Below are 54,221 nucleotides of genomic sequence, written 5' to 3'. Positions count from 1 at the left end.
CCATGACCTTCGTGTTCCCCGCCCCAGAGCGCCCGGCCATGCCCGTCGCCGGCTCGACCGCCTTCTTTCCGGTGCGCCGGGTCTATTGCGTCGGGCGCAACTACGCCGCCCATGCGCGCGAGATGGGCGGCGACCCGACCCGCGAGCCGCCCTTCTTCTTCACGAAGCCCGCCGACGCCCTCCAGCCGGTGCCGGCGGGAATCCTCGCCGAGCATCCCTATCCGCCGATGACGCAGAGCTATCACCACGAGGTCGAGATGGTGGTCGCGCTCGCGCATGGGGGCCGCGACGTCGCGGTCGAGGAGGCGCTCTCGCTCGTCTTCGGCTACGGGGTCGGCCTCGACATGACGCGCCGCGACCTCCAGGACGAGGCGAAGGCCATGCGCCGGCCCTGGACGCTCGCCAAGGGCGGCGATTTCTCGGGGCCCGTCGGGCCGATCCACCCGGTCTCGCAGGTGGGGCATCCGGAACGGGGCGAGATCGCGCTCGAGATCGACGGCAGCGTGCGTCAGAAGGCGGATCTGTCGGAGATGATCTGGTCCGTGCCCGAGCAGATCGCCTATCTCTCCCGCTATTTCGAGCTCTTTCCCGGAGACGTGATCTTTACCGGCACGCCCGAGGGCGTCGGCGCGGTCGCGCGCGGCGAGACGATGACCGCGCGGGTCGCGACGCTCGGTGAGATCCGGCTCACCGTCGTCTGACGCGGGCATGACGGTCTTCTTCACGGCCGACACGCATTTCTCCGATCCGCGGGTGCTGCGGATCGACCGCCGCCCCTTCCCCGATCTCCCCGCCCACGACGCCGCCCTGATCGCCGCGTGGCGGGAGCGCGTCGGCGCGGGGGACGTCGTCTGGCATCTCGGCGACTTCGCCCGCGACGCGCCGGAGGGCCGCGCCGCCGAGATCCTGGCGCAGCTGCCGGGCGAGAAGCACCTGATCGTCGGCAACAACGACCCCGAGAGCGTCGCCCGCGCGTCGGGCTGGGCGAGCGTCGCGCCCTATGCCGAGCTCGTGCACGAGGGCACGCGTCTCGTGCTGTGCCATTACCCGTTCCGGACCTGGCGCGACAGCGGGCGCGGGGCGATCGATCTCCACGGCCACAGCCACGGACGCCTCGCGCCGATCACCCGCCAATACGACGTCGGGGTCGACGTGCACGATTTCCGCCCCGTCACGCTCGACGAGATCCGCGCGCAGCGCCGGCGGCGACGCGCCCCGAGAAGGACAGCCTGATGCGCCTCCTGATCACCGGCTTCGGCCCCTTCCCCCGCGTGCCCCGCAACCCGACGGAGGCTTATGCCCGCGCGCTCGCGGCCGATCCGCGCTGGCGACGGCTCGGGATCGAGGCGCGCGCGCTCGTCCTGCCGACGACCTACGGCGCGGTGGACCAAATCCTCCTGCCCGCTCTCGCGCGCGAGCCCTGGGACGCGGTGCTGATGCTGGGGGTCGCCGCGCGCCGCCATCGGATCACGCCGGAGATTCGGGCCGTGAACCGGGTGACGCGGCGCCTGCCGGATGCGTCGGGGCGGCTGCCGGAGAGCCTCTCCTATCGACCGGGCGCGCCCTTCGCGCTGCGCGCCCGCATGCCGATCGCGCCGCTCCTCGCCGCCATGCGGGCGGCGGCGCCGCGCCGCGCGAGCGTGGCGTCTTCGCGGGACGCGGGCCGCTACCTGTGCAACGCGGCTTCCTATGCCGCGCTCGCATTGGAGGGCGGCCCGGCCGCGCTCGTATTCGTGCACGTGCCGATGCCGCGCGGACTGCCGACGCCATGGCTCGGCGGACCCGCGGGCCGGACGCGACCGGACGCGCGCGAGACCCTGCGCGTCCTGCGCGCGGCGGCGCTCGCTTTGGCAGCGGCCGCGCGAAAGCCCTCGCGCGACCGTCTCAGGAGGTCGCCGTCCGCCGCGTGATCGCAGCGCGGCGGGCATGGCGGCGCTCGCCGACGAGCGCCACGAGGAAGGGCAGGCTCGCGAGGAAGCCCACGACGAAGCCGCCGAGCGCGACGAGGGCGAGCGCGACCCAGTCGATCCACGCCGTGAAATGGGCGAAGGTCGCCTGCGTCGTCACCGGCGCGAGCACCACCGCGACGCCCGCGCCGATTAAACCGACGACGAGCGCGAGCCGCCGCGGCAGCCCTCCGAACGACGCGCGCTGCAGGACGAGATACAGATAGAGCGCGAGAAGCCCGACGCCGGCGAGAATGCCGACATAGAGCCACAGGCCGAACACCTCCTGCGCGATGCCGAACAGGATGTGGGGTGCGAAGTCCTTCATGGTCGTTCTCCTCCCGTGCTCTCAGGCGAGGCCGCGCAGCATGGCGTTGTAGGTCGCGAGCAGGGCCCGCTCCTCGATCACCCACGAGACCCAGCTCTCCTCGAGCGGGTCGATGAAGGGGAAGGAGGGGATGAGCGTGCCGTCGTAATCGAATTCGATCAGCATCGCCTGGCCGACCCGCGTGACGAGCGGGCAGGACGTGTAGCCGTTGAAGATCGCCGTCTGCGGCCGGTCCTCGATGACGGAGACCATGTTCTCGCAGGCCACAGGCGTGTGCCATTTCACGCTCGCCGCCGTCTTGCCGCGCGGCACGCCGGCGACGTCGCCGATGGCGTAGACGTTGGGATAGCGCAGGTGCTGCATGGTCGAGCGGTCGACCTCGATCCAGCCGTCGGCGGAAAGCGGCCCCTCCTGCCAGGGCAGCGCGGAGGCCATCACGGCGTCCGGCGCGCGCATCGGGGGCACGAGGTGGACGAAGTCGTAATCGACCTCGGTCGTGCCGTCGGGCGTCTGGTAGGTGATCCGCTTCGCGCCCGGATCGATCGCGCGCATGACGTGGCTCTCGTGCCGATCGATGCCGCGCTCCGCGAAGATCTCGCCGACGCGCACGTTCACGGGCGGGACCGCGAACAGGGCCTGATTGTGCTGGAAATAGGTGAGCTTCGCGCGCGAGCGGGCGTTGCCGCCCGCGCTCGTCAGCCGGTCCTCTGTGAGGAGAGCGAATTTCAGCGGCGCGCCGGCGCATTTCATCTCGGTCGCGGGCCGGCCGAAGACGCCGTGCCCGCCGGTCTCGACGAAACGCTGCATCGCCTGCCAGGAGGCGAAGGCGGCCTCCGGCCCGGCATAGATGCTCGCGATGCCGTGCTGGCCGATGAGCGCCGCGCTCATGCCCTCGATCCGCTCGTAATCGAGATGGAGCCCCGTCGCCACCATGAGGAAGTCGTACGGCACGCTCTCGCCCGTCGAGGTGACGATGCGGTTGCCGTCGAGATCGAATTCGGCGACGGACGCCTTCAGCCAGGTCACGTCGCGCGGCATGAAGCGCGCATTGCTGTCGATCGTCTGCTCGGCGCTCCAGACGCCGGAGCCGACCAGGGTGAAGCCCGGCTGGAAATAATGCCGCTCGCGGGCGTCGACGATCACGATCTGCGCGTTGGGCATCAGGGACCGCAGCCGCGAGGCGGCGGTGAGGCCGGCGGCGCCGGCGCCCGCGATCACGATCTTGGCGCGCGACTGGGAGGCCGCGGCCCGCGACGGGGCGACCGCCGGCACGGCGGAGATGGCGGCGAGCGCGCCGAGCGCCTTGAGCGCATCGCGGCGGGTCGGCTTGTCGAAACGACGTCTGTCCATGGCGTCTGCCTCCTGGGCCTTGCCTTTCAGGGCTTCTCAGTTTCTTAGTATATTCTCACATACGCAGCGAAAGGAATCCGACACAAGTCGGATTCCTCCCCATCCGTAGAAGGGCGGAGGGACCGCTTCCGCCTCGGGCGGAGGCGCGACTCGGTGCGCGCGGCTATCCCGCTCTCCGGCGGACCCGGAGACGCGAGGGCGGAAGACCCGTCAACAGATCCGAAGCTCTGTTCACGATGGATGAAGAAAGCCGGCGGTCGAGGAAACCCACGTCGAATTCATGCGTTTACGCGCCCAAACGGCGGCATTTGGCCCTTACACGGGCGCTCGAGAGCAGGATGCGAAGATGAACGCTGATTATCCTCCGAATCACCCTCAGCATCGGCGACGTCGCGCGCGCGCGATCGCCATCACCCACGAACAGGCCCGTGCCGCCCAGGACGGCCCGTCTCTCGCCTTCGCGACGGCCGGCTTTCTCGGTTCGATGATCGCGACCATCGGCGTCGCGCTCGCGCTTGCCGCCCTCTGATTTCCTTCTCAACGCCGCCCGACGTCCACGCCGCTCGCGGCGTGACGTCGGGCGTGCGCCGCCTCCTCCGGCTTCCTGGGGCAAGCTTGGCAGCACTCGTCGGTTTCGGCTGCTAACATCATGATTTCACAAGGATAATTTCGTCGGGCGCTTGCGGTCCGGCAATGCTGTGGCATCATCGGGAGGATCCGGGCCCGCGTGGCGGGCCGGCGAGCCCGCGAGGCGGCCCGGCCTGACGCTCCGCTGTCCGGAGCTCACGACCGGAGGCACGCGCCGCATGACTTCCACCGCGTTCGTCAAGCAGCTCGAAGGCTATGGGCTGACCACCGCCGAGATCCTCTACCGGCTTCCCGACCATCCGGGCCTCCTGCAGGCCTACGTTTGGCAGGAATACGATCTCGCGCCCGATTTCCCCGTCTTGAACGACTTCCTCGCCTTCTGGCGCCGCGAGCTCGCCGGGCCGCTCCATTCGGTGAAGGTCTGCCACGCGCGCCTGATCAAGCCGGCCGAGTTCAAGGCGGTCGACGGGGTGTTGACGCTGCATTGAGGCCGGGCGCCCGCCCCCTTTCCCCGGGCGGTTCGCGCGGCTATATCCGGGCTCCGTCACCGAGACCCGCGAACCGTGCTGCGCACCTCCGAGATCCTCGATCGCCTCGTCGCCAACGAGACCGCCGAGACGATGAGCCTCGCCGAGATCGTCGGGCGCCTGCGCGCGCGCTCCTTCGGCGTCCTGCTCATCCTGTTCGCCGCGCCCAACATGATCCCGACCCCGCCGGGATTCTCGACGATCGGCGGCGTGCTCGTGATGCTCGTCGCCATCCAGCTCGTCGCCCTGCGCCGTGCGATGTGGATGCCCGAGACGATCGCCAAGCGCCGGGTGCAGACCTCCACGCTCGCGCGCATCATCGGCTTCATCGTCCCGAAGCTCCGGCGCATCGAGCGCTTCGCCAAGCCCCGCGCGATCGGCATGACGCGGCTGCGCGCCCGCCAGCCGCTCGGCCTCCTCGTGCTCCTCCTCGGCCTCGTCATGGCGCTGCCGTTGCCGGTGGTCGGCAACATTCCGCCCGCGATCGCGATCACGCTGATCGGCTTCGGGCTCATCGAACGCGACGGCGTCTGGGTCGGCGCGGGGATCGGGGTGGGCATCCTCGACATCGGCGTGATCATCGGCCTCGCCTTCGGTCTCCTCTACGTCTTCGAGCGCTTCGTCCCGGCCGGCTGGCTCGGCCTGTTCTGACGATCCCTCCCCGGAGGGTTGGGTGGACCGCGGAGCGGAGCGACGCGGACCGGGTGGGGCCCGGGTGGAGATCGGTCTTCACGCGTCGTGCCCCACCCGACCTCTCTCGCTTCACTCGCGAGGCCGCCCTCCGCTACGGGGAGGGATCTGGGCGGCGGTCGGGGATCGAATAGGTCCCCGTCGCGTGGCAGACGGGATCGGCTGCGCCTTCCGAGAACACGGTCACTTCGCCGACGGCGAGACGCCGGCCGAGCTTCAGGAGACGGCATTCGGCGAGGAGCGCGGCCTCCGCGGGCTTGCGCAGGAAGTTGAAGGAGAGGCTCGTCGTCACCGCGAGCGGCACGGGGCCGATCTGGGCGAGAACCGCGACGTAGAGCGCGAGATCGGCGAGCGTCATCATCGACGGCCCCGACAGCGTGCCGCCCGGGCGCAGGTTGCGGGGGTGGTAGTCGAGCCGCATGCGCGCGCGCATCGGCCCGGTCTCCTCGACGTGCCAGATGCGCCCGTCCAGATAGATCTGCGGGAATTCGCGCTCGAGGAAGGCCTCGAGTTCGGCCGGGGTCATTGTCGGGCGCTCGCGCATCGGGCAGACTCGGGGCTCGTCGAGAGGGGCTTCCAGTTGACCCCGGCCTCGGCGCGAGATCAAGAACAGGCCTGGGGAGGACGCGCGCGCATGAACGCCCATTCCGAGATCGACGCCACGCTCGTGCGGCGGGAGGACGATACGGGGATCGCGCTCCTCGTGCTCGACCGGCCCGCCGCCCGCAACGCGCTCTCCGACGCGACGATCGCGAGCCTGCATGCGCATCTCGACGCGATCGCGACCGACAAGTCGGTGCGCTGCGTCGTCCTCGCCGCCGAGGGGCCTGCCTTCTGCGCCGGCCACGACCTCAAGGAGATGACCGCCCGGCGCGCCGATTCCGATGGCGGGGCCGCCTATTATCTCGACCTGATGACGCGCTGCTCGGCCATGATGCAGGCGATCGTCGCCCTCCCCCAGCCGGTGATCGCGGCCGTCGAGGGCGTCGCCACCGCCGCCGGCTGCCAGCTCGTCGCGAGCTGCGACCTCGCGATCGCCGGCGCGGACGCGCGCTTCGGCACGCCGGGGGTGAATATCGGCCTGTTCTGCTCGACGCCCATGGTCGCGCTCTCGCGCAACGTCTCCCGCAAGCACGCGATGGAGCTCCTTCTCGCGGGCGAGCTCGTCGGTGCCGAGGACGCCGCGCGCATGGGCCTCGTCAACCGGGTCGTCGAGGCGGGCGGCGCCCGTGCCGAGGCGCTCGCCCTCGCGGCCAAGATCGCCGCGAAGTCGACGCGGACCGTCTCGATCGGCAAGCGGGCCTTCTACGCCCAGGCGGAGATGGGCCTCGCCGACGCCTATGCCTATGCCGCGCAGGTGATGGCGCAGAACATGATGACGAAGGACGCGGCGGAGGGCATCGGCGCCTTCGTCGAGAAGCGCAAGCCCATCTGGACCGATGCCTGAGGCCGCGATGCAGCACGAAACCTATCCCGACGGCCTCATCCGCGACATCCTCGCGACGACGCGCACGATCGCCCTCGTCGGCGCCTCCGACAACCCGGCGCGGCCGAGCTACATCGTGATGAAGTACCTCCTCGCCCGCGGCTTCGAGGTCATCCCCATCAATCCGGGCAAGGCCGGGGGCGAGATCCTCGGCCAGCGCGTCTACGGACGCCTCGCCGACCTCGACCGGCCGGTGGACATGGTCGAGATCTTCCGCAACTCGCAAGCGGCTGGCCCCGTCGTCGACGAGGCGCTCGCGCTCGACCCGCTGCCGAAGACGATCTGGATGCAGCTCTCCGTGCGCAACGAGGAGGCGGCCGCGCGGGCGGAGGCGAAGGGACTGCGCGTGGTGATGGATCGTTGCCCGAAGATCGAGTTCGGCCGCCTCTCGGGGGAGATCTCATGGGCGGGCGTCAATTCGCGCATCCTTTCGGCGAAGAAGCCGACGCTCGCCGGAGACGGCGTCCAGAAGCTCGCTCTGGGGCCGAAGCCGAGATAGAGCGCCGCTCGCGCGAGGGATGAGAAAGCCGGCGGAGCGCTCTGCCCCGCCGGCTCTTTCCGTTTCGGACGATCGGCCGAGCCTCAGCCCGGCATCTGGACGTCGATGCCCTCGTAGAAATAGTTCATCGAGCGGATCTGGTCGTCCGAGAGGCGCTCGCCGGCCGGGATCACGGTCTCGCCGGCCTGGTTGACGATCGGGCCCTCGAAGGGGTGCAGCGAGCCGTCGGCGAGCGCGTCGCGGATCGCCTCCGCCTCCGAGACCTCCTCGGGGGTCATGTTGGTGAAAGGCGCGAGGCGGAACATGCCCGAGCCGAGCCCGCCCCAGGTGTCCGTCGGCTCCCAGGTGCCGTCGATCATCATCTGGGCGCGCTCGGCGTAGTAATCGCCCCACTCGTTGACCGAGGAGGTGAGGTGGGCGTTCGGCGCGAATTGCGTCATGTCGCTCGCCTGACCGAAGCCGAAGATGCCGCGCTCTTCGGCGAGCTGCAGCGGCGCGGGGCTGTCGGTGTGCTGACAGATCACGTCGCAGCCCTGATCCGCGAGCGCGCGCGCGGCGTCCGCCTCGACGCCGGGGTTGAACCAGGCATTGGCCCAGATCACGCGGATGCGCATCTCAGGATCGACCGACCAGGCACCGCGCATGACGGTGTTGATCGCGTGGATCACCTCCGGCACCGGGAAGGCGGCGACGTAGCCGATGAGCTTCGAGCGCGACTTGCGCGCCGCGATCACGCCCTGGAGATAGCGGCCCTCGTAGAAGCGGGCATTGTAGATCGCGAGATTGTCGCGCGTCGAGGTTCCGGTCGCGTTCTCGAACATCACGTCCGGCAGCTGCTCGGCGACGCGCAGCGTCGGCTGGAAATAGGAGAACGAGGTCGTGAAGATCAGGCGCGAGCCGGTGCGGGCGAGCTGGGTCGCGACGCGGTCGAAATCGGGCGGGGCGACGGCCTCGACCTGCGTCGAGACGACACGATCGCCGAGCACCTCTTCCATGCGGCGGCGGCCGCGATCGTGCATGGTCGACCAGCCGAAATCGCCGACCGGGCCGATCAGGATGAAACCGACATTCAGCGGCTCCTGGGCGAAGGCGCGCCCGGGGAGAAGGCTGCCGGCGGCGAGCGCGCCTGCACCGGTGACGACGTTGCGGCGGGTGAGCTTCATCTCGATCCTCTCCTCCACTATGGGGCCTCTATCACGGCCCGATGACGCTACGAAACTGCAAAGCTCGTGCCGAATCAACGGTCCGGCACGAAGGGTGTCCCGAGCGCCTGCGGCGCCACGGTCCCCCGCCGCCGCACGGCCATGATGGCCGCGAGCACGACGATGGTGATGAGATACGGCATGGCCGACAGAAGCTGCGAGGGCACCCCGATGCCCGCGCCCTGCGCATGCAGCTGCAGGATGGTGAGCCCGCCGAAAAGATAGGCGCCGACCATCGCCCGCCAGGGCAGCCAGGAGGCGAAGACGACGATCGCGAGGGCGATCCAGCCGCGCCCGGCCGTCATGCCCGACGTCCAGAACGGGGTCAGCACGAGCGAGAGATAGGCCCCCGCGAGCCCCGCGCAGGCGCCGCCGAAGAGAATCGCGTAGAGACGGATGCGCAGGACCGGATAGCCGAGCGCGTGCGCCGAGACCGGGTTCTCCCCGCAGGCGCGCAGGACGAGCCCCGCCTTCGTCCGCCACAGGAACCAGGCGACGCCGATCACGAGGGCGATCGAGGCGTAGACGAAGGGGTCCTGACGGAAGAGGAGCGGGCCGAAGAAGGGAATTTCCGACAAGATCGGGATCTCGATCCGACCGATGCCGGCGCGCTGGAGGCCGACGAAGGGCGCGCCGACGACACCCGAGAGGCCGATCCCGAAGATCGCGAGCGACAGCCCGGCCGCGACCTGGTTCGTCGCGAGGCCGAGCGTGAGGATCGCGAAGAGGAAGGCGAGCAGCATGCCCGCCCCGATCGCGGCCGCGACGCCGAGCGCGCTCGAGCCCGTCACGATCGCGATCGCGATGCCGGTCGCAGCACCCATGATCATCATGCCCTCGACGCCGAGATTGAGGACGCCGGAGCGCTCGACCACGAGCTCCCCGATCGCCGCGATGAGGAGCGGCGTCGAGGCCGTGACGACGGTGAGGAGGATCGCCTCGAACAGGGTCACGCGGCCGCCCTCCCCCATTCGAGCCTGATGCGATAGGTCGTGAAGGTGTCGCAGGCGAGCACGTAGAACAGGAGCAGGCCCTGGAACACGCGCGTCACGTCGAGCGGCAGGCGCAGCATGATCTGCGCGTTCTCCCCGCCGATGAAGGTGATGGCGACGAAGGTGCCCGCGATCAGGCAGCCGATCGGGTTGAGGCGCCCGAGGAAGGCGACGATGATCGCCGTGAAGCCGTAGCCCGGCGAAAAGCCCGGCTGGAGCTGGCGCACGGTACCCGCGGCCTCGAGCACCCCGGCGAGGCCGGCGAGCGCGCCCGAGATCATGAAGACGGTGATGGCGAGGCGCTTGTCGTCGAAGCCCGCGAAGCGCGCCGCGCGCGGGGCCTCGCCGACGAGGCGGATCTCGAAGCCTTTCAGGCTCCTCGCCACGAGCACGGCGGCGATCGCCACGATCATCAGCATGATCGGCGTGCCGATGTTGAGCCGCCCGCCGTCGAGGAGGAGCGGCAGCGTCGCGTCGGGCGAGAAGGTCACCGTCTGGGGCATGTTGAAGCCGAACGGATCGCGCCAGGGGCCGCGCACCAGCCAGTCGAGCAGGAGATCGGCGACGTAGACGAGCATCAGGCTCGTCAGGATCTCGTTCGCGCCGAGCCGCACCTTCAGGAGCGCGGGGACGAGCGCGTAGAGCGCCCCGCCGAGCGCGCCCGCGGCGAGCATCGCCGGCAGGAGCCACGGCCCCGTCGCCGCGCCGTGGGTCGCGACGGCGAGCCCGCCCCCGCAGATCGCGCCGATCAGGAATTGGCCCTCCGCGCCGATGTTCCAATTGTTCGAGCGGTAGCAGAGGGAGAGGCCGACCGCGATCAGCACGAGCGGCGTCGCCTTGATCGCGACCTCCTGGAGGCTCCAGGAATCGGAGAGCGGCATCACGAAATAGATGTGCAGCGCCCGCCACGGGTCCTGTCCGAGCGCGAGGAAGATGCCGACCGCCGAGACGAGGGTCAGCGCCACCGCGAAGAGCGGCGAGGCGAGGAGGAGACCGAAGGAGGTCTGAGCGCGACGCTCGAGCACGAGACGCATGTCAGGCGGCCTCCTCGTCCACCGGCGCATCGGCCGGAAAGCCGGCGCCGCCCATCAGGAGGCCGATCGCCTCGCGCGTGAGCTCGCCGACGGGCCGCGCTTCGGACAGGCGGCCGTGGAAGACGACGGCGAGCGCGTCGGAGATCTCCAAAAGCTCGTCGAGATCCTGGCTGATCACGACGACCGACGACCCCTCCTCGGCGAGGCGGATGAGCGCGTTGCGGATCAGCGTCGCGGCGCCGGCATCGACGCCCCAGGTCGGCTGCGAGACGATCATCAGGCTCGGGCGACGCAGGATCTCGCGGCCGACGACGAATTTCTGCAGGTTTCCGCCCGACAGGGCTCGCGCCTCCGGATCGCGCGGGCCCTTGCGCACGTCGAAGGCGTGGGTGACGCCGTCGACCCAGGCGAGCATCTTGTCGCGCATCACGAAGCCCGCGCGCACGAAGCCGTTCGCGGCGTGCCCCGCGACGAGCGCGTTCTCGGACAGCGACAGGCGCGGCGCGGCCGCGTGGCCGAGCCGCTCCTCGGGTACGAAGGCGCCGCCGCGCCGACGCCGCGCGTTGATGTCCTCGTGGCCGATCGGATCGCCGTCGAGCACGATCGCGTCCGCGCGCGGCGCCCGGCGCTCGCCGGAGAGGGCGGCGAAGAGCTCCTCCTGGCCGTTGCCGGCAACGCCGGCGATGCCGAGGATCTCGCCGCGGCGGACCTCGAGCGAGACCCCCTTCAGGCTCGTGCCGTGCGGGTCCTCGGAGGGCAGGCTCAGATTGTCGACGAAGAGCCGGACGGGCTCGCGCGAGACCCGCCGCACGCGCCGCGCCTCGCCGACGTCCGTGCCGACCATCATCCGCGCGAGGCTCCCGGCGGTCTCGGTGCGCGGATCGGTGCGCGCGACGACCTTGCCGTGGCGCAGGATGGTCGCCGCCTCGCAGATGCGGCGCACCTCCTCGAGCTTGTGGGAGATGTAGAGGACCGCCCTCCCCTCCGCCCGCAGCCGCGCGAGCGTCGCGAACAAACCCTCGCATTCCTGCGGCGTCAGCACCGACGTCGGCTCGTCGAGGATGAGGAGCTTGGGGTTCTGCATCAGGCAGCGCACGATCTCGATGCGCTGGCGCTCCCCGACCGACAGCCGCCAGACCTCGCGGGCGGGGTCGAGCGGCAGGCCGTAGGCGCGCGAGATCTCGGCGAGCCGCGCCGCCACGCGCTCGAGCGGCTCGGCCTCGTCGAGCGCGAGCGCGACGTTCTCGGCGACGGTCATGTTGTCGAAGAGCGAGAAGTGCTGGAACACCATGCCGATGCCGAGCGCGCGGGCGGTGCGCGGATCCGGCAGGACGATCGGCTTGCCTTCCCAGAGGATGCGGCCCTCGTTGGGCTGCAGGAGCCCGTAGAGCATCTTCACGAGGGTCGACTTGCCCGCGCCGTTCTCGCCGAGCAGCGCGTGGATCTCGCCGGGCAGGACCGTGAGGTCGACATGGTCGTTCGCGACGAGCGTTCCGAAGCGCTTGACGATGTTCTCGGCGGCGACGAGGGCGGCGGTCTCGCTCATCGGGATGCCCGCCTCGTCAGCGTCGGATCCGCGACGCGGACGCCGTGCGGAACGCCGCCCCTCGCCCGGTCCCGCTTCCTCCGACGCACCACCGACAAAGCATGACCACTCCCGCAAGACCCCTTGGAAAACTACTTACCGTGCCCGACGGAGCCACGATAGAGGGAAAATGAGGCGGCTCATGCCCACGGGAGAGGCAGCGGGCGCATCGGGTGCATCGCGCCCCTCGACCTGCGCCTCGGGCGTCATTATGTTGGGGATCGAGACCCTCGCTGGCCCGGGCCTTGAACCCTGGTGGGAGAGACGAGAGCATGTTCGGAAACCTCAAGGTCGTCACCCTGACGGACGCCGCCGCCGAGCGGATCAAGTCGATCGTCGCGCGCTCCGACCGCCCGGTCGAGGGGCTGCGCGTCGGCGTGAAGAACGGCGGCTGCGCCGGGATGTCCTACACGATGGACCTCACGGAGGGCCCCCGTGCGGGCGACGAGATCGTCGAGGAGAAGGGCGCCAAGGTCTTCGTCGATCCGAAGGCGGTCCTGTTCCTGCTCGGCACGCAGATGGACTTCCAAGTGACGAAGCTCTCTGCGCAATTCGTGTTCAACAACCCCAACCAGACCTCCGCCTGCGGCTGCGGCGAATCGGTCGCGCTGACCCCGGCGAAGCTCGAAGGCGCCTCGCAGGGCTGAGAGCGTCTCGATCGTCCTCGGGGTCATGCTCCCGGACGCCGAAGGCCGGGGCCATACTCCCGGACGCCGACGAGGATGCGGGACCCATCCCCGCACCGCGACAGCTGCAGCGCAATGAGCGGGCTCGATCGATCGTCGCCGTCGCGCAGCCGTATCGCGACCGCCCATGCGCGCCCGCACGCCGGCCCCGTGCACCCGTCCCGGAGCGCCTCGCGTCCCGGAGCGCCTAGCGGCCTGGTGCGCCTCGCGACCCGGATCGGACCGGGTCGAGCGAAAGCCGACGCCGCGCCGACGACAGGCGCGCGCCGCGCTCTCGCACCCGCCGCCCTCACGCTCCCCCGCCCCGCCCGAGCCCCCGCGCCCCTCGACGGGGCGCGGCGCTCGGATTGCGGGCGGGCTCCATCAATACCGACGGAAGAGGCTGACGAGCTTGCCCTGGATCTTCACCCGGTCGGGCCCGAGCACGCGCGTCTCGTAGGCCGGGTTCGCCGCCTCGAGCGCGATCGAGGAGCCGCGGCGGCGGAAGCGCTTGAGGGTCGCCTCCTCGTCGTCGATCAGCGCCACCACGATGTCGCCCGTATCCGCGACGTCGGTGCGGCGCACGACGACGATGTCGCCGTCGAGGATGCCTGCCTCGATCATCGAATCGCCCCGCACCTCGAGCGCGAAATGCTCGCCGCCGCCGAGGAAATCCGGCGCGACAGAGACCGACGACATCGGCGCCTGGATCGCGGAGATCGGCACGCCGGCCGCGATGCGGCCCATCACGGGGATGTCGATCGCGCGATCGCCGCCGAGCGGCTCGGCGGGAGCGGGCGCCGCAGGCGCGGGCGCGGCCCGGCGGGCAGAGAGGCCGCCCTCGACCACGCTCGGGTTGAAGCGCCCGCGCGGGGCGACGCCCATGCCTTCGGGCAGGCGCACCACCTCGAGCGCGCGCGCCCGGTTCGGCAGCCGCCGGATGAAGCCGCGCTCCTCGAGCGCGGTGATCAGTCGGTGGATGCCCGATTTCGACTTCAGGTCGAGCGCGTCCTTCATCTCGTCGAAGGACGGGGGCACGCCCGTCTCGCGAACACGCTCGTGGATGAAGCGGAGCAATTCGTGCTGCTTGCGCGTGAGCATTCCGGTCCCGTCCCCATATCTCGTCACGACGGACGTTCTCGCCACGAGACCTGGTCGCGCTGGCCCGATTGGCCGATCGATCGAGGTCTCGCGGGGCGAATCGGCGCGTCGAGCGCCGAAACAAACGACGAACGTTATACCCGTTCCCGCTGTGTTCCGCAAGTCTCTGCCACGCTCCGCCAAAGTGGAGCCGCGCTTACAGGCAAGGATTGTCCCCTCACATCGGCCCGTCGAGACGCAGGACCTCGACGACCGCGCCCGTCTCGAGCGGCGCGGCGCCGGCCTCGCGCACGATCAGAGCGTCCGCGCGGGCGAGCACGCCGAGCATCGAGGAATCCTGCACGGGTGCCGCCTCGACGAGCGGCAGCGCGCCCGGCCGCGCGGTGAGGTTCGCGCGCAGATAGTCCTCGCGCGCGTCGTTCGCCGGGAGCGGCGCAGCGAGGATCCCCGCCTGCGTCGCCATCTCGCCCGCGCGCGGATCGCCGAGACGCGCGCGAATCGCCGGCTGCAGGAAGAGCAGCGCGCAGACCATCGAGGAGACCGGATTGCCGGGGAGCCCGAGCACGAGGAGCCCGTCGAGCGTGCCGAACATCAGGGGCTTGCCCGGCCGCATCGCGATCTTCCAGAAGCCGAGCGCGAGCCCCTGCGCCGCGAGCGTCTCCTGGACGAGATCGTGCTGGCCGACCGAGGCGCCGCCGAGCGTCACCAGGATGTCGGGGGCCGCCGCGCGGGCCTCCTCGAGCTTGTCGCGGATCGCCTCCACGCTGTCGCGGGCGATGCCGAGCGGGATCGCCTGCCCGCCGGCCGCCTCGACCATGGCGGCGATGGCGAAGAGGTTCGAGGCGACGATCTGGTCCGGCCCCGGCACCTCGCCGGGCAGGACGAGCTCGTCGCCGGTGGCGATCAGCGCGACGCGCGGGCGGCGGCGCACCTGCAACGCGGCGTGGTTCATCGCGGCGCAGAGGGCGAGCGCGCGGGCGTCGAGGCGACGGCCGGCGGGGATCAGCACGTCGCCTTCCCGAAAATCGAGGCCCTCGCGGCGCACGAACCGCCCCGCCGCCGCGCCCTCGCGGATGAGCACGCGCCCGTCCGGCAGCGCCTCGGCATTCTCCTGGACGACGATCGTATCGGCGCCCTCGGGGATCGGCGCGCCGGTGAAGATGCGCACCGCCTCGCCGGGCCCGACCACGCCCGAAAAGCGCTTGCCGGCGGCGGACGTGCCGATCGTCGCGAGCGTCGCCGGCACGCGCGCCACATCCGCCGCGCGAACCGCCCAACCGTCCATGGCGGAGGCCGCGAAGGGCGGCTGGGTTCGGGTCGCGACGAGGTCCTCGGCGAGCGTGCGCCCGGCGCAGGCGGAAAGCGGCAGGCGCTCGGGGTCGGTCGGGCCGCTCACGGCCGCGAGGATGCGCGCGCGCGCCTCGGCGACCGGCAGGAGGCTCATGGGTCGGCCTTGTAGGTGCCCGAGCGGCCGCCGGTCTTCTCGAGGAGCCGCACGCCCTCGATGCGCATCTCCTTGTCGGCGGCTTTCACCATATCGTAGATCGTGAGACAGGCGACCGACACGGCGGTGAGCGCCTCCATCTCGACGCCCGTCTGCCCCGAGACCCGCACCTCGGCGACGACCCGCACCCCCGGCAGGGCCTCGTCGAGCGTGCATTCGACGCGCACCTTGGTGATGAGCAGCGGGTGGCAGAGCGGGATCAACTCGTGGGTGCGCTTCGCCGCCATGATCCCGGCGACGCGGGCGACGCCCAGCACGTCGCCCTTCTTGGCGTCGCCCGCGCGGATGACCGCGACCGTCTCCGGCTTCGTGATCACGAACCCTTCCGCGATCGCGGTGCGGGAGGTGACGGCCTTGTCCGACACGTCGACCATGTTCGCCTCGCCGGAGGCGTCGATATGGCTGAGCTCGCTCATGCCGCCTCGCGGGCGAGAAGGGTGCGGGTCGCGGCGGCGACGTCGGTCTGCCGCATCAGGCTCTCGCCGACGAGGAAGGTGCGGATGCCGACCCGCTCGAGCCGCGCGATGTCGGCGGGCGTCGCGATCCCGCTCTCGCCCACCACGATGCGATCGGCGGGGATGCGCGGGGCGAGCGTCTCGGAGACCGTGAGGCTCGTCTCGAACGTGCGCAGGTTGCGGTTGTTGATGCCCACCAGCTTCGCCGAAAGATCGAGGGCGCGGGCGAGCTCGTCCGCGTCGTGGACCTCGACGAGCGTGTCCATGCCGAGCGCGGTCGCCGTGTCGACGAGGGCGCGCGCGGCTGCATCGTCGAGGCTCGCCATGATGACGAGGATGCAATCCGCGCCCCAGGCCCGCGCCTCGTAGACCTGATAGGGCTCGAACAGGAAATCCTTGCGCAGGACCGGCAGTCCCGAGGCCTCGCGGGCGGCGGCGAGATAATCCGGATGGCCCTGGAAGGAGGGCGCGTCGGTCAGAACCGAGAGACAGGCGGCGCCGCCCTGCGCGTAGGCGCGCGCGAGCGCGGGCGGGTCGAAATCGGCGCGGATGAGGCCCTTCGACGGGCTCGCCTTCTTGATCTCGGCGATGAGCGCGGGCTCGCCGCGGGCGATCTTCGCCTCGATGGCGGCCGCGAAGCCGCGCGGGGGCGGGGCGGCGGCGGCGCGGCGCTCGATCTCGGCCTGCGGCACGGCCGCCTTGGCGGCTGCGATCTCCTCGCGCTTGTAGGCCTCGATGCGGGCGAGAATGTCGCTCATGCTCAGCCCTCGACCTTCGAGGCGGCGACGAGGCGCGCGAGCACGCCGCGCGCGGCGCCCGAATCGATCGCCTCCTCGGCGAGCGCACGGCCTGCCGCGAGATCCGCCGCCTTGCCGGCGACGACGAGGGAGGCGGCGGCGTTGAGCACCGCGATGTCGCGATAGGGCGTCTTCTGCCCGTCGAGCACCGCGCGAAGAGCCGCCGCGTTATGGGCCGGGTCGGCGCCCTTGAGATCCTCGGGGCGGGCGAGCGGCAGGCCGACGTCGCGCGGATCGATCTGGAAGGTGCGGATCTCGCCGTTCTCGAGCGCGACCACCTCGGTCGGCCCCGTCGTCGTGACCTCGTCGAGCCCGTCCGAGCCGTGCACCACCCAGACGCGCTCCGAGCCGAGCTCGCGCAGGGTCCGCGCGAGGGGCTCCATCCAGGCGCGGGAGAAGACGCCGAGCAGTTGGCGCTTGACGCCGGCCGGATTCGAGAGGGGCCCGAGCAGGTTGAAGATCGTGCGCGTGCCGAGCTCGACGCGGAAGGGCGCCACGTGGCGCATCGAGGCGTGGTGCGTCTGCGCGAACATGAAGCACAAGCCCGCTTGCGCGAGACAGGCTTCGAGCCGAACGGGATCGAGCCCGAGCCCGACGTCGAGCGCGCCGAGCACGTCCGCCGCGCCGGATTTCGAGGAGGCCGCGCGGTTGCCGTGCTTCGCCACCGGCACGCCGCAGGCCGCGACCAGGAAGGCCGCGAGCGTCGAGATGTTGTAGGAGCCCGAATGGTCGCCGCCGGTGCCGACGATGTCGATCGCGCCCGCAGGCGCCTTCACCCGCACCATCTTGGCGCGCATGGCGGAGGCCGCGCCGACGATCTCGTCGAGCGCCTCGCCGCGCACGCGCAAAGCCATCAGGAAGCCGCCGGCCTGAGCGGGGGTCACCTCGCCGGACAGGAGCGCGTCGAAGGCCGCGCGCGCCTCCTCCTGGGAGAGCGCCGCGCCGGTCGCGACCTTGGCGAGATAAGGCTTGAACGCGTCCATCCACCACCTCGAGAGCCCGGACCTGCCGTCGGGGAGGTCTTCCTTAGCAAGGCGGGCGGCGAGGGGGAAGAGCTTGGGGGAAGTACGCTGGGTCAGCGTTTAGCTCGCACGAACAAGCCCCGGAGCCATCCACCGCACCCTCCGTCCGCTTGATCCGCCGCCACCATATCGCGTTGAAGACGAACAGATGCAGCGAAGCTCGTTTAATACGACGGATTCTCCTGTCAAGTGTGCAAGCTGCGCGACAGATAGTCCTTGATTTGAAACAGGTTAACCGAAAATCTTGACGCGTCCTGTTCTCGGATCATTATCTTCAGGCGATTCGAAAATGTGCGATTTCGAGAAGCGTCGACAAACGACTGGGCGATTTTTTCTACCACCTTGTTTCGCGGCAGGGCTACACGACCTCGTCCTGTTCCAATCAACGGCATGATAATGTCACCAAGCTCCGCCTTTTTAGCCATGTTTTCCCAAAGCTTTTCGAGCGATTCCTCAATCATTTTAACTGAAGATTCTGCTGTACCACTCTCGTTCAGTCGCGACATAGCAACAAAATAGAAATTTTTACCATGAGTGCTTACACGAGCAACTGTGCCGGGTGCATACTCCTTTTTCTTGCCGGGTGCGTCGTCCCGAGACGTGAACGGTTCGCCCGTGAGAGAATGCTCAAGCTGCCTGTCAATTTCCTGCGTATTACCTGAGAAGAACTTAAGCGCTAACTGCCCTTGGAGACTTTCGGCCGAGATAAGGCCGTTGCTCATATCAGTGTCAAAAGTTGTATTAGAGCTTACTATCACCTCTCCTTGTTCTGTAAAAAGATCGCCTATCTTTACCTCGATCGAGCAATCTTTGCTAGGAAGCTTATAGTGAACACGCCTCAGCGGACGCCGAACTGACAAAACCCATAGTAACGCTACCCCTAAGATAAAAATGAACCCGTATTCGGAATGCTTATCACGGGTGTATACGGCAAAAAAGTCTGCAAGCTGAACTGCGAGAAACAAAATGCCCACGGCCGCCAGAAAATTCGACATCGCCTCCCGAGAGAATAAAGCATGCCGCCAAAACGCAAAGGTCGATATGGATTCAAGAAAATAGCGCATTAAAGACCGAGCCTCTTGTAGACTTCTGTAGTATAATAGTACGGTCCAGATTTACCTGCACTTGTCAAATGTCTGTGCTCCGGTGGCCATTCATCAAGCGCATGCGCGATGATTCTCATGTTGAAGGAAACATATACAGAGAGACTGTGCCTTATAGCGGGAGGACACAAACCTTCTATGCTCCTACTTCCATTGAGATTTACACCAATTATCGGGAGCCCAAGCCGTAAAGCAGTTTCCATTTCCCACTTCACGAATTTTCTCAGATATCTTGTTTTCTCTCCGATCAGTACAACAAAGGTTTTTGAGTTAGCGAATCTTACCCGAAGTTGCCGCTTGATACTTTCTTCTAAGCTGCTATCGCGTGCGGTGTTAAGATCATGTGCATTGTGGAAATTGAACGATAGACCGTCATTGGCCTTCCACGCGGTCATTAGGCGATAATAGGCCATGTCGGTGTCGCCATCGAAACAGATGTAGGTCTTATTGCGATAAGGCATATAAAATTTCCTATCGCACGGCGCCTCGCAATAAATCCATAGGCGATTTAGAATCGCAAGGTCCTTCCTGGTTTAGAAAAACTGTAAGTTCAGGTCCTGCTCAACGCAAGAGAGCAGATTCAGTTTTCCCCCCCTCCCCTCACGCCGCGAGGAACCCCCGGGCGCGGATCGCGGCGAGGATGCCGCGCTCGACATGGCCGATCGCCGCGTCGAGCGCGGCCTCGTCGGCGAGCGCTTCCGTCCGCTCGCGGGCTTCCTCGCGGGCGGCCTCGATCTCGTAGCGGCGCAGGAGGACGAGGAGGCGCCCGGCTTCTTCCGGCGGCAGGCTCGCGCAGGCGGAGAGCACGCGCTCGATCATGCGGCGCGAGAGAGCGAGGCCCGCGGCGCGACCGTCGAGGCTCGCCTCGCGCACGGCCGAGAGTGCGGCGACGAAAGCGGGGCGCAGGCCCTCCGGCAGGCCGGAACGGGCGTAGAGCGCGGCGAATCCCGGAGCGTGCGGCTCGGCGGCGAGACGCGCCACGCGGCTCGGCGGCAGCCCCGTGAGGTCGGCGAGCGCCGCCTCGACGAAGGGCATCGCGCGCGACAGGACGGCGCGCAGGAGCATCGCGGCGGTGAGCTGACCCGTCTCGCGCAGATGGACGACGAGGCGCCGCGCGTCCTCGTGCGCCGCTCCGGCGGAGAGCGCCACCGTCGTCTTCTCGCGCGCCTCGCGCGTCACCCGCTCCGAGCGCTCCGGCGAGAGCCAGCCGCGGCCGACGACGAAATCCTGCAGGCTGCGCGCGACCGCCACCGCGACCGCCTGGCGGATGTCGAGCGGGCAGTCCGGCCGGGCGATGAGCGCCTCGCGCACGGCGCCGTCCTCGCCGCAGCGCTCGAGGATGCGCGCGAGGCTCGCACGCGCGATCTCCGCGCCCGGATTGCCGAGGAGCTCGACGAGCGCTTGAGGGTCCGCGACCTCGGCGAGGGCTCCCGACACCGCCGCCGAGAGGCGCGGGCGCAGCGCGATCGCCGTCTGCGCGAAGGCGTCGCCGAGCGCCGCGCAATCGACGAGGTCGGCATCGCTCAGCATCGGCGAGCGGGCGAGAACGAGGGCGGCGATTTCGCTCTGGTCGCTCGCGAGGGCGAGGACGACGGTGCGCGGCGCCTCCGCCGCATTGGCGAAGCACTCGGCGAGCGCCCGGCGCACGATCGGCGAGGGATCGTCGAGCATGGCGACGAAGGCGGTCTCGGCGTCCTCGCGGTCCTGCGGCGAAAGATCGGAATAGAGATAGGAGCGGGCGAGCGCGCTCAGGGCCTCGGCGCGGTCTCCGGCGCTCGCCGTGCGGGCCCACAGGAGGAAGCGGCGGACGATCATCGCGTGCCTCGCGTGAAGGCCGACAGATCGAGCGGAGCCTGCGCCGCGGCGCGCGGGGCGGCGGCGGAGGACCGAGCGGCCGGCGCGGAAGCGGGCGGCGCGGCGGGCGGCATCGCGGCGCCCTCCCCCGCCCAGAGGCTCGACACCGCACCCGAGACGGGGCTGCGCGCGGTGTCGGTGCGGAAGAAGCCGTGGAAGGCCGGCCCGTCGGCGCGCGCGAAGGCGAGCGGGGCCTCCTCGCCGAAGGCGGGGGCGGCGTCTCGGGCGCGCGCCCCGGCGCGTTCCTGCGCCTGGGCGATCGCGCGGTAGAGCCCCGCGACGTCGCGGGAGCGCCCGTCCGGCTCGAAGAACAGAGCCCGGTTCGCCTGGGCCGCGCGCGGGAAGAGATCGGCGGCGGGCGTGTGCGGGGCCTCGCGCACGGCCCGGATCAGGCTCGCGGCCCCGCTCGCGCCCATCACGTGGGCGACCGCGAGATCGCTCTCGGACGGCTCGCGACCGAGTTCGGCGGCGAGGAGATCGCGGTTCTGGCGGGTGAAGGCGCCCGCGAGCCGCGCGGAGATCTCCGGGTCCTCGCGCAGAGCGAGGATGGCGTCGCGCTGGCGCGGGTCGGCGACGACGTGGCGTCCGTCGCCCGCGCGCGTGATCGCCTGCGCCTCCGCGCCGAGCCCGATGCGCGGTCCCTCGCTGCGCACGAGCGACAGCCAGGTCTCCTCGATGAACTGGAACAGGCCCGCGGCGCTCGACGTGCTCGCCCGCGCGGACGGGTCGAGCGCCGATTCGCGTTGCGCGGTGGCGAGGAGATAGTCAAAACCGACATCGCCGTCGCGCGCGCCGGCGCGGATCGCCTCGACGACGGGGCGCTGCGGCGCGCTCGAACTCTCGGGTGGCGTGGTGAACAGGAACATGGCCCGCCGGTCCTGGTCGCCGCTCGCCTCGCGACCCGAGGAGCGGCGCGACGACCATGGCGCCGTCATGGTAAACGAAGCCTGAATGCGCGGGCCGAAACGCGGACCTGCCGCAACGGAGGACAGCGATGATCGACGACAGCCGGCGTCACAAGCGGGGCGGCATCTACTTCGAGGATTTCGTCGTCGGCGCGGTGATCGAGCACAAGCTCACCCGCACGGTGACGCAGATGGACAACATGTTGTTCTCCAACATGACCCTCAACCCGCAGCCGCTGCACATCGACGCGCATTTCTGCGAGACCGAGACCGAGTGGGGCAAGCCCCTGATGAACTCGCTCTTCACGCTCGGCCTCATGATCGGCATGTCGGTGAACGACCTGACGGTGGGCACCACGATCGCCAATCTCGGCATGACCGACGTGCGCTTCCCCGCTCCCCTCTTCGAGGGCGACACGGTCCACGCGGCGACCGAGATCCTGGAGAAGCGCGAATCGAAATCGCGCCCGAACGCGGGCATCGTCACCTTCCACCACCGCGCCTACAAGCAGGACGGCACCCTCGTCGCCGAATGCCGGCGCCAGGCCTTCATGCTCAAGCGCCCCACCGCCTGAGGGAGATCCGCGATGCGCTCCTATCTCTTCGTGCCCGGCGACAGCGAGCGCAAGATCGCCAAGGCGCTCGACGCGGGCGCCGACGCGCTGATCCTCGATCTCGAGGATTCGGTCGCGCCCTCGGCGAAGGAGGCGGCGCGCGCCGTCGCCGCGCAGGCGCTCGCGGACGCCGCCTCGCGGCCGCAGCGCCCGCGTCTCTACGTGCGCGTGAACGCGCTCGACACCACCCTCACCGGCGCGGATCTCGACACGGTGATGCGGGCGGGGCCCGACGGCATCGTGCTGCCCAAGGCCTGCGGCGGCCGCGACGTCTCCCACATCGCGGCGATGATCGCCGTGCGCGAGGCGGAATACGGCCTCGAGGACGGGCGCACCCGCATCCTCGCGATCGCGACCGAGACCGCGAAGGCGGTGTTCGCGCTCGGCACGTTCGGCGGCGCGAGCCATCGCCTCACCGGCCTCGCCTGGGGCGCGGAGGATCTCTCGGCCGATCTCGGCGCGGAGACCAATCGCGACGAGACCGGCGCCTTCGCGCAGCCCTACCGGCTCGCCCGCGCCCTCACGCTGCTCGGCGCGGCCGCGGCGGAGGTCGACGCGGTCGACACGGTCCACACCGCCTTCCGCGATCTCGACGGCCTCGCCGCGGAGTGCCGCGCCGCACGCCGCGACGGTTTTGCGGGCAAGCTCGCGATCCATCCCGCGCAGGTGCCCGTCATCAACGAGACCTTCGCGCCCACCACCGAGGAGATCGCCAAGGCGCGCGCCATCGTCGAGGCCTTCGAGCGGGACCCCGGCGCGGGCGTCGTCGCGATCGACGGCGAGATGATCGACATGCCCCATCTCAAACGCGCGCGGCGTCTCCTCGCGCGGTCTTGAGCGCGCCCTCGGGCGACAGAGTCGATTCTTAACACTCCTCGGCTATGCTCTCCGGAAGAGCATTCGCAGGGGGGCGCCGGTGAGCAGGAGGAAGGCGGGGCGGCTGACGTTCGGCTGGTACCTCACGGCGTTCGCGCTCGTGCTCGCCCTCCCCCCGATCGTCTATTCCGGCTATCTGACGGTGCGTCTCGCCTCGGACGCGCGCCAGATGGTCACGGACGAGGTGCGCGACAAGGCCGCCACCGTGCTCACGGCCTCCGACGAACTCGTCGGCGCGACCATCTCCGCCCTCGACGTGCTGGCCGGCGCCCGCTCGCTGCGCGAGGACGATCTCGGGCCGTTTCTCGAGGAAGCGCAGAACGCCGCGCGGCGGCTCGATGCGGCGATCGTCGTGCGCGACGCGCAGGGGCGCCGCCTCCTGCACACGCGCATGCCCTTCGGCTCGCCGGTCGCTGCGAACGAACCCGACGAGAGCGAGCGCGCGATCCTCAACATCGTGGCGCGGACGGGGGCCCCGCACGTTTCGGGCTTTCACCTCTCGCCGGAAACGCGCGAGCCGATCGTCGCCGTCTCGGTTCCCGTCTGGGGCGGCATCGAGGTCAAGCGCATCGTCACCGCGGAGATCCCGATCGACGCCGTCCACCGCGTGCTGATCGGCGTCGAGCCGGAGGACCAGCCGTCGCGGTGGGCGTCGATCTCCGACGCGCGCGGCACGATCCTCGCGCGCTCGAGCCAGAACGCGACCTTCTCGGGTACGAAGCTGCCGGGCTTCGAGGAGCTCATCGGCCGCTCGGGGACCTGGCGCGGCACCAATCTCGTCGGGGTGCCGGTGTTCGGCGCCTATGCGCGCTCGCAGCTCACGGGCTGGACCGTGGCGGTCGGGCTGCCGGAATCCGCGCTCGAGGCGCCGCTGCACCTCTCCGTCCTGAAGCTCGTCGGCTTGGGCATCCTCCTCGGCGCGCTGGCCGGCGTCGCGGCGCTCCTCCTGAGCCGGCGGATCGCGGGCACCTACCGCACGCTCGCGCGGCTCGCGCGCGATCTCGGCGAGGGCCGCCGCGTCGACGCGCCCGACTTGCCGATCGCCGAGGCCGATCTCGTCGCGCAGGCGCTCGCCCAGGCCGCGCGCGACCTCGGCGACCGCGATGCGAGCCTCGCCGCCGCGCGGGCCGAACTCGAAGGCCGCGTCGCCGAGCGCACGAGCGCGCTCGCGGAGCAGACCGAGCTCCTCACCGCGACGCTCGAGAACATGGATCAGGGTCTCCTGATGATCGACCGCGACGGCCGCGTCGTCATCTACAACCGGCGCGTCACCGAGCTCCTCGACATCCCCGAAGAGGTGCTCGCCGCGGGTCCGACCCTCGCCGATCTGACCATGTTCCAGGTGGAGCACGACGACTTCGTGAGCGAGGACGACGCCGCGCGTGCCTTCGACAATCTGCGACGCGTGATGGGGCCCTCGCACGTCTACGAGCGCCGTCGCTCGAACGGCTTGGTGATCGAGGTGCGCACGGTCCCGCTCGCGGGCGGGGGCGCGGTGCGCACCTATACCGACATCACCGCGCGCAAGCGCGCCGAGGAGCGCATCGCGCACATGGCGCGCCATGACGCGCTCACCGCGTTGCCGAACCGCGTGCTCCTGCGCGAGCGGCTCGACGAGCACCTCCACGCCCGCGCGGCCGCGCCGCTCGCTTTGATCTGCGTCGATCTCGACCGCTTCAAGACCGTCAACGACACGCTCGGCCATCCCGCCGGCGACGCCCTCCTGCGCGGCGTCGCGGAGCGCGTGCGCGGCGTGCTGCGCGAGGGCGAACTCGTGGCGCGGCTCGGCGGCGACGAGTTCGCCCTCCTCCAGACCCAAGCCGAGCAGCCGCACGGTGCCCGCGACCTCGCCGAGCGCCTCGTGGCGGCGATGCGCCCGCCGATGAGCGTCGAGGGGCACCGCATCCCCGTCGGCTACAGCCTCGGCATCGCGGTCGCGCCGCGGGACGGGACGAGCGCGGACGCGCTGTTCAAGGCCGCCGACCTCGCCCTCTACCGCGCCAAGGCGGACGGTCGCGGCGGCTATCGCTTCTTCGAGCCGGCGATGGATGCGGCCGCCCAGGAGCGCCAAACGCTCGAAGTCGAATTGCGGGAGGCGATCGCGCGCGACGAGCTCGAGGTCCACTACCAGCCGATCCTCGACCTCGCGACCGACCGCGTCTGCGGCCACGAGGCGCTGGTGCGCTGGCGCCATCCCGCCCGCGGCCTGCTTTCGCCCGCGATGTTCGTGCCGCTCGCCGAGGAGATCGGCCTCATCGACGCGATCGGAGCGCGCGTGCTCGCGCTCGCCTGCCGCGAGGCCGCGCGCTGGCCGATGGAGCTGCGGGTCTCCGTCAACGTCTCCGCCCGCCAGCTCGAGGGCGACGGCCTGTTCGACGCGGTGACGCGCGCCCTGCGCGAGGCGCGGCTGCCGGCGAGCCGGCTCGAACTCGAGATCACCGAATCCGCGCTGATGCAGGATGCGAAGGGCGTCCTGCGCGTGCTCGGGGCGCTGCGCGAGATCGGCGTCTCGATCGCGATGGACGATTTCGGCACCGGCTTCTCGTCGCTCGGCTACCTGCGCCGCTTCCCCTCCGACAAGATCAAGATCGACCGCTCCTTCGTCCAGGACCTCGACAACCCGCAGACCGCGGCGATCGTGCGCGCGATCGTCGGGCTCGGCGCGCGGCTCGGCATGACGATCACCGCCGAAGGCGTCGAGACGCAGGAGCAGCTCGCCCTCGTCCGCAACGAAGGCTGCTCGCAGGCTCAAGGCTATCTCATCGGCCGCCCCGCCCCGCCGAGCGCGCTCCCCGCCCGCGACGCCAGCGCCGCCTGAAATCGCAGCGCGGGACTTCCGCCCCGCTCGCGCGTTGTCCTCCCCGTCCGGTCGGCGCTAAGGTGCCGGCACATTCGACACGAGGAGACGAGCATGGCTTTCACGCACGCGATCGATCAGGCGCTCGGCCGGAGCATCGGCGGGCCGGGCATTCCGGAGACGGCGATCGAGGCGGCGCTGAAGCTCTCCGAGACGGGCATGCAGCGCCTGCGCGAGGAGGAGCAGAGCGGGCGCCTGCCGCTCCTGTCGCTTCCGCACGAGACCGAGGATCTCGCGGGCATTGAGGAGGCGGCGGCGATGCTGAAGGGCAACGGCGCGACCGACGTGGTCTTCCTCGGCACGGGCGGCTCCAGCCTCGGCGGCCAGGCGCTCGCCCAGCTCGCCGATTACGCGGTGCCGGGCGCCGGGCGCCTCGCCGAGGGCGTGCGCGTCCACTTCCTCGACAATCTCGACCCCCTCACCTTCGAGCGCGTCCTCGCCCGCCTTCCGCTCGAGACGACCCGCTTCGCCGCGATCTCGAAATCGGGCGGCACCGGCGAGACGCTGATGCAGACCATGGCCGTCCTCTCCGCCCTCGACGGGGCGGGCCTGCGCGGGCGCGCGGGCGACACGATCGTCGGCCTGTCCGAGCCGCGCGCACCCGGTGGCGGCAAGAATGCGCTGCGCGACCTGCTCGAGCCCGAGGGCGTGCGCTTCCTCGATCACCACACCCGGATCGGCGGGCGTTATTCGGTCCTCACCAATGTCGGCCTCCTGCCCGCCGCGATTCTCGGCCTCGACATCCGCGCGATCCGCGCCGGCGCGGCTCAGGCCTACGATCCGATCCGCGACGGCCTGCCCGCCTCCGAGATCGCGGTCGCGCAGGGCGCCGCGATCGCCATCGCCGGCCAGCTCGAGGGCAAGGCGATCAACGTGATGATGGCCTATGCCGACCGCCTCGAGCGCTTCACCCGCTGGTGGGTGCAGCTGTGGGGCGAGAGCCTCGGCAAGGACGGCAAGGGCTCGACCCCCGTCGCCGCGATCGGCCCCGTCGATCAGCACAGCCAATTGCAGCTCTATCTCGGCGGCCCCAACGACAAGCTGTTCACGGTGGTGACCGTCGAATGCGCCGGACAGGGACCGCGGATCGCGGCCGATCTCGCCGAGCGCGCGGGCCAGGCCGGTTTCGCGGGCAAGACGATCGGCGATCTCGTCGCCGCGCAAGGGCGCGCCACGGCCGACACGCTCGCCAAAAATCACCGCCCGGTGCGGCGCATCCACCTCGAGCGCCTCGACGAGCGCGCCATCGGCCGCCTTCTCATGCACTTCATGCTCGAGACGATCCTCACCGGCTACGGGCTCGGCGTCGACCCGTTCGACCAGCCGGCGGTGGAAGAGGGCAAGGTGCTCGCGAAGCGCTATCTCGCGGAGGGGTGAGGGAGACGAAGCCCCCCGTGTCATCCCCGGCCGGAGCACGCGCAGCGTGCGCCGATCGGGGATGACACCTTGACAGACCGCCTTACCCCTCGCCCGCACCCTCCCCCGCGCCGTCGTCCATCGCCCCGCGCGCCCAGCCCTCCTTGGTCTGGGCGACGAAATCCTCCAGGCGCCCCTCGCGGATCGCCTTGCGCAGGCCCGCCATGAGCTCCTGATAATAGGAGAGGTTGTTCCAGGTGAGCAGCATCATGCCCAGGATCTCGCCCGCGCGGACGAGGTGGTGGAGATAGGCGCGGGAATAGGTGGTCGAGGCCTCGCACTTCATCGTCGGATCGAGCGGGCGCGTGTCCTCGGCATAGCGGGCGTTCTTCAGGTTGAGCCGGCCGCCATGGGTATAGGCCATGCCGTGGCGGCCGGCGCGGGTCGGCATCACGCAGTCGAACATGTCGACGCCGCGCCGCACCGCCTCGACGATGTCGTCGGGCGTGCCGACCCCCATGAGGTAGCGCGGCTTCTCGGCGGGCAGATGCGGCTCGACGGCCTCGATCATGGCGAGCATCACGTCCTGCGGCTCGCCGACCGCGAGCCCGCCGATGGCGTATCCTTTGAGATCGAGATCGACGAGCGCGCGCGCGCTCTCGACGCGCAGCCGCTCGGACGCGCCGCCCTGGACGATGCCGAACATCGCCTTGCCCGGCTGATCGCCGAAGGCGACCTTGCAGCGCTCCGCCCAGGCGAGCGAGAGCCGCATCGCCTTCTCCACCGCCTCCTCGGTATTGGGCAGCTTGACGCATTCGTCGAGCTGCATCTGGATGTCGGAGCCGAGGAGCCCCTGGATCTCGATCGAGCGCTCGGGGGTGAGGCGGTGCGTCGAGCCGTCGATATGCGAGCGGAAGGTGACGCCGTCGGCGTCCATCTTGCGCAGATCGGAGAGCGACATCACCTGGAAGCCGCCCGAATCGGTGAGGATCGGGTAGGGCCAGTTCATGAAGCGATGCAGCCCGCCGAGCCGCGCGACCCGCTCCGCGCCGGGGCGCAGCATCAGATGATAGGTGTTGCCGAGCACGACGTCGGCGCCGAGCGCCTTCACCTGGTCGGGATACATCGCCTTGACCGTCGCCGCGGTGCCGACCGGCATGAAGGCGGGCGTGCGGATCACGCCGCGCGGCATCCGGATCTCGCCCGAGCGGGCGGCGCCGTCGGTCGCGGCGACGCTGAAGGTGAATTCCTCGCTCATGGCCGCTCCTCTCGGGGGTCCGTGTCGATCGGGGTCGGCGCGCGGAACAGGAGGCTCGAATCGCCGAAGGAATAGAAGCGGTAGCGCGCGGCGATCGCGTGGGCATAGGCCGCGCGCATGGTCTCGAAGCCGCTGAAGGCGCTGACGAGCATCATCAGCGTCGAGCGCGGCAGGTGGAAATTCGTCATCAGGGCGTCGACCGCGCGGAAGCGATAGCCCGGCGTGATGAAGATGTCGGTATCGCCGGAAAACGGCGGAAAGGTGCCGTCCTCGCGAACCGCGCTCTCGAGGAGGCGCAGCGAGGTCGTGCCGACCGCCACGATCCGCCCGCCGCGCGCCCGCGCCGCGTTGAGCGCATCGGCCGTCTCGGCGGTGATGGTCCCCCATTCGGAATGCATGCGGTGCTCGCGCGTGTCCTCCACCTTGACGGGGAGGAAGGTGCCGGCGCCCACGTGCAGCGTCACGAAATGCCGCTCGACCCCGCGTGCGGCGAGCCGCTCGAACAGATCCCGCGTGAAATGCAGACCTGCCGTAGGCGCGGCGACGGCGCCGGCCTCGCGCGCATAGACGGTCTGGTAATCGGAGAGGTCGCGCGCGTCGGCCTTGCGCTTGCCGGCAATGTAGGGCGGCAGCGGCATCTCGCCGAGGCGCACGATGGCGAGGTCGAGATCGGGCCCCGCGAGCGGCGCGAAGTCGAGGACGACCTCGCCCCCCTCCCCTTTCTCGACGACGCGTGCCGCGGCGTCTCCGAAGTCCGAGCCGGTCTCGCCGAAGGAGAGGACGTCGCCCGGCGCGAGTTTCTTGGCGGGCCGCGCGAAGGCGCGCCAGGAGGAGGCGCCCTCGCGCTTGTGCAGGAGGATCTCGATGCCGGCCACCGCCGCGCCGCGGGCGCGGCGCGCGTGGAGGCGAGCGGGAATCACCTTGGTGTCGTTGAGGACGAGGACGTCGCCCGGCGCGAGGAGATCGGGCAGATCGCGCACGATGCGATCCTCGAGCGATTCTCCGGGGCGCACCACGAGGAGCCGGGCGGCATCGCGCGGCTCGGCGGGGCGCAGGGCGATCAGATCCTCGGGAAGGTCGAAATCGAACAGGTCGACGCGCATTCGGCTCCTCGCGACAGGCGGCGTGTTCTGCCGCCGCCCGCGCGCGCGGTCAAGCGCGCCCTTCTCGCCCGACGACGGGAAAGAAGAGCGCGCCCTCGCCTCAGTTCTTGAAGATGCCCGGCACCGGCTGCGCGGCGGCAGTCGGGCGGTCCCAGCGATAGGTGAGCGAGACCGAGAAGATGTTCACGTTCGGCCGCGCCGTCGCCCGGTACTCGACCGGAAGCGCCGGGTTGAAGGAGGGATTGCCGGCGGCGATCGCCACGGGCGCCTTCTTCACGAAGAGATGGGCGTAGGAGGCGTCGAGGCGCAGCTGCTCGGTGATCTGATAGCCGGCGCCGATCGAGAGCCACAGGCGATCGTTGTCGGAGATGCGCACCGTGCGCACGCGGTCGCTGACCGCCGACCACTCGTAGGCGATGCCGCCGCGCAGCGTCAGACGATCGTCCCAGCGATATTCGGCGCCGGCGGCGACGAACCAGCTGTCGCGATAGTCGAAGTTCAGGCTGGTGATGACCTGCCCGTTGTCGCGACGGACCAGCGGGAAGCGGCTGAACACGCTCCAATCGGTCCACTCGGCGCCGAAATGCGCCGTCCAGCGATCGTTGATCACCTGGGTGTAGCCGAAGGTGACCGATTGCGGCAGGCGCAAGGACGCCCGGATCGGATAATCGCCGGCGGTGATGAAGCCGCCGTCCGGCGTCGGGAGGACGCCCGGCGTCGAGAAGGTGCCGCGCAGGTCGTGGCGGATCTCGGAGCGGTAGCCGAGGCCGATCGTGGCGCCCTCCCAGGGGCGCAGCGTGGCGCCGAGGCGGAAGCCGAAGCCGATGTCGTCGCCCTTGATGATGGTGCTCGGGGCGCCGGGCGCGAACGGGCCGAGCGGGGCGCGCGGATCGGGGCTGACGCCGGGAATGCCGAAGGGGAACGGATAGGCCTGCTTGAGGTCCGTGGTGAAGTACTGCACCTGCAGCGCGGCGCCCACCGAGAACCAATCGTTCACGCGGTAGCCGACCGTCGGCGACACGTTGATCGTGCGGATCGTCGAGGAACGACCGTAGATCTGGCCGACGAAGTCCTGGTTCTCGGGCTTCGAGGAGAGGCCCCAGGGCGCGCCGGTCGTCCAGCCGACCGAGAGGTTCGGCGTCAGCTGCCAGGCGGTGTAGGAGGCCGGCACCAGGGCGCCGCTTCCCCCGATATTGCCGGTGTCCGGCGAGACCGGCCGGCCGAGCAGGGCGCTGACCTGGGCGGCGCGCACCTGCGCCTGCGCGTCGCCGCGATAGGCCGCGTAGGGCAGGATGTAGGTGACGTTCAGCTGGCTCTGGCGGCCCGGGAACATCGTGATCGTCGCCGGGTTCCAGGCCATGGCGCCGAGCCCGATGCCGCCCGAGGCGGCGCCCGCGAAGGAGAGGCCGAGACCCTGCGTGCTCTGGCCGGCGCGGATCGCGAAGGAGCTCGCCTGCGCGGCGCCCGCGACGCCGAGCGCGATCATCGAGACGGCGGCGAAGGCGAAGGCTTTCGTGTTTCTTGGCATCGTTCCCACCCACATGTTTCCGGCGGCGTTCGCGAGAGCGCAGCGAATCCCGATCGGCTGCCGCAATTTTGTCCACGTTTAGGCGGGTTTACAATCGGGAGGAAGAAGCTTGGCCGTAAGGCGCAACACGAAGTAAACCCGTAATCTTCGATCGGTCGATCCTCACGATCTCATCGGATTCGCGCTGTCGTCGAGCAGACGGCGATGGCATTGCAATAGATTAGATGTGAACGATCACGCCGCTCGCCGACCGCACCCGCGATGGCCTCGCCCCCCGATTGCCGCCGTCTGTGGCCGGGGCGCAACAGACGCGCGCAGCGCCGGGAGCGGGGCCGAATACCGGTTTTCGCGCGATCGCGGTTGCCACGCGCGCGCGCGGCGCCCACACTCGGCGGACAACATCATGCGAGGGAGACGTCCGTCATGAAGCTCGTGCGCTTTGGCGCTCCGGGGGAAGAGCGCCCCGGCCTGGTCGACGACGAGGGCGCGATCCGCGACCTCGCCGACATCGTGCCCGACATTTCCGGGCCGGTCCTCTCGCGCGAGACGCTCGCGCGGCTGTCGGCGATGGACTGGAGCGCGCTGCCGAAGGCGCCCGACGGCGTGCGGATCGGCCCCTGCGTCGGCGATGTCGGCAATTTCATCGCGATCGGGCTCAATTTCGCCGATCACGCCGCCGAGACGGGCGCGCCGATCCCGGCCGAGCCGATCGTCTTCAACAAGGCGCCCTCCTGCATCGTCGGCCCGGACGACGACGTGATCATCCCCAAGGGCTCGAAGAAGACCGATTGGGAGGTCGAGCTCGCGATCGTGATCGGCACGCGGGCGAGCTACGTCGCCGCCAACGAGGCGATGGACTACGTCGCCGGCTTCTGCGTGTGCAACGACGTCTCCGAGCGCGAATTCCAGATGGAGCGCGGCGGCACCTGGACGAAGGGCAAGGGCTGCCCGACCTTCGGTCCGCTCGGCCCCTGGCTCGTCACCCCCGACGAGGTCGGCGACGTGCAGAACCTGTCCATGTGGCTCGACGTCAACGGCGAGCGGATGCAGACGGGCTCGACGCGCACGATGATCTTCGACTGCGCGCAGATCGTCTCCTATCTGTCGCATTTCATGATCCTCGAGCCCGGCGACGTGATCACGACCGGCACGCCGCCCGGCGTCGGTCTCGGCATGAAGCCGCCGCGCTTCCTCGCCCCCGGTGACGTCGTCACGCTCGGCATCGAGAAGCTCGGCGAGCAGCGCCAGCGGGTTCGCGCCTACGAGGCCTGAGCGGGAGGGGCGATGGGGCGTGCCGAGATCTCGTCCTGCGGACGGTATCGCTGGCGGCTCGAACGCGCGGGCGCGCGCCCCCTCGCCTTCGTCATGCTCAACCCGTCGCGCGCGGACGCCGCGAGCGACGATCCGACGGTGCGCCGCTGCCTCGCCCTCGCGCGCGGATCGGGGCATTGCGGTCTCGTGATCGGCAATCTCTACGCTCTGCGCGCGCCCAATCCGCGGGAGCTGCGCGCCGATCCGGACCCGATCGGGCCCGAGAACGACGCGGCGCTCGCGCGGCTTGCGGGCGAATGCGCCGCGCGGGGGGAACCGATCGTCTGCGCCTGGGGCAATCACGGCCCGCAAGCTCGCGCGGAGGCGGTGACGGCGCTCCTGCGCGCGGCCGGCGCACGGCTCGTCTGCCTCGGCCTGACCGCACGCGGCGCGCCGCGCCACCCGCTCTATGCCCCGCGCGGGGTCGCGCTCGTGCCGTTCCCCTAGCGTTCGGCCGGGCTCGTGTCGTTCACCACCAGTCATCCGAAGAGGACCGAAGATGTCGCACGATTCCGACCGCCCCCGTTCCGAGGCCTTCGAGCGTGGGCTCGCCACGCGCCGCGCCGTCCTCGGCGACGCCTATGTCGACCGCTCGCTCGCGACCGCGGACGATTTCTCCTGGCCGATGCAGGAGCTGACGACGGAGGTCTGCTGGGACCGGATCTGGAACCGCCCCGGCCTCGATCGCAAGAGCCGCTCGATCCTCAATCTCGGCATGATCGCCGCGCTCAACCGCCCGCACGAGCTCGAGATCCACATCCGCGGCGCGCTCGCCAACGGGCTCACCCGCGAGGAAATCCGCGAGGTGCTCCTCCAGATCGCCGTCTATTGCGGCGTGCCGGCGGGGGTGGATTCCTTCCGGATCGCGCGCAAGGTGTTCGCGGAGATCGACGGCGCGGCGTGAGCCGTCCTCACCCCGCCGCCGATCGGTTCGCGGCGGGGAAGCGCTGGAGGAGGCGCGGCTCCTTCTCGGCGGCGATGCGGACGCGGAAGGCGATCGCATCGTCCCGATCCTCGCGCGAGAGGATCTCCGCCTCCTCGTAGAGCCAATTGACGCCCTGCCCGTCCGCCGGATCGAGTTCGAGGGAGAAGACCGGGCGACCGCGGGCGACGCGGTCCTCGATGCGTTGCAGGAGCTCGCTCACGCCGCGACCGGTCAGAGCCGAGACGACCGCGGGCCGCTCCTCCGGACGCATGCGCGCGGCCCGCTCCGCGAGCGCCGCCTCCTCGTCCGGCGCGAGGAGATCGGCCTTGTTCCAGACCTCGATGATGCGGCCGGGATCGTCCGGATCGATGTCGAGATCGCGCAGCACGCCGCGCACGTCGGCGGCCTGCGCGTTCGTCTCCCCGTGCGAGACGTCCCGCACGTGGAGGAGCACGTCGGCCTCGATCACGTCCTCGAGCGTGGCGCGGAAGGCCGCGACCAGCATGGTCGGCAGGTCGGAGATGAACCCCACCGTATCCGACAGGATCGCCCGCTCGCCGTGCGGCAGCACGATCGCGCGCGAGGTCGGGTCGAGGGTCGCGAAGAGCATGTTCTCCGCCATCACCTGCGCCGTGGTGAGGCGGTTGAAGAGCGTGGACTTGCCGGCATTGGTGTAGCCGACGAGGGCGACGATGGGATAGGGCACGCGCCGACGCGAGGTGCGGTGGAGCGCGCGGGTGCGCGTCACCGTCTCGAGATCGCGCTCGATGCGCGTCATCCGCTCCTGGATGAGCCGGCGGTCCGCCTCGATCTGCGTCTCGCCGGGGCCGCCGAGGAAGCCGAAGCCGCCGCGCTGGCGCTCGAGGTGGGTCCAGGAGCGCACGAGGCGGCTCTTCTGATAGCTCAGATGCGCGAGTTCGACCTGGAGGCGCCCTTCGCGGGTGCGGGCGCGCCGACCGAAGATTTCGAGGATGAGGCCCGTTCGGTCGATGACCTTGGCGCCCCAGGCTTTTTCGAGATTGCGCTGCTGCACGGGGCTGAGCGCGCAATCCATGACGACGAGGCGGATGCTCTCCGCCGCGACGAGCCCCGCGATCTCCTCCACCTTGCCCTTGCCGAGATAGGTCGCGGGGCGCAGCGCCGCGAGCGTCGCGACGAAGGATTGCACGACGTCGAGATCGATGGCGAGCGCGAGGCCGACGGCCTCGTCGAGCCGCGACTCGAAGGGGCGCGGGTTCTCGGATGCGGCGTCGGGATCGGCCGCGCCGCGCCGACGATTGAGGTAGGGACCCACGACGAGGGTGCGCGTGCCGGAGGCGACCTCCTGCTCCGGCTCCGCGAGCCTCTTCAGCCGTTCTTCGCCGGGCGTCTGAGGGACGCTCACGGCTCAGCCCTTGTCGCCAGCTTCGTCCCCCGCCTCGAAGAGCTGGATCGGATGCCCGGGCATGATCGTCGAGATTGCATGCTTGTACACGAGCTGCGAGTGACCATCGCGTCGCAAGAGGACGCAGAAATTATCGAACCAGGTGACAACGCCCTGGAGCTTCACCCCGTTCACGAGAAAGATCGTCAGGGGGACCTTGTTCTTGCGGACATGGTTCAGAAACGTGTCCTGCAGATTCTGCGCGCGCTCGCCCGCCATGTGAGTTTGCCTCGCCACCCTGCCGCCGCCGGTCTTGGCCGTCAGGAGCAATGAGCTTAGATCGGCCGCAAGCGCGGCCCTGAACCGGCAGCACCCATTACAGATGGGAGCTGGCGTCTGCGCAAGTCCCCATGAGGCGGAGCGTCGCCTTTTTTGTTCATGCCGCTGGAGCGTGTCTTTCGCGTTACGTCATGCGTTTACGCCCAGTGATTTCAGCTTCCGGTGCAGCGCCGAGCGCTCCATGCCGATGAACTCCGCGGTGCGCGATATGTTTCCCGAAAAGCGGGCGATCTGAGCCATCAGGTATTCGCGCTCGAAGATTTCCCGCGCCTCGCGCAGCGGCAGGCTCATCAGCCGCTCGCCGCCCGCTCCGTTCGGCGTCGCCGGCACGAGCGCGCCGACCTCGGCCGGCAGCATGTCCGCCGAGATCTCGATCTCGGGGTCGCCGGTGGCGAGAATCATCAGCCGTTCCACGTTGTTGCGCAGCTGGCGAACGTTTCCGGGCCAATCGTGCGTCTGGAGGACGGCGAGCGCGTCCGCGCCGATCCGGCGCGGCGGCAGGCCGGTCGAGCGCGAGATCTGCTCCATGAAATAGGCGATGAGCTCGGGCACGTCCTCGCGCCGCTCGGCGAGCGAGGGCACCCGGATCGGCACCACCGACAATCGGTGGAACAGGTCCTCGCGCAGACGCCCCGCGGCGATCTCCGCGCGCAGGTCGCGGCTCGACGAGGAGACGATGCGCACGTCGACATGGACCCGCGTCGAGCCGCCGACGCGCTGGAAATTCTGCTCGACGAGCACGCGCAGGATGCGCGCCTGGGTCTCGCGGGGAAAGTCGGCGATCTCGTCGATGTAGAGCGTCCCGCCGTGCGCCTCCTCCAGCGCCCCGATGCGGCGCTCGCGCGATTCGCTCGATTCGACGCCGAAGAGCTCGGCCTCCATCGTCTCGGGGGTGATGGTGGCCGCGTTGATCACCACGAAGGGGCCGTTCGCGCGCGTCGAACTCGCGTGCAGGGTGCGCGCGACGAGCTCCTTGCCGGAGCCCGGAGCGCCGGTGACGAGGACGCGCGCATTGGTCGGCGCGACGCGCTCGACGGTCGCGCGCAACTGGTTCATGGCCGGGGATCGGCCGCAGATCCGGCTCGCCTGCGAGGAGCGCGCGCGCAGATCCCGCACCTCGCGCTTGAGCCGCGAGGCCTCGAGCGCCCGCTCGGCGACGAGGACGAGGCGATCGGCCTTGAACGGCTTCTCGATGAAATCGTAGGCCCCGAGGCGGATGGCCGAGACCGCCGTCTCGATATTGCCGTGGCCGGAGATCATCACGACGGGAAGCTCCGGGTGCTGCGCCTTGACCTGTTCGAGCACCTGCAACCCGTCGAGCCGGCTGCCCTGGAGCCAGATGTCGAGGAAGACGAGATGGGGCCGGCGCGCCTCGATCGCCGCGAGCGCCTCGTCGGCCCCGCCCGCAGTCCGGCAGCGATTGCCCTCGTCCTCGAGAATGCCGGCGACGAGTTCGCGGATGTCGCTCTCGTCGTCGACGATCAGGATATCGGCGCTCATGTCATGCCACCCCGGAGGTTTGTCGCGACGCATCGGCGCCGTCGGTGGTGTGTGCTTGCGCGTCCGCGGGGGACGCATCGGACGGGAACCACAGGCGCACCCAAGCGCCGCGGCCGGCGGGATTGTCGAGGAGCTCGATGCCCCCGCCGTGCTCCTCGAAGATCTTGGCGACGATGGGGAGGCCGAGCCCGGTTCCCCCCTCGCGGGTCGTCATGTAGGGCTCGAGCAGGCGCTGCCGGTTCTCGGCGGGGAAGCCGCGCCCGTCGTCGAGGACGTCGATGGCGACGCGCCCGTCCTCCGCGAGCAGGCGCACCAGGATGTGGCCCTGCACCCCCGCCTCCGCGGACGGCGTCTCGGGCGCCTCGGCGATCGCCTCGCTCGCGTTCTTGACGATGTTGGTCAGCGCCTGCGAGACGAGGCGCCGGTCGAAGCGGGCGGCGAGGGGGCCGTCGGGCACCTCCGCCTCGACGGCGATGTCGGGCCGGGCGATGCGCATCATGAACACCACCTGCCGCACGGTGTCGGCGAGATCGTCGATGCCCATGCGCGGTTTGGGCATGCGCGCGAAAGAGGAGAACTCGTCGACCATGCGCTTGATGTCGTCGACCTGGCGGACGATCGTGTCCGTGCACTGGTCGAAGACCTCCCGGTCGGTGGTGATCACCTTGCCGTATTTGCGCCGGATCCGCTCGGCGGAGAGCTGAATCGGGGTGAGCGGGTTCTTGATCTCGTGGGCGATGCGCCGGGCGACGTCGGCCCAGGCGGAGGTGCGCTGGGCGGCGACGAGGTCGGTGATGTCGTCCAAGGTGACGACGAGGCCCTTCTCGTCGCCCCGCGCCTGCTCGCTCGTGACCCGCACGTTGACGGTTCGGTCGCGCCCGCCGCGCCGGATCACGATCTGGGCCTGGACGAGCCGCGAGCGGCCCGACCGCGCCTGGGCGAGGAGCTCGTCGAGCTCGGGCAGCGCCTCGCTCGCGGGGAGCCCGATCACCGCCCCCTGCCCGGTCCCGAACAGGAGCTCGGCCGACGGATTCATGATCGTCACGCGCCCCTGCGCATCGAGGCCGACGACGCCCGCCGAGACGCCCGACAGGACGGCCTCGGTGAAGCGGCGGCGTCGGTCGATCTGGTCGCTCGCGGCGGTGAGCCCGTCGTGCTGGCGGCGCAGTTCGGCGGTCATCGCGTTGAAGGTCTGACCCAACGAGGCGAGATCCCCCTCGGCGCGCCGCACCGGCACCTGCACGTAGAAATTCCCGCCGGCGACCTGCTGCGTCGCACGGATCAGCCGCCCGATCGGCGCGACGAGCCTGTCGGCCGAGCCGATACCGAACCACACGGCGGAGAGGAGGATGATGAAGGCGACGACGACGAACAGCGTCGCGAAGGCGATCTGGATGCCGACCGAGAGCTGCTCGAGCAGCCGGTAATAGTTCATCGCCGCCTCGGCCTCGGCGGGGAAGTCGAGCGCGCGGCGATCGACGAAGCGGGTGACGAACAGGATCCGGCCGTTGTGGTTCTCGAGGCGCAGAATGGCGCGCAGCACCGAATCTTCGAGGGGCACGAGGCAGAGCGCCTCGGTGAAGGTCGCGTCCGGCAGATCCTCGACCGGGACCGTGAGCCCCTGGATCGGGACGTTGACGATCTCCTCGACCACCCTCCCGTCCGGCTCGACCATCATCGCCACCGGGAAGCCGAGGAAGACCGAGCGCGAGCGCATGAATTCGCGGAAGACCGCGGGGTCCGAATCGTAGAGCACCCGCGCCCGGTCGAGATCGGCCGCCATCAGGGTCGTCTCGCGCGCGAGCGTGCGGCATTGCAGCTCTCGGTAATCGTGCGCGATCTGCACGGTGTTCAAGAGGAGCGAGTTCATCCAGCCGGAGAACCAGGGCTCGAGCCCGCGCGCGAGCGTGATCGAGGCGACGGCCGCGACGACGACGACCGGCACCGTCGCGATGAGCCCGAACAGACCCACGAATCGCAGATGCAGCCGCGCGCCGGCGGCTCCCGCCCGACGCGCCTTGACGAGCCGACGCCCCTGCACCGCCACCATCGCGGCGAGCGCCAGGATGAAGACGAGGTTGAGCGCCAGCGTGCCGATCGTCACGTCGCGATCGGGCTCGATCGGCGTGAAGCCCGCGAGAATGAGGAAGCTCGCGAGCGCCGAGACGAGCGCGAGCACCACCACCACGAGCCCGATCCAATTCGGCCCGCGCGCGGCGATCTCGTCCTCGCCGATCTCGATGGAGCGCGGCTTCTTCACCCGTGTGATGCCCCCGATGGCGCGTGCCGCGCCCGATTCGTCCCCGGAAAGCTGATGCGTTCGCACAACAGTGTGGCGAAACTAATACACTCTCGCTTGCATGCAAGCGCGGCGGCGGCACCCTGGTGGAGGAGCGGACGAACCGGGGCGCCTCAACGCCCCGGCAGCACGAGCACCGTCGGGCGGGGCGGCAGCGCATCGCGGGACAGGACGATCGCGGGCGTGTCGGAGCGGGCGATCTCGTAGAATTCGCTCGCGCGACCGAGAAAGGCTTCGAGCCGCGCCTGCGAGAAGAAATGCATGGGGATCACGATCCGCGCCCCGATTCGCCGCAGCGTCTCGATCATGCCCTCGGTGTCGAGGGTCATGTTGCCGTCGACCGGCGCCAGGACGACGTCGATGCGCCCCAGGGCCACGAGATGCTCGGGCTCGAGCACGTGGTGCAGGTGCCCGAGATGGGCGATGCACAGGCCCGCCACCTCGAAGACGAAGATCGAGTTCGCGCCGTAATCCGTGCCGATGCCCGCGCGGATGTTGGTCGGCACGTTGAAGACGCGCACGTCCGCGAGCGCGAGGTCGTGATCGGCCGCGCCGCCCTCCGGGTTCCAACCGCGCAGGATGTGCGCGATGCCGGGGTCCGGGCGGTTCGTGAAATGGGTGGAATGGGCCCGGTTCATGGTCGCGATCGTCGGCACGTCGCGCGGGCGCACGTGGTCATTGTAGTCGGTGGCGATGCGGACGCCTTCGGGGCTCACGATCTCGAAGGTGGCGTGGCCGACGAAGGTGATCGCCGCCTCGTCGGGGGCGAGCGCGACCGTGCGCACGAGAGACGGCCCCTGCGCGATCATCGGCGGGCAGCCGCGCTCGACCTCCTCCGCCTGTGCCGCGCCCGCGACGAGGAAGGCGAGCGCCGCGAGCGCGCATCGCCGCCAGGGAAACGGACGGGCGGGCTCTCGGCGGGCGGCGGCTTGCATCGACATGCGGGCTCTCCGTGCTGCCCCGCCATTGTGGCGCAGCCGGCCCTCCGATCGAACACACGAAGTCGTGGGCGCCCGAGCGGGCGCTCGCCGGCTTGCGCTCTCCAGGTCGTCGTCCCGGACGCCGAAGGCGATCCGGGCCGACACCCTCCTGCCGCCCGGCGAAGTCTCAGCGCGGCCGGGCGTCCGCCTCCGCCTCCTCGCGCGCGGCGACGCCCTCGGAATTGAGCGAGAGCGTGCGCGCGAGGCGCTCGATCCGCTCGGCGGCGCGCACCACGGCGTCCGAGACGCGATCCTCGCTCGTCTGGCGACGCTCGTCGGCGCCCGCGAGCAGGCTCTTGAGCTCGAGCACGTCGGCCTCGACCGCGTCGAGGCGCGCCCGCGCGTCGAGCAGGTCGTCGGCGAAGGTGAGCGCGGCCATCACGTGCAGGCGCATGTCGCCGATCTCGCCGAAGGCGGTGCGCATGTCGGCGATCTTCGCGTCGAGCAGGGCGGCGAGCTCGACGAGACGCGGCTCCTCGCCCTCCCCGCAGGCCATGCGGTAGCTCTTTCCGGCGATGTTGACCGTCACCTGCGCCAAGGCGAGCGCTCCTCTTCGTCAGACGTGGGGGGCCGCGCCGGCATCGTCGAGCACGGCGCGCACGGCGCCCACCGCACGGGCGACACGCTTGGCGACCTCCTGGCGCGTCGCCTCGAGCCGCTCGAGGCGCACGCTCGCGCTCTCGAGATCGACCGCGAGACGGGCGCGATCGTCCTGCATGATCTGCAGCTCGGTCTCGAGGTCGCCGCGCCGACGCTCCGCTTCGAGGCGCCGGCTCGCGGCGGCCTCCATGAGGCCCAACGCAGCCTCGAGCCGTTTGAGCGCCTCGTCGAGCGGAACGGCCATCGCATCCACCTCGTCTTGCGACACTTGCGTTACACTAAGCCGCGAATCGAAAAGCGGCAAGCCGAGGCCTGCCGCTTCCACATCCAAAAGGTTCGCTTGATCGGTGACTTGAGCGCGTGCGCTCAGGCGCCGTGTCAGGCGACCTGCAGCTCGACGCCGTCCACCGGCAGGCGGAAGCGCTCGGCGAGGTGCCAACGCAGCTCGCGCGCGGATTGGTAGGGATAGGAGCGGTCGACCAGATGGGTCAGGTCGCGGATGCGCTCGCCGTCCTTGGCGCGCAGGCTCTCGATGGTGAAGGTCGCCGCGTCCATCTCCGGGCGCCGGGCGATCTTCGGCTGGAATTCGAATTTCATGTCTTCGTCTCGTTCGTTCTTGTTGTCGTTACGTATGGTGCGGCCCCCGTGGCCGACCGAATCCGACGCCGCTCACGCTCTGCGCGCGATGCGACGCCCGAATGACGGCACTGTCCGATTGCGGAGGAAAGCCGGAGGCCGTGACAACGAAGCGCCGAGCGCGGATGTTCCGCGCGATGCGTGTCGTCGTGGCGATCTACGGCGCAGCCGGGGCCGCGCACCTGACCGATATGGGGGCGCCCCCCCGCCGACGCAAGGCCCCGTTCGACGAAGGCCCTCGCGGGCGCTCGCCATTCCCGCAGAGTGGGCGCTTGTTCCCCGACGGTGTTATCCCGGACGCCGAAGGCGAGCCGGGACCCATAACCTCGACGCTTCGTTCGCAGCCTATCGGCTGCGTCGCACCGACCGCCCACGCCAATGGGGGCAAAGCGAGCGCGGCATGCGCGCTCGGACGACCGTCGCGGTTATGGGTCCCGGGTCCGCTTCGCGGCCCGGGATGACACCGCCCTGTTCATTCACGAAACTTGAACGGAAGGTGAGACAGCCGACGAGTGAGCGATGACCACCGAAGCCCGCCCTCTCCTGATCTGCGCGGACGATTACGGGCTCACGGACGGCATCTGCGATGCGATCATCGACCTCGTCTCCTTCGCGCGGCTCTCGGCGATCGGCGTGCGCGCGGGCGGGGCCGTCTTCGCGCAGCGCGCGGGGGAGATCGCCGCGCTCGACCGCTCGGTCGCGCTCGGCCTCGTCCTCGACCTCGCGCCGCTCGCCGGCGGCCGGGCGGCTTTCGCGGCCCGCGCGCTCGTCGGCGCGCTCGATCGGGATGTTCTCGCCGCGGCGATCGAGCGCGATCTCGACGCGTTCGAGGCGCGGATCGGGCGTCCGCCCGATTTCCTGGGATCGCCGAGCGAGGATCACGTCCTGCCGACCATCCGCGGCGCGCTCTTCGCGGTGCTGGAGCGGCGGCGCGGGCGCCTCCCCGCACCGTTCCTGCGCGATCCGACGGAGCGGATCGGGGCCGTCCTGCGCCGGGGCGTCTCGCGCCCGGCGGCGCTCGCGCGCAACGCGCTCGCGGCGGGCTTCGCGGCGCGCGCGCGCCGCCGGGGATTTGCGGTCAATAACGGTTATGCCGGCTATTGGCGCCGCAACGTGCCGGTGCCCGTGCCGACCTTGTTCGAGCGTCACGTCGTCGGCCTCGCCGCGGGTCGCCGCCGCGCCGCGCCCCTCCTCGTCTGCCGCCCCGGCTATCGCGACGATGCGCTCGACAGGCTCGACCCGGACGCGCAGGTCCGCGTCGAGGAGCTGATGTACCTGTCCTCGACGCGCTTCACCAATCTCTGGGAGGCGCTGCGCCTCGTGCCGACACCGCATCCCGTCGGCTGAGCGGCCCCCCTCCCCCGGTCAGCCCTGCCCGAAGGCCGAGCGGATCAGCCATTGCTGGGTGGCGACGGGGCTCTCGTCGACGGCGCGGCGCGGCGGGTCCTCGGCCAGGATGCCGTCGAGATGGACGATGCGCGCGTGCAGGCGCACGCTCTTGCCGATCAGCGCCCGCAGAGCCTCGGGCAGCGCCTCGGCGTCGAAGAGCGGGCTCGCGCTCTCCTGCTTGGTGAGGCGCACGCGGGTCTTCTCCTTGAGCGCCTCCTGCGGCGTGATCTCGCCTTCGGCGACCGCGCGCTGGACGAGGAGCCAGGAGGCGATCTGCATCAGGCGCGTCGTCAGCCGCATGCTCTCGCTCGCATAGGTGAGCGCCGCCTGCCGGCCGAGGGTGCGCGATTCCTCGCGGCCCTGCCCGTCGAGATAGGCGGCCGTCTCCTCCACGAGGGCCATCCCCTCCCGAAACAGGGCGCGGAAGGCGTCGGAATGCACGAAGGTCTTGCCGAAATCGACCGCGTCGCTCGCGTCCCGAAACGTGATGTCCGCATTCATGTGAGCCGCCTCCACGGGAACAATTCGTCTCGAATTGAGCCGATCCGAATCCCGGCACCGGCTCTTGCCATCGTTTAGGCAATTGGAACGCCGCGCGAAGCGTTTCGGATCGTCAACCTCATGTTAACCTTAACTCTTTGATGGCCGCATCGTGGCGGTTTCGCTCTCGTCCCCGCTCATGGGGTCGTCCCGTCCTGGAGCCAGGCCCAGGTCGCCCCGTCCGCCCCCGCCGGCAGGAGGAGGATCGCAGGCGTGTCGTAGGGGTGGAGCTCGCGGATCGCCGCGGAGACGGCCTCGGCGCGCTCCTTGCGCGTCTTGACGATGCCGACGATCTCCCCCGCCTCCTCGATCGCGCCCTCCCACGCATAGACGCTCGTCATTCCCGGCAGCAGGTTGACGCAGGCGGCGAGCTTGCGCTCGACGAGCGCGCGCGCGATCGCCCGCGCGGTCGCCTCGTCGGGAAAGGTGGTGTAGACGAGAAGCGGCGCATCCATGCTATGCCTTGCCTCCGGCTTTGGCCGCGGCGCGGGGGCGCCGGGCCGTCGAGAGTGGCGCATCCCCATGCGATATGACAAGACGATCGCCATCGTGGCGAGCCGCAACCCGGAGGCCGAGGCGGCCGCGGCCCGGCTGCGCGGCCGCTATCGCAACGTGCCGCCCGAGGAGGCGGAGGTGATCGTCGCGCTCGGCGGCGACGGGCTGATGCTGCAGACGCTCCACCGGTTCATGGGCGTGGAGAAGCCGATCTACGGCATGAATCGCGGCTCCGTCGGCTTCCTCATGAACGATTACCGCGAGCACGACCTGCCCGAGCGCCTCGCGAAGGCCGAGCGCAGCGTCGTCCACCCCCTCCTGATGACGGCGACCGATATCCGCGGGGAGGCGCATGTCGCGCGCGCCATCAACGAGGTCTACATGCTGCGCCAGACCCACCAGACGGCGAAGCTGACGATCACCGTCGACGGGCAGGTGCGCATGCCCGAGCTCATCGCCGACGGCATCCTCGTCGCGACGCCGGCGGGCTCGACCGCGTACAATTTCTCGATCGGCGGGCCGATCCTGCCGCTCAACGCCCACCTCCTCGCGCTCACCCCGATCTCGGCCTTCCGCCCCCGGCGCTGGCGCGGCGCGCTCCTGCCGGACCATGCCCGCGTCGCCGTCGACGTGATCGAGCCGGAGCTGCGCCCCGTCTCGGCGGTGGCCGACCACACCGAGTTCCGCCGCGTGGCGCGGGTCGAGGCCTCCCTCGACCAGACGATCGATCTCGTCATGCTGCACGATCCGGGGCACTCTCTCGACGAGCGAATCCTGCGCGAGCAATTCGGGCCCTGAGCCATGCGTATCGCCTTCGAGCGCCTGTCCGTCATCGTCGCCGAGGACGACCCGTTCTGGCGTCGGCTCGTCGCCGCCTGGCTCGAGGCCTTCGGCGCGCGCCGCGTGCGTCTCGCGGCCGACGGCGCGGAGGCGCTCGCGATGGCCCGCTCCGAGCCGCCCGATCTCGTGATCACCGATTGGGAGATGCCGCGGCTCGACGGCGTCGCGCTGGCCCGCGCGCTGCGCGACCGCGACCGCAGCCCCTGCCCGTTCGTGCCGATCGTGATGCTCTCCTCGACGGGAGAGCGCGCGCGGGTGGTGCACGCGCTCAAGGCGGGGCTCAACGCCTATCTGGTCAAGCCCGTCACCGCGCAGGCGCTCTACGAGCGACTCCTCGCCGCGCTCGCCGACACGCGGCCCTTCGTCGAGACGCCGGTCTATTTCGGGCCCGACCGGACCAAACCCTTCGCGCCGCAGATCGACCCCCCGCTCGCCGACGACCGGGAGGCTTGAGACGCGATGCGGATCATCCCCCCGCCCGGCGGCCCGCGCTCACCCGGCGGCGGCCCCAAGAGCGAGACGAGCGCGCGAAGGCGCCCGCGCACGAGCGTGCCCGTCCCCGAATCGCTGCGGCGCAAGGCGCTCGCCTTCGACATGTCGATGGAGGAGGCGCTGGCGCGGGCGCTGCCGCGCGCCGACGCGGCGCAGGCGGAGATCCGCGCCGCCTTCGCCGGGCGGCTCGCGGAGATGGCGGCGCGGCTCGCGGCGCTCGCCGAGCGTCGGGCGCGCGGCGACGCGAAGGCGACCGCCGAACTCCTCCGCGCCGCCCGCGACCTCGCGGCGACGGCGCCGCTCTTCGAGGCCGTGCTCGTCGGCCGGATCGCGGAGAGCCTCGCGCGCCTGCTCGCGGCCCGCGGCAAGGCTCCGCCCGCAGCCCTCGTCGCCGCCCATGTCGACGCGCTCTCCGCCGCCCTGCGCGAGGGCGCGCGCGACGACGATCCCCTCGCGCTCGCGCTCTGCGCCGAGCTGGAGCGGGCGGTGGCGCGGCATTCGACGGAGGGGCGGTGACGCCCGCGGCGCGGGCGCCGCTCTCGCCTCACGCGCCCTCCCGCGCCGCCCCCTCCCCTATGGCGGCGAGCGCGAAAGCCTGGCCCAAAGCCACCTCCTCCAGATGCTTGAACCGACCGGACGCGCCGCCGTGGCCGGCGCCCATGTTCATGTGGAGGAGGACCGGGCCGCCGCCCGTCATCCTGGCGCGCAGGCGCGCGACCCATTTGGTCGGCTCCCAATAGGTCACCCGCGGGTCGGTGAGGCCGCCCATGGCGAGGATCGGCGGGTAGTGCTGCGCGCGCACGTTCTCGTAGGGCGAGTAGGAGAGGATCGCGTCGAAAGCCGCCTCGCTCTCGATCGGATTGCCCCATTCGGGCCATTCCGGCGGGGTGAGCGGGAGGTCGGCATCGAGCATGGTGTTGAGCACGTCAACGAAGGGCACCTCCGCGACGATGCCGGCGAACAGATCCGGCGCCATGTTGGCGACCGCCCCCATCAACATGCCGCCCGCGCTGCCGCCCTGGGCGACGATCCGCCCGCGCGCGGTGTAGCCCGCCTCGCAGAGGGCTTCCGCGACGGCGATGAAATCCTTGAAGGTGTTGACCTTCTTCTCGCGCTTGCCGTCCTTGTACCAGGCCCAGCCCTTCTCGGTCCCGCCGCGCACATGGGCGATGGCGTAGACGAAGCCGCGATCGACGAGGCTGAGAGGGTTCGTGCGGAAGGCCGCCGACATCGCGATGCCGTAGGAGCCGTAGCCGTAGAGGAGGCAGGGCGCCGAGCCGTCGATCGCGAGGTCCGCGCGGTGCAGGAGCGAGATCGGGACGCGCGCCCCGTCCGGTGCGGTCGCGAAGAGCCGCCGCGTCACGTAGGCCGACGGATCGTGGCCCGAGGGCACCTCCTGGCGCTTGCGCATCACCCGCTCGCGGGTGGCCATGTCGTAGTCCCAGGTCTCCGTCGGCGTGGTCATCGAGGAATAGCCGAAGCGCAGGCGCGTATCGGCGAATTCGCGGCCGGGCTGCAGCGAGAGCGAATAGGCCTCCTCGGCGAAGTCGATCGCGTGCTCCTCCCCCGTCTCCAGGTCGCGCACGACGATGCGCGGGCGCGCATCCTCGCGCTCGAGCCGGGCGAGGAACCGCGCGTAGGCCGCATGGGCGAGGATCATCACGCCGGGCCGATGCGCGACGAGATCGCGCCAGGCCTCCCGCCGCGGGCTCGCGACGGGTGCGGTGACGAGCTTGAAGTCCTCCGCCCCATCGGCGTTGGTGAGGATCACGAGCTCCTCGCCGCGATGGTCGACCGAATAGCGCACCTCCCGCTCGCGCGGTGCGACGAGGCGCGGCTCGGCCAGCGGGTCGGCGAGATCGAGGAGCCAGGCCTCGGAGGTCTCGTGATCGCCGAGCGCGACGACGCCGTAGGCCTTCGAGCGGGTCGCGACGCAATCGACGAACCAGCCGGCATCCGCCTCGGCATAGACGAGCGCGTCGTCGGCCTGCGCGGTGCCGATCACGTGACGGCGCACGCGGGCCGGGCGGTGGTTCTCGTCGCGCTCGACATAGTAGAGGAAGGATCCGTCCGCCCCCCAGACGAGCCCGCCCGCGACGCGCTCGAGCCGATCGGGCAGGTCCTCGCCGCGCGCGAGGTCGCGTACGCGCACGACGTAGCTCTCCGACCCCTCGGTGTCGCAGCCCCAGGCGAGGCGCGCATGGTCCGGCGAGGCCTCGACGTCGCCGAAGGCGAAATAGCCGTGCCCCTGCGCGAGCGCGTCGCCGTCGAGCAGGATCGCCTCCTCGCCGCCTTCGCGCGGCGTGCGGCAGACCAGCGGATGCTCGCCGCCTTCGCGAAAACGCGTCACGTAGGCGTAGGGCCCGTCCGGCTCCGGCACCGAGGAATCGCTCTCCTTGATGCGCCCGCGCATCTCCCCGACGAGGGTGCGGCGCAGATCCGCGAGGGGCGCGATCAGCGCGTCCGTATAGGCGTTCTCGGCCTCGAGATGGGCGCGGATCTCGCGGGGGAGCGCGGCCGGGTCGTCGAGCACCGCACGCCAGTTCTCGGCCTTGAGCCAGGCGTGATCGTCGGCGACTTCGCGGCCGTGACGGGAGACGATGGTGGTCCGCGCGAGGCTGCGCGGCGGCGGCGGCGCGCCTTGCGTCCGAAACGGCATTCAGGCCTCGTCGGGAATGAAGTCGAGCGCCGTGCCGTTCATGCAATAGCGCAGGCCCGTCGGCGCGGGGCCGTCCGGGAAGACGTGTCCGAGATGCGCGTCGCAGCTCGCGCAGCGGATCTCGGTGCGGCGCATGAACCAGGAGCGGTCCTCGTGCTCCTCCACCGCCTCCGGCTCGACCGGGGCGAAGAAGCTCGGCCAGCCGGTGCCCGAATCGAATTTCGTGTCCGAGCGGAAGAGCGGGCTGTCGCAGCACACGCATCTGTAGAGGCCCGCGCGCTTCTCGTCCCAGAACGGGCCGGTGAAGGCGCGCTCGGTGCCGTGCTTGCGGGTGACGCGGTATTGCTCGGGGGTCAGCCGGTCGCGCCATTCGGCGTCCGACCGCTCGATCTTGGCACGGGGAGAATGGGTTCGGGGGGAGCTCGAATTCGCCATGGCCTGTCCTCTGTCGCGAGGACAACATGGTGCGGGGCGCCGCGCGCGGCAAGCGGGACGCGCGCGGGGCCGGGCACGCCGCCTCAGGCGGGGCGACGACCCGAACCGTTCGTCGGCCCGGCCGGCAGCTCGGGCGGCGGGTCGAACAGGGCGTCCTCGGACGCGCTCGCGGCGGGCGGCGGCATCGGCGCGGGTGCGGGTGAGGCGGAAGCGGGGGCTTGGGGCGCGGGAGCGCCGTCGCCGCGCGCGAGGCGCTTGAGCGCGCTCATCACGAGGTCGTCGCGGCCGCCCCGTGCGCCGTAGCGCTGGGAGGCGCTGCGTTCCAGGAGATCGAGGAGCGATTCGAGCCCCGCATTCGAGAGCGGGCCGTCATAGGCCTTCGGACGCGCGCCGAGGGCCACCGCCCGCGGGCCGGCCGCCTCGTCGGCCTTCAGCTCCGGTCCGAGCCAGAGCGGAGGCCGGAAGGCCTCGGCCGCCTCGGCGCTCTGGAACGCGATACGCGCCGTCTGGCTCGGCGCGGGCGTCAGCACCCGCTCGATCAGCACCACGACGTCTTCGGAGAGATCGATCCGCAGGCGCTCGTAGGAGACCTTGCCGGCGCAGACGTCGAGCAGCACCTCGCCCTGCGCGCGGGACACCTCGGTGCGCTCCTCGGCCGTGACGCGACCGTCCTCGACGCTCTCGAGCACGAGCTCGCAGCTCTCGTTCTCGAGCCGCACGTGGGAGCGGCGCTCGGGTTGATCGGGGAAATGGCCCTCGACGATGCGGATTCCGGGTCGGTCCCGGCGAATCAGGCGCACGAAGGCCGGCGCGATGGAGAAGCGACGCTCGAATATCATGGCTCACCCGGCGCTCATGCGCGCCCCGTTGTCGATTTCATCGAGAGACGCGCCGGTGCGTCCCGACGCGATTCGTATGGAAGCCCTGCGCGGCGCGGGTCGTTCGCGCCGACGCTCGCGGGGCGGACCGGCGGCATCTTGCGACGAATGCCGACGCCGGTCAAAAGGTACCGTCGGCCTCGTTCGCGGGATCCGGCTCGGCGCTCTCCTCCATGTCCAGTTCCGCCTGCGCGGAATCGGGGCCCTTGAGCAGGCGCAGGACCTCCAGCGCCAGCGGCCAGGGGACCGGCATCGCGATGCGCAGCATCGCCCGCCCGTCGCCGATGTCGTCGACCGTCACCCCACGCACCTGTGCCTCCTCGGTCGTGCCGGGCGCCACCAGATCGGCGCTGCCCAGGAGCTCGTGGGTGTCCACGCCGAGCACGCGACCGAGCGCTTCGACATGGGTCATGCGGCGCGGCAGGCTGCGCCCCTTGGCATAGGACCAGACGCTGACGTCGCTGATGCGCATGCCCGGGGGCAAGTGCTCCTGCGCGCGGCGCGCGGTCTCCTTGTAGGTCAGCCCGCTGCGCTTGATCGCCTGCCACAGGCGCTGCGAGAAGGCTTCCTTGTCGATCGGGAGCGTTCGCTCCTTGGCGGGTTTGTCCGCTGTCTCGGAGGGGCGACGCTGCATCACGGGTTCCTCGCACCGACGGTCGAGCGCGGCAGCACGTCCAGCCGAACTGTCTCTGGAAGCGTAGCGCATCGAGCTTTTCCACTTTCCCTTGGCGGAGAAAGAAAGGTCGCATTGTGGCGCACGCGTGAAAACCTCCGAGCTCCTCGCGATCCCCTCGCCTCCGGCCATCCCGCGTCTTCGAGCGAAAAGAAGCGCGGTTCGTATTTCATGTTCGGCGAAAGTGGTTTTTCAATGCTTAAGCCCGCCCCTGTCCACATGATCATAACGGCACGCTCCGATAAAGTTTTATCAACTCCGACCCCAGAAGTTTCCTAAACGGAAACAAGCAAGGATTTCCCACGCGCCGTCTTGCGAGGATCATACCGGAGCATTTGTCGGAGATTCAACAAACGAATATTATTCAAATTTTACCCAGAGCGCTAAGAGGAGCAAGCAATGGGTCGTCAAAAGCAAACGTGCCTTGGTGGCCCCGGCCGGAATCGAACCGGCACGCCTTTTGGGCTCCGAATTTTAAGTTCGGTGCGTCTACCAGTTTCGCCACGGGGCCTCGGGCACGACAGGAGCCCTCTAGCACACGCCGCGCGCAAGGCGAAGAGCCAAACCGTCAATTGTCCAACCTCCGATGCATGAACCGCTCGACCACGCGCATGAACGTCATCAACAGGAGGCCGAATCCCAAGGCGAGACCCGCGAGCGCGTATTGGCCGGCGCCGAGCGCGATGCCGACGGCCGCCGCCAGCCAGAGATTCGCAGCCGATGTGAGATTGTGGACGTCGCCCTTGGCGACGAAGATCGCGCCCGCCGCGATGAAGCCGATCGCCTGAGCGAGGCCCTGGATCACGCGCAAGGGGTCGATGCTCAGATATTCGAGGTCGCGCGCGATCGCTTCCTCGTAGACGAGGAAGGCCGAGACCGTGATCACGCACGAAGACAGGGCGACCATGCCGTGGGTGCGCAGGCCCGTCGCGCGTCCGCGCAGCTCGCGGTCGAGCCCCAAAAGCATGCCGCCGAGCGCGGCGAGCCCGAGCCGCAGAGCGAGACCCTCGAGCGGGATCGCACCCATGTACTGCAATTCGTCCATCGCGTTCCTCCGGCATGGGAACGCGCGAACGGCGAAGATGGGTGCGCGGAAAGTCGGCCTATTCGGCCGCCTGCCGCGCCGCCCGCTTCTTGATCGGCCGGCGCGCCAGGACCTCGGCGAGGAAGCGGCCGGTATGGCTCTCGGGATTCTTCGCGATCGCCTCGGGCGTGCCTTCCGCCACGATCCGCCCTCCCCCGTCCCCGCCCTCGGGGCCGAGATCGATCACCCAATCCGCGGTCTTGATGACCTCGAGATTGTGCTCGATCACGACGACGGTGTTGCCCTGGTCGGCGAGCTCGTGGAGCACTTCGAGGAGCTTGGCGACGTCGTGGAAATGCAGGCCCGTCGTCGGCTCGTCGAGGATGTAGAGCGTGCGGCCCGTGGCGCGCTTCGAGAGCTCCTTCGAGAGCTTCACGCGCTGCGCCTCGCCGCCCGACAAGGTCGTCGCCTGCTGGCCGACCTTGATGTAGCCGAGCCCGACGCGCGCGAGCGTCTCCATCTTCTCGCGAATCGACGGCACCGCCTTGAACAATTCGCGCGCCTCCTCGACCGTCATGTCGAGGAGATCGGCGATCGACTTGTCGCGATAGCGGACCTCCAGCGTCTCGCGGTCGTAGCGCTTGCCCTTGCAGACGTCGCAGGTGACGTAGACGTCGGGCAGGAAGTGCATCTCGATCTTGATGACGCCGTCGCCCTGGCAGGCCTCGCAGCGCCCGCCCTTGACGTTGAAGGAGAAGCGCCCGGGCTGGTAGCCGCGCGCCTTCGCCTCGGGCAGTCCCGCATACCATTCGCGGATCGGCGTGAAGGCGCCGGTATAGGTCGCGGGGTTCGAGCGCGGGGTGCGGCCGATCGGCGATTGATCGATATCGATGACCTTGTCGAGATGTTCGAGGCCCTCGATCCGGTCGTGCGGCGCGGGGTGCTCCATGGCGCCGTTGAGCTTGCGCGCGACGGCCTTGTAGAGCGTGTCGATCACGAGCGTCGACTTGCCGCCGCCCGAGACGCCGGTGACGCAGGTGAAGGTGCCGAGCGGGATCTCGACGTCGACGTCCTTGAGATTGTTGCCGCGCGCGCCGACGACCTTGAGCATCCGCGCGGCCTGCGGCTTGCGGCGCTTGGCGGGGGTGCGCACCGACATCTCGCCGGTGAGATACTTGCCGGTGAGCGAATTGGGATCGGCCATCACCTGATCGGGCGTGCCCTGCGAAACGATGCGCCCGCCATGGATGCCCGCGCCCGGCCCGACATCGACGACGTAATCGGCCCGGCGCACCGCATCCTCGTCGTGCTCGACGACGATGACCGAGTTGCCGAGGTCGCGCAGCCGCTCGAGCGTGCCGAGCAGCCGCTCGTTGTCGCGCTGGTGGAGCCCGATCGAGGGCTCGTCGAGGACGTAGAGCACGCCCGTCAGCCCCGAGCCGATCTGCGATGCGAGGCGGATGCGCTGGCTCTCCCCGCCCGACAGCGTGCCCGAGGACCGCGCGAGGGTCAGGTATTCGAGGCCGACATCGTTGAGGAAGGCGAGGCGCTCGCGGATCTCCTTGAGGATGCGGCCGGCGATCTCGAGCCGCTTCTCGTCGAGCTTCTCGGGCAGCGCCCCGAACCAGGTCGCCGCGTCCTTGACCGAGAGTCGCTTGACGTCGCCGATATCGCAGCCGTCGATCTTGACGGCGAGCGCCTCCGGCTTGAGCCTCTTGCCGCCGCAGGCCGCGCAGGGCGTCTCGCCCATGAAGCGGGAGATCTCGTCGCGCGACCAGTCGCTCTCCGTCTCGCGATAGCGCCGCTCGAGATTGGGCACGACGCCCTCGAAGGGCTTCACCACCTCGTAGGCGCGCAGGCCGTCGTCGTAGGCGAAGCGGATCGCCTCCGTGCCCGAGCCGTAGAGGATGACGTCGCGCGCCTTCTGCGGCAGCGCGCGCCAGGCGACCGTCGTCTTGAAGCCGTAATGCTTGGCGAGCGCGTCGAGCGTCTGGCCGTAATAGGGCGAGGTCGATTTCGCCCAGGGGCCGATCGCGCCGCGCTTGAGCGTCAGGCTCTCGTCGGGGACGACGAGGTCAGGGTCGATGCGCATCTCGTGCCCGATGCCGTCGCAGGTCGGGCAGGCGCCGAAGGGATTGTTGAACGAGAACAGGCGCGGCTCGATCTCGGGGATCGTGAAGCCGGAGACGGGGCAGGCGAATTTGTGCGAGAAGACCATGCGCTTGGGGCCGCCGGTCTCGTCCTTCTCGTCCGCCCATTCGATCAAGGCGATGCCGTCGGCGAGTTCGAGCGCGGTCTCGAAGCTCTCGGCGAGGCGCGCGCCCATGTCGGCGCGCACGACGAGGCGGTCGACCACGACGTCGATGTCGTGCTTGAGCTTCTTGTCGAGCGTCGGCGCGTCCTGGATCTCGTGGAAGGTGCCGTCGATCTTCACGCGCTGGAAGCCGCGCTTCTGGAACTCGGCCAATTCCTTGCGGTACTCGCCCTTGCGCCCGCGCACGACGGGGGCGAGGAGGTAGAGCCGCGTCTTCTCGGGCAGCGCGAGCACGCGGTCCACCATCTGGCTGACCGTCTGGCTCTCGATCGGCAGGCCCGTCGCCGGCGAATAGGGGATGCCGACGCGCGCCCACAGGAGGCGCATGTAATCGTAGATCTCGGTGACGGTGCCCACCGTCGAGCGCGGGTTCTTGGAGGTGGTCTTCTGCTCGATCGAGATCGCGGGCGAGAGGCCGTCGATCTGGTCGACGTCCGGCTTCTGCATCATCTCGAGGAATTGCCGCGCATAGGCCGAGAGGCTCTCGACGTAGCGGCGCTGCCCCTCGGCATAGATCGTGTCGAAGGCGAGCGAGGACTTGCCCGAGCCCGACAGCCCCGTGAACACGACGAGCTTGTCGCGCGGGATCATCAGGTCGACGTTCTTGAGATTGTGCTCGCGCGCGCCGCGCACCGAGATGACGCGGGCGGTGGGATCGCCGGCGCGGGCGCGGTCGAACAGGTCGTCGAGATCGGACATCGTGGGCTCGCAGCGGAAGGAGGCCGGCGCGCGCGGCCGGCCCGCCTGCATATAGGACGTTCCCGCCGACGCGCCATGCCTCTCCCATGCACGAGGCGCCGGGCCGATTCGCCGTGCGGGCACGGCTGACGGAAAGCACTAGAACAAACCATGCACGAAGGCAAGCCGCAACGGCGATTTCGCTCCGCCGTGGCGGTGGCGCTCCAAACGAAGAAGGCCGGACCCAAGCGGGCCCGGCCTTCTCGAAATCTGCCGAATGGCAGGAGTGGAGGGACTCGAACCCCCAACCCCCGGTTTTGGAGACCGGTGCTCTGACCAGTTGAGCTACACTCCTAGACCCCGGCGGCGGCGACCTTTCGGCCGCCCCGCATTCGGGTGGCGATGCTTAGCGCACCGCCCCGCCGATGACAAACGCTTTTTCGCGCGCGATCCCGATCAGTCCAGGATCGCGGCGACGACGCCGGCGCCGACGGTGCGGCCGCCTTCGCGGATGGCGAAGCGCAGCTTCTCCTCCATGGCGATCGGCGTGATCAGCTCGACTTCCATCGCGACGTTGTCGCCCGGCATCACCATCTCGGTGCCCTCGGGCAGCTTGACCATGCCGG

Annotated in this window: 55 protein-coding genes, 2 tRNA genes and 1 pseudogene; 20 read left to right on the top strand and 38 right to left on the bottom strand. The window is 70.0% G+C overall.

Annotated elements, in window-relative coordinates; all coding sequences use genetic code 11:
* The first annotated feature begins 2 nt into the window (after positions 1-2).
* From ACK4UM_RS07475 to ACK4UM_RS07465, 3 genes are read left to right on the top strand one after another with little or no spacing between them, the layout of a single operon-like run.
* Complete coding sequence (locus ACK4UM_RS07475) at positions 3-701, top strand: fumarylacetoacetate hydrolase family protein (RefSeq protein ID WP_409797379.1); 699 nt, start codon at positions 3-5, stop codon at positions 699-701.
* Between the two features lie 7 nt (positions 702-708).
* Complete coding sequence (locus tag ACK4UM_RS07470) at positions 709-1,233, top strand: metallophosphoesterase family protein (RefSeq protein WP_409797377.1); 525 nt, start codon at positions 709-711, stop codon at positions 1,231-1,233.
* Positions 1,233-1,910 (top strand): peptidase C15, encoded by a 678-nt coding sequence (locus ACK4UM_RS07465; protein WP_409797375.1) that lies wholly within the window; start codon positions 1,233-1,235, stop codon positions 1,908-1,910. The genes ACK4UM_RS07470 and ACK4UM_RS07465 overlap by 1 nt, the downstream gene beginning before the upstream one ends.
* On the opposite strand, the gene ACK4UM_RS07460 is transcribed toward ACK4UM_RS07465, so the two are convergent.
* Together ACK4UM_RS07460 and ACK4UM_RS07455 are read right to left on the bottom strand one after the other, a co-directional pair.
* The gene (locus ACK4UM_RS07460; protein WP_409797373.1) at positions 1,885-2,274 is read right to left on the bottom strand and encodes a DUF5368 family protein; all 390 of its coding nucleotides are present in this window, start codon (positions 2,272-2,274) and stop codon (positions 1,885-1,887) included. The two genes, ACK4UM_RS07465 and ACK4UM_RS07460, sit on opposite strands and share 26 nt — an antisense overlap.
* A gap of 21 nt (positions 2,275-2,295) precedes the next feature.
* Entirely contained in the window at positions 2,296-3,624 is a 1,329-nt protein-coding gene (locus ACK4UM_RS07455; protein WP_409797371.1) for an FAD/NAD(P)-binding oxidoreductase, read from the bottom strand.
* Between the two features lie 280 nt (positions 3,625-3,904).
* Between ACK4UM_RS07455 and ACK4UM_RS07450 the strand changes: the two genes are divergently transcribed.
* From ACK4UM_RS07450 to ACK4UM_RS07440, 3 genes are all read left to right on the top strand, one after another.
* Positions 3,905-4,153: a hypothetical protein gene (locus ACK4UM_RS07450; RefSeq protein ID WP_409797369.1), complete on the top strand. Its 249-nt coding sequence runs from the start codon at positions 3,905-3,907 to the stop codon at positions 4,151-4,153.
* Between the two features lie 277 nt (positions 4,154-4,430).
* A complete protein-coding gene (locus ACK4UM_RS07445) occupies positions 4,431-4,700 on the top strand; it encodes an usg protein (protein ID WP_409797367.1) in 270 nt (89 codons plus the stop codon).
* 75 nt (positions 4,701-4,775) lie between these two features.
* Entirely contained in the window at positions 4,776-5,390 is a 615-nt protein-coding gene (locus tag ACK4UM_RS07440; protein ID WP_409797365.1) for an exopolysaccharide biosynthesis protein, read from the top strand.
* Between the two features lie 133 nt (positions 5,391-5,523).
* On the opposite strand, the gene ACK4UM_RS07435 is transcribed toward ACK4UM_RS07440, so the two are convergent.
* Positions 5,524-5,955 carry a PaaI family thioesterase gene (locus ACK4UM_RS07435; protein WP_409797363.1) on the bottom strand — a complete coding sequence of 144 codons (432 nt, stop codon included), beginning with the start codon at positions 5,953-5,955 and terminating at the stop codon, positions 5,524-5,526.
* A 108-nt stretch (positions 5,956-6,063) separates the two neighbouring features.
* Between ACK4UM_RS07435 and ACK4UM_RS07430 the strand changes: the two genes are divergently transcribed.
* Together ACK4UM_RS07430 and ACK4UM_RS07425 are read left to right on the top strand one after the other, a co-directional pair.
* Complete coding sequence (locus ACK4UM_RS07430; protein WP_409797361.1) at positions 6,064-6,876, top strand: enoyl-CoA hydratase; 813 nt, start codon at positions 6,064-6,066, stop codon at positions 6,874-6,876.
* A 7-nt stretch (positions 6,877-6,883) separates the two neighbouring features.
* Positions 6,884-7,414: a CoA-binding protein gene (locus ACK4UM_RS07425; RefSeq protein WP_409797359.1), complete on the top strand. Its 531-nt coding sequence runs from the start codon at positions 6,884-6,886 to the stop codon at positions 7,412-7,414.
* 83 nt (positions 7,415-7,497) lie between these two features.
* Here ACK4UM_RS07425 and ACK4UM_RS07420 read toward each other — a convergent pair whose 3' ends face one another.
* From ACK4UM_RS07420 to ACK4UM_RS07405, 4 genes are all read right to left on the bottom strand, one after another.
* On the bottom strand, positions 7,498-8,577 hold the full coding sequence (locus tag ACK4UM_RS07420; RefSeq protein WP_409797357.1) for a BMP family ABC transporter substrate-binding protein: 1,080 nt from the start codon (positions 8,575-8,577) through the stop codon (positions 7,498-7,500).
* A 74-nt stretch (positions 8,578-8,651) separates the two neighbouring features.
* On the bottom strand, positions 8,652-9,569 hold the full coding sequence (locus ACK4UM_RS07415; protein ID WP_409797355.1) for an ABC transporter permease: 918 nt from the start codon (positions 9,567-9,569) through the stop codon (positions 8,652-8,654).
* Complete coding sequence (locus ACK4UM_RS07410) at positions 9,566-10,642, bottom strand: ABC transporter permease (RefSeq protein WP_409797353.1); 1,077 nt, start codon at positions 10,640-10,642, stop codon at positions 9,566-9,568. The genes ACK4UM_RS07415 and ACK4UM_RS07410 overlap by 4 nt, the downstream gene beginning before the upstream one ends.
* A gap of 1 nt (position 10,643) precedes the next feature.
* Positions 10,644-12,188, bottom strand: a complete 1,545-nt coding sequence (locus ACK4UM_RS07405) for an ABC transporter ATP-binding protein (protein WP_409797351.1) — start codon at positions 12,186-12,188, stop codon at positions 10,644-10,646.
* 311 nt (positions 12,189-12,499) lie between these two features.
* Here ACK4UM_RS07405 and sufA point away from each other — a divergent pair, with 311 nt between their 5' ends.
* Complete coding sequence (sufA, locus tag ACK4UM_RS07400) at positions 12,500-12,874, top strand: Fe-S cluster assembly scaffold SufA (protein ID WP_409797349.1); 375 nt, start codon at positions 12,500-12,502, stop codon at positions 12,872-12,874.
* A gap of 402 nt (positions 12,875-13,276) precedes the next feature.
* Here sufA and lexA read toward each other — a convergent pair whose 3' ends face one another.
* The 9 genes from lexA to ACK4UM_RS07355 form a co-directional block, all read right to left on the bottom strand.
* On the bottom strand, positions 13,277-13,993 hold the full coding sequence (gene lexA, locus ACK4UM_RS07395) for a transcriptional repressor LexA (RefSeq protein ID WP_409797347.1): 717 nt from the start codon (positions 13,991-13,993) through the stop codon (positions 13,277-13,279).
* A gap of 217 nt (positions 13,994-14,210) precedes the next feature.
* The gene (gene glp / locus ACK4UM_RS07390) at positions 14,211-15,437 is read right to left on the bottom strand and encodes a gephyrin-like molybdotransferase Glp (RefSeq protein WP_409797345.1); all 1,227 of its coding nucleotides are present in this window, start codon (positions 15,435-15,437) and stop codon (positions 14,211-14,213) included.
* Complete coding sequence (gene moaC, locus ACK4UM_RS07385) at positions 15,434-15,913, bottom strand: cyclic pyranopterin monophosphate synthase MoaC (RefSeq protein WP_409797343.1); 480 nt, start codon at positions 15,911-15,913, stop codon at positions 15,434-15,436. Before moaC ends, glp begins: the two co-directional genes overlap by 4 nt.
* On the bottom strand, positions 15,910-16,710 hold the full coding sequence (gene trpC / locus ACK4UM_RS07380; RefSeq protein ID WP_409797341.1) for an indole-3-glycerol phosphate synthase TrpC: 801 nt from the start codon (positions 16,708-16,710) through the stop codon (positions 15,910-15,912). The genes moaC and trpC overlap by 4 nt, the downstream gene beginning before the upstream one ends.
* A gap of 2 nt (positions 16,711-16,712) precedes the next feature.
* On the bottom strand, positions 16,713-17,732 hold the full coding sequence (trpD, locus tag ACK4UM_RS07375) for an anthranilate phosphoribosyltransferase (RefSeq protein ID WP_409797339.1): 1,020 nt from the start codon (positions 17,730-17,732) through the stop codon (positions 16,713-16,715).
* Positions 17,733-17,956: 224 nt separating this feature from the next.
* A complete protein-coding gene (locus tag ACK4UM_RS07370; RefSeq protein ID WP_409797337.1) occupies positions 17,957-18,835 on the bottom strand; it encodes a macro domain-containing protein in 879 nt (292 codons plus the stop codon).
* Complete coding sequence (locus ACK4UM_RS07365) at positions 18,835-19,335, bottom strand: TIR domain-containing protein (protein WP_409797335.1); 501 nt, start codon at positions 19,333-19,335, stop codon at positions 18,835-18,837. The genes ACK4UM_RS07370 and ACK4UM_RS07365 overlap by 1 nt, the downstream gene beginning before the upstream one ends.
* Positions 19,336-19,474: 139 nt before the next feature.
* Positions 19,475-20,689 carry a DUF2336 domain-containing protein gene (locus tag ACK4UM_RS07360; protein WP_409797333.1) on the bottom strand — a complete coding sequence of 405 codons (1,215 nt, stop codon included), beginning with the start codon at positions 20,687-20,689 and terminating at the stop codon, positions 19,475-19,477.
* Positions 20,686-21,594 (bottom strand): lytic transglycosylase domain-containing protein, encoded by a 909-nt coding sequence (locus ACK4UM_RS07355; protein WP_409797331.1) that lies wholly within the window; start codon positions 21,592-21,594, stop codon positions 20,686-20,688. Before ACK4UM_RS07355 ends, ACK4UM_RS07360 begins: the two co-directional genes overlap by 4 nt.
* Before the next feature lie 128 nt (positions 21,595-21,722).
* Between ACK4UM_RS07355 and ACK4UM_RS07350 the strand changes: the two genes are divergently transcribed.
* The 4 genes from ACK4UM_RS07350 (at position 21,723) to ACK4UM_RS07335 (ending at position 27,357) form a co-directional block, all read left to right on the top strand.
* Complete coding sequence (locus ACK4UM_RS07350; protein WP_409797329.1) at positions 21,723-22,208, top strand: MaoC family dehydratase; 486 nt, start codon at positions 21,723-21,725, stop codon at positions 22,206-22,208.
* Positions 22,209-22,220: 12 nt separating this feature from the next.
* Positions 22,221-23,084, top strand: a complete 864-nt coding sequence (locus tag ACK4UM_RS07345) for an HpcH/HpaI aldolase/citrate lyase family protein (protein ID WP_409797327.1) — start codon at positions 22,221-22,223, stop codon at positions 23,082-23,084.
* A gap of 79 nt (positions 23,085-23,163) precedes the next feature.
* Entirely contained in the window at positions 23,164-25,941 is a 2,778-nt protein-coding gene (locus ACK4UM_RS07340; RefSeq protein WP_409797325.1) for an EAL domain-containing protein, read from the top strand.
* Positions 25,942-26,034: 93 nt separating this feature from the next.
* Positions 26,035-27,357, top strand: a complete 1,323-nt coding sequence (locus ACK4UM_RS07335; RefSeq protein ID WP_409797323.1) for a glucose-6-phosphate isomerase — start codon at positions 26,035-26,037, stop codon at positions 27,355-27,357.
* A gap of 82 nt (positions 27,358-27,439) precedes the next feature.
* Here the strand turns inward: ACK4UM_RS07335 and tgt are convergent, their stop codons facing one another.
* From tgt to ACK4UM_RS07320, 3 genes are all read right to left on the bottom strand, one after another.
* Positions 27,440-28,594: a tRNA guanosine(34) transglycosylase Tgt gene (gene tgt, locus ACK4UM_RS07330; protein ID WP_409797321.1), complete on the bottom strand. Its 1,155-nt coding sequence runs from the start codon at positions 28,592-28,594 to the stop codon at positions 27,440-27,442.
* Positions 28,591-29,697 carry a tRNA preQ1(34) S-adenosylmethionine ribosyltransferase-isomerase QueA gene (queA, locus tag ACK4UM_RS07325; RefSeq protein ID WP_409797320.1) on the bottom strand — a complete coding sequence of 369 codons (1,107 nt, stop codon included), beginning with the start codon at positions 29,695-29,697 and terminating at the stop codon, positions 28,591-28,593. The genes tgt and queA overlap by 4 nt, the downstream gene beginning before the upstream one ends.
* Positions 29,698-29,797: 100 nt before the next feature.
* The gene (locus ACK4UM_RS07320) at positions 29,798-31,225 is read right to left on the bottom strand and encodes an OmpP1/FadL family transporter (protein ID WP_409797318.1); all 1,428 of its coding nucleotides are present in this window, start codon (positions 31,223-31,225) and stop codon (positions 29,798-29,800) included.
* A 423-nt stretch (positions 31,226-31,648) separates the two neighbouring features.
* On the opposite strand from ACK4UM_RS07320, the gene ACK4UM_RS07315 reads away from it, so the two are divergent.
* Genes ACK4UM_RS07315 through ACK4UM_RS07305 form a run of 3 tightly spaced genes read left to right on the top strand, consistent with a single transcriptional unit; the run spans position 31,649 to position 33,440 of the window.
* The gene (locus tag ACK4UM_RS07315; protein WP_409797316.1) at positions 31,649-32,497 is read left to right on the top strand and encodes a fumarylacetoacetate hydrolase family protein; all 849 of its coding nucleotides are present in this window, start codon (positions 31,649-31,651) and stop codon (positions 32,495-32,497) included.
* A gap of 12 nt (positions 32,498-32,509) precedes the next feature.
* Entirely contained in the window at positions 32,510-32,983 is a 474-nt protein-coding gene (locus tag ACK4UM_RS07310; protein ID WP_409797314.1) for a DUF1643 domain-containing protein, read from the top strand.
* 52 nt (positions 32,984-33,035) lie between these two features.
* Entirely contained in the window at positions 33,036-33,440 is a 405-nt protein-coding gene (locus ACK4UM_RS07305) for a carboxymuconolactone decarboxylase family protein (RefSeq protein ID WP_409797313.1), read from the top strand.
* Between the two features lie 7 nt (positions 33,441-33,447).
* Here the strand turns inward: ACK4UM_RS07305 and hflX are convergent, their stop codons facing one another.
* The 8 genes from hflX to ACK4UM_RS07265 form a co-directional block, all read right to left on the bottom strand.
* Positions 33,448-34,845, bottom strand: coding sequence for a GTPase HflX (gene hflX / locus ACK4UM_RS07300; RefSeq protein WP_409797312.1), 1,398 nt, complete (start codon positions 34,843-34,845; stop codon positions 33,448-33,450).
* 3 nt (positions 34,846-34,848) lie between these two features.
* Positions 34,849-35,103: an RNA chaperone Hfq gene (hfq, locus tag ACK4UM_RS07295; protein ID WP_409797310.1), complete on the bottom strand. Its 255-nt coding sequence runs from the start codon at positions 35,101-35,103 to the stop codon at positions 34,849-34,851.
* Positions 35,104-35,292: 189 nt separating this feature from the next.
* The gene (locus tag ACK4UM_RS07290) at positions 35,293-36,663 is read right to left on the bottom strand and encodes a sigma-54-dependent transcriptional regulator (protein WP_409797308.1); all 1,371 of its coding nucleotides are present in this window, start codon (positions 36,661-36,663) and stop codon (positions 35,293-35,295) included.
* Between the two features lies 1 nt (position 36,664).
* A complete protein-coding gene (locus ACK4UM_RS07285; RefSeq protein WP_409797306.1) occupies positions 36,665-38,923 on the bottom strand; it encodes an ATP-binding protein in 2,259 nt (752 codons plus the stop codon).
* Positions 38,924-39,075: 152 nt separating this feature from the next.
* On the bottom strand, positions 39,076-39,903 hold the full coding sequence (locus ACK4UM_RS07280) for an MBL fold metallo-hydrolase (RefSeq protein WP_409797304.1): 828 nt from the start codon (positions 39,901-39,903) through the stop codon (positions 39,076-39,078).
* Between the two features lie 166 nt (positions 39,904-40,069).
* On the bottom strand, positions 40,070-40,471 hold the full coding sequence (locus ACK4UM_RS07275) for a cell division protein ZapA (RefSeq protein ID WP_409797458.1): 402 nt from the start codon (positions 40,469-40,471) through the stop codon (positions 40,070-40,072).
* Positions 40,472-40,498: 27 nt separating this feature from the next.
* The gene (locus ACK4UM_RS07270; RefSeq protein ID WP_409797302.1) at positions 40,499-40,786 is read right to left on the bottom strand and encodes a DUF4164 family protein; all 288 of its coding nucleotides are present in this window, start codon (positions 40,784-40,786) and stop codon (positions 40,499-40,501) included.
* A gap of 134 nt (positions 40,787-40,920) precedes the next feature.
* Positions 40,921-41,139, bottom strand: a complete 219-nt coding sequence (locus ACK4UM_RS07265; RefSeq protein ID WP_409797300.1) for a hypothetical protein — start codon at positions 41,137-41,139, stop codon at positions 40,921-40,923.
* 558 nt (positions 41,140-41,697) lie between these two features.
* On the opposite strand from ACK4UM_RS07265, the gene ACK4UM_RS07260 reads away from it, so the two are divergent.
* Positions 41,698-42,525 (top strand): ChbG/HpnK family deacetylase, encoded by an 828-nt coding sequence (locus ACK4UM_RS07260; protein WP_409797298.1) that lies wholly within the window; start codon positions 41,698-41,700, stop codon positions 42,523-42,525.
* Between the two features lie 18 nt (positions 42,526-42,543).
* Here ACK4UM_RS07260 and ACK4UM_RS07255 read toward each other — a convergent pair whose 3' ends face one another.
* Complete coding sequence (locus ACK4UM_RS07255) at positions 42,544-43,068, bottom strand: DUF1465 family protein (RefSeq protein WP_409797297.1); 525 nt, start codon at positions 43,066-43,068, stop codon at positions 42,544-42,546.
* A gap of 176 nt (positions 43,069-43,244) precedes the next feature.
* Entirely contained in the window at positions 43,245-43,562 is a 318-nt protein-coding gene (gene cutA / locus ACK4UM_RS07250) for a divalent-cation tolerance protein CutA (RefSeq protein ID WP_409797295.1), read from the bottom strand.
* Between the two features lie 67 nt (positions 43,563-43,629).
* Here cutA and ACK4UM_RS07245 point away from each other — a divergent pair, with 67 nt between their 5' ends.
* Genes ACK4UM_RS07245 through ACK4UM_RS07235 form a run of 3 tightly spaced genes read left to right on the top strand, consistent with a single transcriptional unit; the run spans position 43,630 to position 45,450 of the window.
* On the top strand, positions 43,630-44,400 hold the full coding sequence (locus tag ACK4UM_RS07245; protein ID WP_409797294.1) for an NAD kinase: 771 nt from the start codon (positions 43,630-43,632) through the stop codon (positions 44,398-44,400).
* A 3-nt stretch (positions 44,401-44,403) separates the two neighbouring features.
* On the top strand, positions 44,404-44,895 hold the full coding sequence (locus tag ACK4UM_RS07240; protein WP_409797292.1) for a response regulator: 492 nt from the start codon (positions 44,404-44,406) through the stop codon (positions 44,893-44,895).
* Between the two features lie 6 nt (positions 44,896-44,901).
* Positions 44,902-45,450 carry a hypothetical protein gene (locus tag ACK4UM_RS07235; protein ID WP_409797290.1) on the top strand — a complete coding sequence of 183 codons (549 nt, stop codon included), beginning with the start codon at positions 44,902-44,904 and terminating at the stop codon, positions 45,448-45,450.
* Between the two features lie 28 nt (positions 45,451-45,478).
* Here the strand turns inward: ACK4UM_RS07235 and ACK4UM_RS07230 are convergent, their stop codons facing one another.
* The 9 genes and pseudogenes from ACK4UM_RS07230 to tuf all read right to left on the bottom strand — a co-directional run.
* Positions 45,479-47,593, bottom strand: coding sequence for a S9 family peptidase (locus ACK4UM_RS07230; protein ID WP_409797288.1), 2,115 nt, complete (start codon positions 47,591-47,593; stop codon positions 45,479-45,481).
* Entirely contained in the window at positions 47,594-48,028 is a 435-nt protein-coding gene (gene msrB, locus ACK4UM_RS07225; RefSeq protein ID WP_409797286.1) for a peptide-methionine (R)-S-oxide reductase MsrB, read from the bottom strand.
* 83 nt (positions 48,029-48,111) lie between these two features.
* On the bottom strand, positions 48,112-48,867 hold the full coding sequence (locus ACK4UM_RS07220) for a hypothetical protein (protein WP_409797285.1): 756 nt from the start codon (positions 48,865-48,867) through the stop codon (positions 48,112-48,114).
* Positions 48,868-49,027: 160 nt separating this feature from the next.
* The gene (locus ACK4UM_RS07215; RefSeq protein WP_409797283.1) at positions 49,028-49,540 is read right to left on the bottom strand and encodes a hypothetical protein; all 513 of its coding nucleotides are present in this window, start codon (positions 49,538-49,540) and stop codon (positions 49,028-49,030) included.
* Positions 49,541-50,004: 464 nt separating this feature from the next.
* Positions 50,005-50,090 (bottom strand) — tRNA-Leu (locus ACK4UM_RS07210).
* Positions 50,091-50,147: 57 nt separating this feature from the next.
* Entirely contained in the window at positions 50,148-50,624 is a 477-nt protein-coding gene (locus tag ACK4UM_RS07205; RefSeq protein WP_409797281.1) for an MgtC/SapB family protein, read from the bottom strand.
* A gap of 58 nt (positions 50,625-50,682) precedes the next feature.
* Entirely contained in the window at positions 50,683-53,616 is a 2,934-nt protein-coding gene (gene uvrA / locus ACK4UM_RS07200) for an excinuclease ABC subunit UvrA (RefSeq protein WP_409797279.1), read from the bottom strand.
* Between the two features lie 257 nt (positions 53,617-53,873).
* Positions 53,874-53,950, bottom strand: a tRNA-Trp gene (locus tag ACK4UM_RS07195).
* Between the two features lie 101 nt (positions 53,951-54,051).
* Positions 54,052-54,221, bottom strand: a pseudogene (gene tuf, locus ACK4UM_RS07190) (elongation factor Tu); the annotation flags it as partial.

The organism is Salinarimonas sp. (assembly GCF_046292825.1).
Taxonomy (GTDB): Bacteria; Pseudomonadota; Alphaproteobacteria; order Rhizobiales; family Beijerinckiaceae; genus Salinarimonas.
The sequence above is the reverse complement of the archived record's forward strand: the minus strand, read 5'-3'. Positions and strand labels throughout refer to the sequence as shown.

Excerpts from the sequence above, each read along its gene's own strand:
- ACK4UM_RS07455 (WP_409797371.1), bottom strand. The coding sequence starts at position 3,624 with ATGGACAGACGTCGTTTCGACAAGCCGACCCGCCGCGATGCGCTCAAG.
- ACK4UM_RS07270 (WP_409797302.1), bottom strand. The coding sequence starts at position 40,786 with ATGGCCGTTCCGCTCGACGAGGCGCTCAAACGGCTCGAGGCTGCGTTG.
- ACK4UM_RS07230 (WP_409797288.1), bottom strand. The coding sequence starts at position 47,593 with ATGCCGTTTCGGACGCAAGGCGCGCCGCCGCCGCCGCGCAGCCTCGCG.
- queA (WP_409797320.1), bottom strand. The coding sequence starts at position 29,697 with ATGCGCGTCGACCTGTTCGATTTCGACCTTCCCGAGGATCTGATCGCC.
- cutA (WP_409797295.1), bottom strand. The coding sequence starts at position 43,562 with ATGGATGCGCCGCTTCTCGTCTACACCACCTTTCCCGACGAGGCGACC.
- ACK4UM_RS07435 (WP_409797363.1), bottom strand. The coding sequence starts at position 5,955 with ATGACCCCGGCCGAACTCGAGGCCTTCCTCGAGCGCGAATTCCCGCAG.
- ACK4UM_RS07315 (WP_409797316.1), top strand. The coding sequence starts at position 31,649 with ATGAAGCTCGTGCGCTTTGGCGCTCCGGGGGAAGAGCGCCCCGGCCTG.
- ACK4UM_RS07335 (WP_409797323.1), top strand. The coding sequence starts at position 26,035 with ATGGCTTTCACGCACGCGATCGATCAGGCGCTCGGCCGGAGCATCGGC.
- ACK4UM_RS07430 (WP_409797361.1), top strand. The coding sequence starts at position 6,064 with ATGAACGCCCATTCCGAGATCGACGCCACGCTCGTGCGGCGGGAGGAC.
- ACK4UM_RS07255 (WP_409797297.1), bottom strand. The coding sequence starts at position 43,068 with ATGAATGCGGACATCACGTTTCGGGACGCGAGCGACGCGGTCGATTTC.
- ACK4UM_RS07345 (WP_409797327.1), top strand. The coding sequence starts at position 22,221 with ATGCGCTCCTATCTCTTCGTGCCCGGCGACAGCGAGCGCAAGATCGCC.
- ACK4UM_RS07260 (WP_409797298.1), top strand. The coding sequence starts at position 41,698 with ATGACCACCGAAGCCCGCCCTCTCCTGATCTGCGCGGACGATTACGGG.
- hfq (WP_409797310.1), bottom strand. The coding sequence starts at position 35,103 with ATGGCGGGCGAGCGCGCGCAGAATCTGCAGGACACGTTTCTGAACCAT.
- glp (WP_409797345.1), bottom strand. The coding sequence starts at position 15,437 with ATGAGCCTCCTGCCGGTCGCCGAGGCGCGCGCGCGCATCCTCGCGGCC.
- ACK4UM_RS07365 (WP_409797335.1), bottom strand. The coding sequence starts at position 19,335 with ATGCCTTATCGCAATAAGACCTACATCTGTTTCGATGGCGACACCGAC.
- ACK4UM_RS07205 (WP_409797281.1), bottom strand. The coding sequence starts at position 50,624 with ATGGACGAATTGCAGTACATGGGTGCGATCCCGCTCGAGGGTCTCGCT.
- sufA (WP_409797349.1), top strand. The coding sequence starts at position 12,500 with ATGTTCGGAAACCTCAAGGTCGTCACCCTGACGGACGCCGCCGCCGAG.
- ACK4UM_RS07475 (WP_409797379.1), top strand. The coding sequence starts at position 3 with ATGACCTTCGTGTTCCCCGCCCCAGAGCGCCCGGCCATGCCCGTCGCC.
- trpC (WP_409797341.1), bottom strand. The coding sequence starts at position 16,710 with ATGAGCGACATTCTCGCCCGCATCGAGGCCTACAAGCGCGAGGAGATC.
- ACK4UM_RS07310 (WP_409797314.1), top strand. The coding sequence starts at position 32,510 with ATGGGGCGTGCCGAGATCTCGTCCTGCGGACGGTATCGCTGGCGGCTC.
- ACK4UM_RS07360 (WP_409797333.1), bottom strand. The coding sequence starts at position 20,689 with ATGATCGTCCGCCGCTTCCTCCTGTGGGCCCGCACGGCGAGCGCCGGA.
- ACK4UM_RS07425 (WP_409797359.1), top strand. The coding sequence starts at position 6,884 with ATGCAGCACGAAACCTATCCCGACGGCCTCATCCGCGACATCCTCGCG.
- uvrA (WP_409797279.1), bottom strand. The coding sequence starts at position 53,616 with ATGTCCGATCTCGACGACCTGTTCGACCGCGCCCGCGCCGGCGATCCC.
- lexA (WP_409797347.1), bottom strand. The coding sequence starts at position 13,993 with ATGCTCACGCGCAAGCAGCACGAATTGCTCCGCTTCATCCACGAGCGT.
- ACK4UM_RS07450 (WP_409797369.1), top strand. The coding sequence starts at position 3,905 with ATGCGTTTACGCGCCCAAACGGCGGCATTTGGCCCTTACACGGGCGCT.
- msrB (WP_409797286.1), bottom strand. The coding sequence starts at position 48,028 with ATGGCGAATTCGAGCTCCCCCCGAACCCATTCTCCCCGTGCCAAGATC.
- ACK4UM_RS07320 (WP_409797318.1), bottom strand. The coding sequence starts at position 31,225 with ATGCCAAGAAACACGAAAGCCTTCGCCTTCGCCGCCGTCTCGATGATC.
- ACK4UM_RS07410 (WP_409797353.1), bottom strand. The coding sequence starts at position 10,642 with ATGCGTCTCGTGCTCGAGCGTCGCGCTCAGACCTCCTTCGGTCTCCTC.
- ACK4UM_RS07265 (WP_409797300.1), bottom strand. The coding sequence starts at position 41,139 with ATGAAATTCGAATTCCAGCCGAAGATCGCCCGGCGCCCGGAGATGGAC.
- tgt (WP_409797321.1), bottom strand. The coding sequence starts at position 28,594 with ATGAGCGAGGAATTCACCTTCAGCGTCGCCGCGACCGACGGCGCCGCC.
- ACK4UM_RS07280 (WP_409797304.1), bottom strand. The coding sequence starts at position 39,903 with ATGTCGATGCAAGCCGCCGCCCGCCGAGAGCCCGCCCGTCCGTTTCCC.
- ACK4UM_RS07245 (WP_409797294.1), top strand. The coding sequence starts at position 43,630 with ATGCGATATGACAAGACGATCGCCATCGTGGCGAGCCGCAACCCGGAG.
- ACK4UM_RS07305 (WP_409797313.1), top strand. The coding sequence starts at position 33,036 with ATGTCGCACGATTCCGACCGCCCCCGTTCCGAGGCCTTCGAGCGTGGG.
- ACK4UM_RS07240 (WP_409797292.1), top strand. The coding sequence starts at position 44,404 with ATGCGTATCGCCTTCGAGCGCCTGTCCGTCATCGTCGCCGAGGACGAC.
- ACK4UM_RS07350 (WP_409797329.1), top strand. The coding sequence starts at position 21,723 with ATGATCGACGACAGCCGGCGTCACAAGCGGGGCGGCATCTACTTCGAG.
- ACK4UM_RS07370 (WP_409797337.1), bottom strand. The coding sequence starts at position 18,835 with ATGCGCTATTTTCTTGAATCCATATCGACCTTTGCGTTTTGGCGGCAT.
- ACK4UM_RS07470 (WP_409797377.1), top strand. The coding sequence starts at position 709 with ATGACGGTCTTCTTCACGGCCGACACGCATTTCTCCGATCCGCGGGTG.
- ACK4UM_RS07290 (WP_409797308.1), bottom strand. The coding sequence starts at position 36,663 with ATGAGCGCCGATATCCTGATCGTCGACGACGAGAGCGACATCCGCGAA.
- ACK4UM_RS07420 (WP_409797357.1), bottom strand. The coding sequence starts at position 8,577 with ATGAAGCTCACCCGCCGCAACGTCGTCACCGGTGCAGGCGCGCTCGCC.
- ACK4UM_RS07405 (WP_409797351.1), bottom strand. The coding sequence starts at position 12,188 with ATGAGCGAGACCGCCGCCCTCGTCGCCGCCGAGAACATCGTCAAGCGC.
- ACK4UM_RS07220 (WP_409797285.1), bottom strand. The coding sequence starts at position 48,867 with ATGATATTCGAGCGTCGCTTCTCCATCGCGCCGGCCTTCGTGCGCCTG.
- ACK4UM_RS07465 (WP_409797375.1), top strand. The coding sequence starts at position 1,233 with ATGCGCCTCCTGATCACCGGCTTCGGCCCCTTCCCCCGCGTGCCCCGC.
- ACK4UM_RS07235 (WP_409797290.1), top strand. The coding sequence starts at position 44,902 with ATGCGGATCATCCCCCCGCCCGGCGGCCCGCGCTCACCCGGCGGCGGC.
- moaC (WP_409797343.1), bottom strand. The coding sequence starts at position 15,913 with ATGAGCGAGCTCAGCCATATCGACGCCTCCGGCGAGGCGAACATGGTC.
- ACK4UM_RS07355 (WP_409797331.1), bottom strand. The coding sequence starts at position 21,594 with ATGTTCCTGTTCACCACGCCACCCGAGAGTTCGAGCGCGCCGCAGCGC.
- ACK4UM_RS07460 (WP_409797373.1), bottom strand. The coding sequence starts at position 2,274 with ATGAAGGACTTCGCACCCCACATCCTGTTCGGCATCGCGCAGGAGGTG.
- ACK4UM_RS07215 (WP_409797283.1), bottom strand. The coding sequence starts at position 49,540 with ATGCAGCGTCGCCCCTCCGAGACAGCGGACAAACCCGCCAAGGAGCGA.
- ACK4UM_RS07445 (WP_409797367.1), top strand. The coding sequence starts at position 4,431 with ATGACTTCCACCGCGTTCGTCAAGCAGCTCGAAGGCTATGGGCTGACC.
- trpD (WP_409797339.1), bottom strand. The coding sequence starts at position 17,732 with ATGGACGCGTTCAAGCCTTATCTCGCCAAGGTCGCGACCGGCGCGGCG.